Below are 40518 nucleotides of genomic sequence, written 5' to 3'. Positions count from 1 at the left end.
TGTTTAAAGTACTTATGGCAAACTGATGTCTCAGGCATAGCAGTTGTGACTTATGTGGGTTGTGGTGATTTACATAAGATCATAAATTGCTGTGCCTGTCACGTTTTGGGGATTCGTCAGCCCTTCGGGCAGCGCCTGTTTGGCATTAATGCTACGTTATCGCCCATTTATGGGGAATAACCACACTGCATAGGCTCTGCCTTGCCTAAATACCAAACAGGCTGCTGCAAATTTAACCTTGAAAGAACAGCAGACCCTAGTGACGAGCTAAGCCAAAAACTTAAACGCTTTGTACAAGTTGGAGAACCAATTACTCATTGGGATGGCCGAACTCGGCTCTCTGTTGCTGGCGTTCAAGACAAACTAAACCTACTCGAAATCGATAGTAAATTAGGATTTGGTGAAGGGGAGCTATGTTCTAATAAAATTTTTAAATTTGAAACAGGTACCGCGCCTTTCATTGCAGTAAATGAACTTTTTACCATGCTTTTGGCAAAAGAGTCGGGGCTCAATGTTCCCCATGTTGAGTTGCGCACTTACGCAGATATAAGAGTATTTGTAATAGATCGCTTTGATAGGCGCGTTACACAAGATCAAAGCCGTGTATTACGTCGTCATATTATTGATGGTTGCCAAGCCACTAATTTACCTCCTTCTTATAAATATGAGCGTCAGCATGGTGATGATGGGGATGGTATTTATATTCGAGATGGCGTTTCTTTTGCAAAACTCTTTAATGTTAAAACAACGAATGTACAAGCGTATGAGGCTCAGCTTATTCGTTGGATGACATTTAATATTTTAGTACGTAATTACGATGCTCATGGCAAAAACATTAGTTTTTTTGTTGGTAAAAATGGTTTAGAGCTTACGCCGTTTTACGACTTGGTAAATATAGAGGCTATTATTGAGCAGGGAAGCATTGACCGTGATATGGGCTATCTACAGCCCAAAATATCAAGGTGTTATGCTATGTCAGTGGGTGAGCATAATTCGCAAAGTGCAGGCAATTTTACTAATGAGATTACAGCTTATATGTTAGCTGATTTTGCTGATGAATTTGCTATTTCACTACCACGGATGCAACTACTTATGAGTCAAACCGTTGACTCTGTATTAGCCGCAATTGATACGGCTAAAGTTTCTGCTGTTAAAAATAACTTGTCTACTGCTGAATTAGCACACATTGATTTGTGCATAAGAATAATTAATAAGGCTGCAAATAAGCTGAGTGAGCAAATAATACAACTACCAAATATGGATGCATTTATTTAAATTTCAGAAAATAAATACACGTATTTTGAGTAAGTAATTCATATTTTGGTTGCCAGCATCAACGCGATATTTGCAAATTAAAATTAAAAGCGCGAGATAAATTCCGGCTTACAATTTAAAAGCTACGCTTTTCGCGCAAGCAAGCTGGGCGCCTACAGGTGTTCAGCTTGGCCTTATTTAAAAGCCAAAGCGCGATATAAAATCGCACCTACGGTTTTGTTGAGAGCGGTGTTTGCAATGATGTAGGTGAGGTTTTATACCTCGCTTATAAATGGATTGTTTTTACCATTGAAAAATGAATTATTGTTCTGTTCAACGCTTAAAAGTAATGAGGCAATTAATCCTGCTATTCGCCTCATTGCATGAGGCAAATAAATAACATAGACTGAAGCTAATTACCTTTAGGACTAATGACTATGTGGATATGGCAACAGCAAAACTGGCCAAACTTTACGTGGGATGCTGCAGTGCTTGCTCCTTTACTAAGGGATCTTTCATATAATCAAGGTTTATTAGTAGGGCGTATGGGCGTGCAAAGTGCTCAACAAAAGCAGCAAGCCCTTGATACCTTACTTGCAAATATTATTTACTCCAGTGCGATTGAGGGTGAAAAGCTTAATGCATTTTCGGTTCGCTCTTCTCTTGCTAAAAAGCTCAATATTAATGAGCAACCTTACCCAACAACAGTGCAAAGCGATAATCTTGCAGAGATTATGCTTGATGCAATAAATAACACAGACTCACCGCTTAATTTAGAGCGAGTGCTTAATTGGCATCGCTTATTGTTTGCAGGTGAGCAAAGCTTATTTACTAAAATTGAGGGCGGGCAATTGCGTGGTGACGAGCCAATGCAAGTGGTATCGGGGCGCTTAGATAAACCGGTATTACATTTTACGGCGCCTCCTAAAGAGCGAGTAAATAAAGAGCTTTCGCTATTTTTTAGTTGGTTTAACAAAACGCAAAACGAACCTCAAATAGATCCTTTTATTCGGGCAGCTATCGCACACTTATGGTTTGTAACAATACATCCACTTGAGGATGGTAATGGGCGTATTACACGCCTTATAACCGACCTGGCATTAGCGCAAGAACATGCTGAGTCAATTCGGTTTTACGCTATGTCGGTGGCTATTTTAGAAGACAGAAAAAGCTACTACGAGGTGCTTGAAGCCACTCAACGTGGAGATCTTTGTATTACCCAATGGGTTAAGTGGTTTTTATGTACGCTTAATAATGCGATACACCATACGCTTAATAATATTGAGCAAACAATTTTTAAAACCAATTACTGGGCAAGTAAAGATCAAACAAAGCTAGGTGAGCAGCAAGTAAAAGTGCTTAATAAGTTACTTGATGGCCAATTTGAACAGGGTATTAGCGCGAGTCAGTATCAAAAGGTAGCTAAGGTTAGCCGTGCAACCGCAACACGCCATTTATCGGACTTGCAAACGCTTGGATTTTTAACAAAAACCGCCGCAGGTGGGCGTAGTACACGTTACAAAATTGCCTAATGAGGTAATTACACATGTTATTCGCCTCATTGTGTGAGGCGAATAGGCGTTTGAATTATTGTAGGTGAGGTTTTATACCTCGCATGGTGTTTTTATAAAGCCAAAGCGCGATGTAAAATCGCACCTACGGTTTTGTTCAGTGCAGTGGTTTAATTATTGTAGGTGAGGTTTTATCTATGAATCTTTGTTTAGCTCTGTAATCGCTTTAATACTAAATGCGTGCATAGTTGTGTAGTGTTGCTTTTTAATGATTGTTTTAACGATACTTTGGTCAATATTTAAGTAATCGTGAACAAGAGCATTTCGTAAGCCTATAATTTTACGCCATGACAGTAGTTCTGCCTCGCTCAAAAAGCCTAAATTAGTAAGTTCGCTAAATGTTTGATAGGCGTTGCTACTGGTACTACTTTTGTGCTGCTTTAGCCAATGCTTTGATAAACCAATACACACCGCGGTCATTAACTGTAGTAATCGCTCTGCAGCTCGGTAGTCTCTACTATTAAGTGAATCGATTTGACTGAGTTCGTCGAGTTCTTGCATATATTCGTCAATATGGCGTGTTACTTCACTTAAATAAAGTGTAATTCCGGTATCAGTCATGTTTACTCGCTATGGTTTCAAATTCGAACTGGCTATATATACGCTGCTGCTCTTTCATCGCTCTAACACTATTATTGCTTATAATTATTTTTCCATATTCAATAACGTTGAAAGCTAAATAACTTGGAATAATATTTATATCAACAATCGAAATAAGTTGTTCGTTAAGATTAAGTGCATTACTTATTTCAAGCTCAAGCTCTTTTGGCCTAAGGCGCTTATCGAACGATTCCAGATCAAAGTTTTTAAATGCTATGGCTAAATCAATGTCACTATGAGGCTGAGCTGTCCCTTTTACGTGGGAGCCATATAGCCAAACTACATCAATGTCGGTGTTTTGATGTAAATACTCAATTATTTTTTGTATAACTTCATTTGCCACGAAAAAGTAACCATTGATAAAAACAGTAATAATAACCTATCAGTTTTATAGTGAACATTAAAACTGATATTTGTTTTATTTAATTTAAAAGCTTCGCTTTTCGCGCGAGCAAGCTTTGCGCCTACAGGAGTTTAGGCGGGCTTTGTAGCGTTGATTGGGAGTTATGAGCCGTTACTAAAGAGCTAAGTGCGATGTAAAATCGCACCTACAATTTAAAAGCTTCGGGTACCTATTACTCCAACCGCGTTACTTTCACTTTTATTTTACCTGCATTAGCGCCGTAAAAGCGGCTTAAGTCGTTTGCAAATGGGCAAAACTCGCCAGATTTATCCATTTTAATATCGGCGCCGTTGGCTATTTCAAAAAGGTGGTCGTCGTTTTTATTTATAGCACCAATAAGTGAAAACCATTGTGCACGAGGAAATCGTCTAAATGGTTCAAGCACAGCCATGGGGATTTCTTTTACGCCAAGTTGTACGTTATCGCGGTTCCAGCCTAATGGCGTGCACTTTATGCCATCGTCAAACCAGTATTGATTTGGGTATGGGGTAAAGCGGTACGTAGCGCCTTGCTCTAGCATAAGGCCGGTTGCGTTATATTGCTCTGAGGCAAATACCATTACATCTTGGCTTTGGTTAATGCTCAGCACATTCATGTTTTGATTAGCCAGTTCTATATGTTGGCTTAAACCAATAAAGCTAAGTGTGGTGTTGTCGTTATAGCTAATTTTGTAATGCAGTTTTTTAAGCGATTCTGGGCGGTAACTGGTTAGCTTATTAATGCGTTCGGCTACGCTGTAGTGCACTAAAGGCTCAAGGTTGCTGGCTTCGTCATCAATTAATACATAGCACTGCCTATCTACTAATTTAAAAAATGGGTTAAACCAAAAGTAATTTTGTTGGTGACTTAATGCGAGCGGATCGGGCGTTACGGTTACGTCATCTTGTGCTACTAAGTTGCTATCGGGAAGTAGGGTTTCATAATCTATATCGTGGCTAGTGAGTAACGAAATATTAAGCGGTTGCTCTATTAACCACTCAAGTGCGTAGCGCAAGCAAATATCGGCTAGGCCATCGCGGTAGTAACCGCCGCCAATGTCTGAATGCGCTCCTGCAAACCATAGCTCGGTAATATTGCTTTGATGGTTCATGAGTGTGGGTTCAAACGCGCGGCGTTTTTCATCAAGGGCTACGCAGTGCAGCGCGTGAGTAATGTTGTTGGCAATGGTGTGGTTTTCAAAAATAACGTGCTCTGCGCCGCGTGTGGCTTTACTTACTTTTGATAAGCCAATAGAGGCGACAGTATCAAACACACATACGTAAACATTATCAGCAATTAAAGGCTCAAGGATTTTGGCAAAACGCCTAGCAAGTGCACCGCCTCGGCTAAAACCCGTTAGCAGTATGGTATCGCCTATTAGGTAGTGAGCTTTAAAGTCGCTTAATGCTTGATTTAAAATACTGGATACGTCGTCACCACGAGGTGCAAGGGTTTGGTTTAAAATGCGTTTAAGGCGGCTGCCTTTAGTGCCAATACCTTGATAATAAAAACTGAGTTGGTTAGCAAAAGGAGTAATGGGGGAGTCTTCTAATTTACCGCCAAGCAGTAAATGCAATTTTAGAATGTTGGTAATATTAGAGTCTTCTATAAAATGCTCTGAGCTAAATTGCTCTGCATCACGGGGCTCGTTTCCTGTGCCGTCAAAATTAAAAATTAGCGTTTTACCCGTCATAACCCAATTTCCTTAGTTGTTTTAAATACTCTACACAGACAATGTTAAAAATTAAAGACAATATTCATCAAGTAATGGCTCGCCTGTTATGTAGATCAGTGATTATTAAAAATATAGTGATTTAGCTCTGTGCCCTCAGCGGGTTTTAGTGCAGGGTTAAGTTGTACTAACTGCTGATAAACTTCAGGATAAAATGTTTTTAATCGGGCAACGCGAGAAAAGTGGTTTGGTTCAAATTTCTCTACAAGCTGCAACGCTAAAGGGACCATTGGGCTCAACTCACCTTGGGTGTAGCTTTGTTCTAGCGCTAAGTCGAGTATATCTACGCCAAGTTTACTGGGAACAGTCGGTATTTTATTATCAATTAGAAATTGGACTACTTCGACAGAAGATGATGCAGCTTGTATATAAACGTCGCGTCCACGTATATCGGTAATCGAAAAATCAAAACCAAGTTGTGCAAGTTCTTGCCATTTTTTTAGTGGAAACCAGCTTAGTCTAACCAAATCCTTTGGAGGGACGGGTAGTGTTCGGCTATTCCAAATAGGAACTAAGTCATATGGATTTTCAAGTAACCTAATAAATAGCACGTTTGTTTCTGTTTGGTTTAGTGGAGTTGTTTGGCTGTATTCAAGTGCTTTTTTAAATTCTTTTTTAGCTAAATACTCACGAAATACATTATCGCTTCTATCTGAAGAGGTACGACCGGCAAGGGTGTTCCACCAATAATTAACTAAAACAGGGTCTATATCTTGTAATACGTCTTCAAAGTTGCTGCCATATTCTTTTTCAATTTCGCGAACTTTTGCGTAAGCGTCTCTATCTTGTATGAGCTTTTGGGCTGCAAATAGCTTCTTTGGTAGTTGACTACAATTGCTTGAGTATGAATTTAGTTCTTCTTTTTTAAGTTGTATTTCTTGTAAAAATTGAGATATTTCAGAATCATCGGGCTCACTCACTTGTGGCAATGTGGCGTTGTCTATTTTACCAATAGGGCTAAAGTAAGCATATTGCTCAGGGTTTTCCTGCCCATTAATATAGGCGCCTTGCTGGTAAATAAAGTCACTTACAAAAGAAACGCCTTTGCCATTTAGGTCGTCATTAGCATTGCCGCTATGAGCTTTATAGCCCTGCTCTGTGAGGTAGTCCAACATTTGAGTATGCTTTGCATCTAAAGGGGCTAGCGTTAAGTTACCACTTTTAGGCAGGCTTACTATTGCTACGTCTAAACCCGTAAATAAGCCTGGCTGATTGGTTGGTGTTACGCCTAGTTGCTGCAGTGCTTTTACAAGCGGTAAATTAAACTGGCTTACGGCAATATCAGCCATGTTATATAAAACAGAATTTTCTTCGTACAGCGGCATAGCATCCAGTGCCGGCACCTGCTTCATAAGCGCAAAAATATACTCATTAGGAATGTTGTTTTTAATCGCAGTAGCTACTTCATTTACTGTAAATTGATTAGATGAAATTGCCTGCTCAAACTCTTTTGGCGTCAATTTATTTGCATTAAGCACAAACAATGTAGCCGGGGAAATAACCTCACTGCCTTCAAGTTTAATAAACGTTTTAGAGTAAGTGGTAAATGTATCTGTGTTGTTTAATAAAGCATAAAGGGTTTCTTTTTGTACATTTTCATCAAGGGGTACACTCAGAGTAAGTCCTGGAGGGCTATGCTTATTACCTCCAAGCTGTTGAATCATTTCTTTTACTTTATAATTGGTAAAGCCTTTAATTGCCTCAATGCCTTGCCAATTAGCTAATTCGTTTAACGAGCTAGTAATATTAAGCTGCTGTTTTTGCTCAGTAACTATGGCATCTCTTAAAAAGGCAATGTATTGACGCTTATTGATTTCTGATAGGTTTGCATACTTTAAAATCGTAGGGACCGACGTCCCTTTTTTAAGCTCACTCACAAAAAATGAAACAAGCGATTGGTTTAAATTATTTATTTTTATATGTTGTTGCTGTGATTGATCTCTACAAAGGCGAATATCTTTTTTTAGATCTGTGACTATTCGAAGCGGGGTGCCTTCTGCAGGCTGCTTTTTATTAACTAAATTAGGCTCAGTGGCATTTGGTGCAGCCACGTTGGTCTGCTCTACAGCGGCTGTGTTAGGCTGGGTTTTAAATAGATATACTGCCAAAGCCGCTATAATTATAAGTCCGAGAAGTCGCTTTTTCATAACCGCCAATCCTTTGATGTTATTAAAATATTCTCACATCGTACTACTTTAGGTACGCAAAGTGCAAAAAGCCTTAAGAGATAATACTTATTAACTCTCGAAGCTTTTTAGTGGTTTGCTGAGCGTACTTAATTTATTAGTGCAATTTCATTTTAGGACGCACTACACGCAGCACTTTTTCGCTTATCCATAATGCAAAGGTTTTTGCGCTGCCATGTATGGCGCGTTGGTGCATACGGTATAAAGATATATACATAAAGCGGGCAATTTTACCTTCAATAAAAAAGGTATTGCTGGTTAGATTGCCCATTAAGTTACCTACAGTGCTGTAGCTTGATAAGTTAACAAGTGAGCCATGGTCGCTGTATTTAAAGCCGCGTAGTGGTTGCTGCTTTAGCGTTGCGATTAGATTTTTTTCGACGCACTGCGCCATTTGATGCGCCGATTGTGCTCGAGGTGGTACTTGCTTGCCATCGGCTTGGGTAAATGCGCAGCAATCGCCTAATACAAAAATGCTTTCGTCAACGGTGCTTTGTAAAAACTCGTTTACTTGAATTTGGTTGCTGCGCGTCAGCTCAAAAATACCTAAGTCTTTAATAAAATCAGGTGCTTTTACGCCTGCTGCCCACACCATAATATCGGCATCAATGTGTTCTTCGTCTTTGGTGATAAAGCCTTGTGCGGTGCCTTCTTTTACTTGTGTTTGCTCGCGCACGTTTACGCCAAGCTTTAATAGCTCGCGTTTAGCACTTACGGCAATACGCTCTGGTAATGCTGGTAAAATACGTGGTCCGGCTTCTATTAAGTGAATATGCAAACGCTTAGACGACATATTTGTTAAGCCATAAAGCTTTAATAGTTCAGACACATGATAAAGCTCAGCTGAGAGCTCAACACCGGTAGCACCGCCGCCTACAATGGCAATATTAAGTGATTGCTGTTGGTTGTCGTCTTGGTGAAGGCGTGTAAAGCTGTCGAGTAATGAATGCTGAAAGCGCTCTGCTTGTTGGTTTGAATCTAAAAAGTAGCAGTGATCTTTTATACCTGGGGTATTAAAGTCGTTACTTACGCTGCCTATGGCAATTACGAGGTGGTCGTAGCGCACGGTGCGCTCGGGTAAAATTGTGTGGCCTAGCTCGTCTAAAAGTGGTGCAAGGGTAACTGTTTTATTGCTTTGATCTATATTGCAAAAAGTACCAAGTTGAAAGTTATAGTGGTGTTTTGCAGCATGGGCTGAATACACAACGCCATCTAAATCGGGGTCAATAGAGCCTGTCGCTACTTCGTGCAGTAACGGCTTCCATATGTGGGTACGGTTTTTGTCTATTAGTAGAATTTCAGCTTGTTTTTTCTTTCCTAATTTATGACCTAATTGCGTTGCGAGTTCTAATCCGCCAGCACCACCGCCAATAACGACGATTTTAGGTGTAGTAATATTCATAACGTTGCCCTCAAAAATAATATACCCAAGTGATCTGTATTTTTATTCGTTTTTTAAGATGACTTGGGTATCAATAAATTATTTTGGCAACAAGCAGTTACTACTCATTTTATAGTGCTTTAGTTTGCGCTTAAATAAAGGTGATGTCAGCAATAAATAATGTTATTTGTTGTATACTGAGTTGCAAATATTTCATACACACCGAGTTGCAAATATTTTATTTACACCGCATTTTTATAAGCATGACTATTGTTTAGCCATCAAAAGGACATTTATGACCACGCCATTAATTCAATCACTTGAGCAGCACTTTGGTTTTAGCCAATTTAGAACAGGGCAACAACAAACTATAGAGCAGCTTTTAAATGGTCAATCGTCGTTGGCTATATTTCCGACCGGTTCGGGTAAATCGTTGTGCTATCAATTAACTGCGTTGCATTTACCAAATTTAACGTTAGTGGTTTCGCCTTTGCTTGCATTGATGAAAGATCAAATTAGCTTTTTAAATAGCAAAGGTATTTACGCGGCTAGCCTTGATTCGAGCCAAGATCAAATGCAAAGCAGCACCGTAATGAATGATGTGCGAAATGGTAAAATTAAAGTATTAATGGTGTCGGTTGAGCGTTTTAAAAACGAGCGTTTTAGAGAGTTTATAAGCCAAGTTAAGCTTTCGATGTTAGTGGTAGACGAAGCGCACTGTATATCTGAATGGGGCCATAACTTTAGACCCGACTACCTTAAACTACCGCGTTACCGCGAAGAGCTTAATATTCCTTTAGTATTGCTGCTTACGGCAACGGCGACTAAAAAAGTTAAACGCGATATGGCAGAGCGATTTGCTATATCGCCTGAGTGCATTGTGCAAACGGGCTTTTATCGCGCCAATTTAGATTTAAGTGTGTTGAGCGTTAAGACCGCCGATAAAAACACCGAGCTTACCAACATTGTGCGCGCGCAAAATGGCCCTGGTATTGTGTATGTAACGCTACAGCAAAGCGCCGAGCAAGTTGCTAATGTGCTAAGTGCACAAGGTGTGCACGCGGTGGCGTATCATGCGGGGCTTGAGGATACGCTACGCTGGCAAATTCAAGATGACTTTATGGCGGGTAAAATTAACGTAGTGGTGGCTACCATTGCCTTTGGTATGGGCGTTGATAAGTCAGATATTCGTTTTGTTATACATTACGATTTACCAAAATCGATTGAAAACTATAGCCAAGAAATTGGCCGAGCAGGGCGCGATGGCAATCCATCAAACTGCTACACCCTTGCCAATTTAGATGGGCTAAATACGGTTGAAAACTTTGTATATGGCGACACCCCTGAGCTTAGCGGTATTGAATACGTAATTAACGATATTCGCCAAAGCCACCAGCAATGGGAAATGCAAGAATACAGTCTTTCAAGCGAAAGTAATATTAGACAACTGGCACTTAAAACCTTACTTGTACAGCTTGAAATGCAAGGCGCTATAACGCCGCAATATGCCTACTACGCTGATTTTAAATATAAATTTTTGGTCGATAAAAACGAACTACTAAGCCAGTTTGACGAGCAACGCCAAGCATTTTTAACACAAATATTTAGCCATACCGATTTTAAAAAAATATGGGGCACGCTAAATTTTGACTCCCTTACGCAAGCCGCGCAGGTTGATCGAAAACGCGTAGTGGCAGCCCTTGATTACCTAGCCGAAAAAAACCTAATAACGCTCGAAACCAAACGTATTACCCAAGTATACAAAGTGCATAGCGAGGTTATAAATAACCCAGAACTTGCCCAGCAACTACACGACTACTTTAGTGATAAAGAACAAGCCGAAATTAAACGTATTGCTGCACTGGTACGCTTTTTTGAGCTACAAAGTTGCTTAAGCTATAACTTAGCGCGCTATTTTGACGATCAAAATGCACCACAGCAATGTGGGCATTGTAGTGTGTGTAGAGGTCATGCGGTTAAGCTTGAATACTCTATAGAGCCTGCATATATTGACGAGCAACTTATTTATCAAAAGGTGGATGAGTTTTCAGCGCATATGGCAGACAAAGATAATCATAATGTGGGTATTGAAACCCAATGCCGCTTTTTAGCGGGGATGAGTGTGCCATTATTTGCGCGTAATAGAGTGCGCCAATTGAGTGGTTTTGCACTGTGCGAGCAAATGCGTTACAGCGATATAAAAGCAAAACTACTAGCGCGTTAAATTAGTTACTGTATCCTAGTGGCTTATTCAAAAAAGTAAGCCACTATGCCTCATATTGTTATTCCTGTTGAAAATATTTCTACTACCCCAGAGCCTGTTACGTGTGCTAACTGCCAAGCCTGTTGTTGCCAATTAGAAGTGCGCATAGTAACCGACACCGGCGTGCCTTTTAACTACATTGAATACGATAAATGGGGCAGCGAAGTAATGAAACGCGCTGACGACGGTTGGTGCCAAGCACTCGACCGCAATACGCTTATGTGCTCTATTTACGAAAACCGCCCATTAGTTTGCCGCGAGTTTGAAATGGCCTCAGACGAGTGCATTACCGAGCGCGATTTAGCGGGTATATAGTCCGCTATTATTAAAGTACATAAACAACAAAGGGGCTTAAAAGCCCCTTTGTTTATTGTTTACTATAAAAATTAAACTTTAAAGTAGCTAATATACTTTTTAAGCGTGTTTGAAAGGTCAGCTAATGCAACGGCTTCTTGTGCGTTACTGTTAAGCGACATGCTGGTTTCTTTAGACATACTGGCAATTTCTTCCACGCCGGTACTAATTTGCGCCACGGTGGCTACTTGGTTTGATGTTGATTCAACAATTTCAAGCACGTTACTTAATGAGTCGTTAGCTTGTTGCTGTATTTGATGCAGTAACTCGTTTGCTTCGTGGGTAAGCGTTAGGCCATTTTCTACTTGCGGTACTGTGGTTTCCATAGCTGTTACCGACGCTTGCGTGTTTTCTTGCACTTGCAAAATCATCTTTTCAATGTCGCCTGTTGCATCACCAGTACGCTGGGCAAGTTGCCTTACCTCGTCAGCTACAACAGCAAAACCTCGGCCAGTTTCGCCTGCTCTTGCAGCTTCTATTGCCGCATTTAGTGCAAGCAAGTTTGTTTGATCAGAAATACTGCGAATCACACTTAAAATATCGCCAATGTGTTTTACATGTTCTTGCAGCACGTTTACTTGGGTAACTGTGGCTTTTACGGTTACAGAAATTTGCTCAATTTCGGCCGCTACTTTTTGCACTGCAATACTACCTTGCTGCGATAATTGCGCAGTTATTTTTGAGTTATCTTCTGTTTGTTTAACAGAGCCTGCAACTGCATTAATACTGCGGCTCATTTCTTCTAGGCTGCTTACTGCCGAGTTTGTATAGGTTACTTGTGCGTCAGCGGCACTAAGTGCTTGCTGCGAGCCAGACGCTACGCTTGCAGAGTGCGTAGAAAGCTCTTCAGATGAGTTAATAATGCTATCTACAATGGTTTTTAGTTTAGATTGCATCACCCCTACAGAAGCCATCATGCTATTTGGGCAACACGACTGTACATCACCTCTTAAGTCTCCTTGGGCAATAAGGGCAATTACTTCGGCGGCTTCTTGTGGTTCGCCACCTACTGACTTTCTGATCAGTTGGCTAATAACATACGCAACGCTTGCACCTATTAAAATTGCAAGCGCGGTGAGCGAAATCATCCAAATTTCAAATGAACTGGCAATATCGAGAGTATTAATAGTAGTGGTTTGATTTGCTTGCTCTTGCAGGTTTATAAATTGGTTTATAACATTTAGCCACTGGGTAAACGCAGGGCGCGCATCGGTTAATAAAATGCGTTTAGCTTCGTTTAGGTTTCCTGCATTTTTAGCGTTTATTATACCTTGAATGAAAGGCTGAGTGCGCTGCTCTATTTGATTTATTTTATTAATTAAAGCGCGCTCTTCACTATTCATATCACCCATTAGCTTAGCCATAGCGCGGCTTGACGTTTGGTAAAATGCGTTTAGCTCTTGTATGTTATTTAACACGGTACTTAAATTGCTTTGCTCGGTAATTAGCACTACGTCGCGCACGGCTATTGCTCTGTCGTGTACGCTGCCTCTGAAGTTAATTGCGTAACGTTGCTTTACCGAATTTACGTCGGTCATGTGGGTAATGTTATTATTAATAAGGCTAACGCGCGAAATTCCAATAATGGTTAAAATAATCATCATTGATAAAATTACGCCAAAGCCGATTGTTAAACGCATGTTTATGGTCATGGTTGATCCCAAGGGTGAGTCAATACGCGCAAGAGCAGCTTGTATTATTAGTGAAAATACTTAAACAATAGCAGCATTATGCCTTATTAATTAAAGTTTTATTAGCAATAAGGTAGATGATTGTTAATTTAGTTTACAAGCGTAACTTTGGCGGGGCATATTTTACAGGTATTAAAAAAGGAGCAAAATGCTCCTTAGTGTTATATAAAAATATTATATAAAGGTTTAGTCGTACTTTGCTTCTAGCTCATTAGCTGTATGAAACTTCTCATGGCTTTGTAATTGCTCGTCGTATTTAACGAGGTTTTTAAAGTGCGCTAATTGACCTGAGTTTTTAACTATTTCAACAATAAACGACATCATAAAGTCAGCGCCCGTTAGGGTATCGCCCACTAAATAACGTTTACCTTCTAGGCGGTCGTTAAAGTAGCTAATTACTTTAGCTGTTTCAGCGTCGGCATAGCCTTCTAAAAACTGTGTTTTAGCGCCGTCTTTTAGTACAAACATTTTAAGTAAAAGCGGTAAAATTGCTGAGCTTTCTGCAAAGTGCAGCCACTGTTGGTAGTCAACATATTCAGCGGTATCTACTTTTGGAGCAAATTTACCATTGCCGTATTTAGTAATAAGGTAGTCTGTAATAGCGCCTGATTCAGCAATAATTAAACCGCCGTCTTCAATTACCGGTGACTTACCAAGTTGATGAATATGCTTTAGTTCGTCAGGTGCTAGAAATGTGTCTTTATTACGCTGATAAGCCACAATTTCGTAGTCAACATCTAGTTCTTCTAAAAGCCAAATTATACGTTTAGAACGGGATTTATTTAAATGGTGTAGTTTAATCATGTCAGTCCTTTTTTGGCTTGTAAGGGCTTTGCCTTACAAGCCGTATAAAATTAAAGTGGGTTATTAATTTTAACCACAGTTTTACCAAAGTTTTTACCGCATATCATATCGTTGAACGCGTCTACTGTATTTTCGATGCCTTCTACCATGTGCTCACGGTATTGAATTTTTCCGTCTTGTAGCCATTTTTGCATGTCTTGTGCAAACTCGTCGTAACGGTCGCCGTAATCATCAAAAATGATAAAGCCTTGCATTTTAATACGCTTAGTAAGCAATTGACCCATTAGCATACCTAAACGGTCTGGGCCTTCTGGCAAGCTAGTTGCGTTATATTGCGATACTAAACCACACAATGGTACGCGCGCTGCGGTATTTAATAGTGGTAGTACGGCGTCGAATACTTTACCGCCCACATTTTCGTAGTAAACATCAATGCCTTTATCACAGGCTTTTTCTAACTGCTCTGCAAAGTCATCAGCTTTGTGATCAATACAGGCATCAAACCCTAGGTTTTCAACGGCGTGTGCACATTTTTCGCTACCACCAGCAACACCGACTACTTTACAGCCTTTAATTTTAGCTATTTGACCAACCGTTGCGCCTACAGGGCCTGTTGCTGCTGCAACAACTACGGTTTCGCCTTCTTTAGGCTGGCCAATATCAAGTAAACCCATGTAAGCAGTAAAGCCAGGCATACCCATAATACCTAATGCGTATGAAGGGTTTGCAGGCTCTTTACCTAACTGCATTAAGCCTTCGCCGTCGGTAATGGCGTAGTCTTGCCAACCTGTGTAGGCAAGTACCCATTCGCCTTCGTTAAACTTATCGTTTTTAGACTCTTCTACTTGGCACACTGTTGCGCCAACCATTACATCGCCAATATTAACAGGGTCAGCATACGACTTAGCATCGCTCATACGACCACGCATGTACGGGTCTAGCGATAGGTAAATAGTACGTAGTAAAACTTCGCCGTCTTTTAATGCAGGAAGCTCTACCGTTTTTAATTTAAAGTTTTCATCTTTTGGAGCGCCATTAGGGCGTGATTCAAGAGTAAGTTGGCGACTAGTCGTAGACATATAAGATCTCCTATTAATATAAATAAACTACTTACCGAATGTTTACGTTTTAAAAATCGTGTTCAGCTAAACAATAATGCGCGGCTAAGCAGTATGAATATGTACAATGCGTACCTTAATAAAGGAGTTTTGGGCGGGTGGTTGATAATTCAACCTTTGCGCAGATTTAATTAGAGTAATTAGTCTGCTTTGAGCTTACTAAATATATGATTGTTGTAAAGTACCCCGTTTTTATAAATGGCCTGTTTAAGCACAGCCTCTTGCTCAAAGCCGCTCTTAGTAAGTGCTTTCATAGAGCCGGTATTACCAGCAAACACGGCACCAAAAATTCTGTTTAAGTGTGAGCTTGCAAACGCTTCATTGCATATAAGTTCAATAGCGCGAGTAATAATACCTTGCCCCCAATAGGCTTTATTAAGCCAATAACCAATTTCGCCACTGCGTTTGTATTCAAATTCGCCGGGAGTTATACCAATACAGCCCGCAAATTGCCCATTTACAACAATGGCCTTAATAATGCCGTTTTTTGAGCCTTGGCTTATCCACCAGTTTGCATCGGCTTGCGTATACGGAAACGGAATTTTTGACGATAAATAACGCGTTACCTGTTCATCATTTAAGGTGTTAATAATAAAAGGCGCGTCTTGGGCTTTAAAATCTCTGAGGGTGATCATATTTTTTCATAAATTTTTAGTATGCACACTAACTTAACAATCATTTAAGAGTTAAACAATCAGAACCTAAATTAAACGCTTTACGGCTATTACTTTGTTTTAAAGTCCTCTAATATAAGCAAAATATTACACCTATTTTAGATGCCATTATGCACCCTCACATTAAAGCGCTTTATAACAGCGCCCTAAAACCAAGCCGTTTAATTATTGGTTTAATGAGCGGCACCTCGTTGGATGGGCTTGATGTTGCACTGTGTAAAATAACGGGCGCGGGCTTAAATACTCACATTGAGGTTTTAAATTTTACCACCGTTGACTACAACGACGGTTATAAAACTAAAATAAAGCAGGTATTTGCCAAACGAGAGTGCGATTTAGAGCTTGTAACTTTACTGCACCCGTGGGTAGGTAAACTCCACGGCGATATGGTTAACCAGTGCTTACATACTTGGCAAATAGACCCGGCAAGTATTGATGTAATAGCAAGTCACGGGCAAACCATTTACCACTGCCCGCAGTCGCAGCATAATCACAAAAGCTTTACTAATGGCACCTTACAAATTGGCGATAGCGACCAAATAGCCGTTACTACGGGTATTACTACCATTGGTGATTTTAGGCAAAAACACATAGCCGCAGGAGGCGAGGGCGCACCGCTTGCTGTGTATGGCGATTATTTGTATTTTTCGAGCGCTGTGGAGAGTCGGATTTTGCTAAATATGGGCGGCATAGCTAACTTAACGTTTTTACCCAAAAATGGTGATGCAAACCGTGTGTTTAGCTCCGACATTGGCCCCGGTAATACCATTATGGATGCCTACGTACAGCAACATTTTAAAGATATGCATTATGACGATGGCGCAAAAATAGCTAAAGCAGGCAAGGTAAATACACCATTATTAAATGCATTGTGTAATAACGCATTTTTTAAACTCCCAATGCCTAAAACCACAGGGCCTGAGGTATTTAACTTAGCGTATTTAAACACCGCACAGCAGCTTACAAATACACAGCACTTAAGCCATGAAGATGTAATGGCCACCTTAAATACCTTTACAGCAACCGCTATAGCAAATGCATTAAACGAGTGTGCAGAGCGCGCACAAAATTGTGTGGTGTATGCAAGTGGTGGGGGTATTCATAACCCATTACTAATGGCGCAACTTACAACGCTTTGCCCACGTATTAAGGCTTTTAAAAATACCGACGATTTAGGTATTAACCCTGATGCAAAAGAGGCTGTGTTATTTGCTATTTTAGCTAACGAATGCCTAGCCGGAGAGCAGCAACACCTAAGTAACACCGCACAAGGTATTGCGGGAGTTACTATGGGTAAAGTAAGTTTTGCAGACTAGGGCGTGTTGGTCTTTGTGGATTGAAATTTGTTCAATCTAGAGGCGATTAAATCGCGGCGCGAGGTTTGTAACCTAGTGGGCTCGGTAACTGCTCCTGCGTTACCCTACTGGCTTACATCCATGTAAGAATAAGTAAAAACCGAGCAAAGCTTCCGCGTCCTGCTCACGCCCCTTACCTACATCCATGTAGGCAACAAAGAGTTAATCGTCCCTAGAAAGAACCCAAAGGGCAGTGCATGTTTGGTATTTATGCTGCATTATCGCCTATTTATGGGGAGTAACCACACTACATAGGCTCTGCCTTGCCTAAAAACCAAACATACTGCTGTAAATTCACCCACCAAAGTTCAACACGCCCTAACAACTTATAAGTAGTGTCGCGTAATTTAAGTGCAGTTTGCATTAAAACAGCGATAAAAACGTAGAGCCCATACTTGCAAAGTAGCTACGAACGCCCTGTGACTTGGTATGTTCAGTTTTTATTTGCTCAGGAATATAGCCTTGCTCAAATGCTTTAATGTACACATCGAGTTGCTGGCTTTCTTTTAAGGTCGTGTTTTTTCCGTGCAGCATCATTTGCACTACAAAACACTGGCTTTGTGTAATGTTACTTAAAGTAAGATTTACAGTACCAGATTCAAGGTCTGCATTGCTCAGCGTTTTTTCAGTAAAATACTGCGCCCCACGCGCACTGGGCTGCGTTGCACTTAGTGAAATAACATCGCTCTCATTTGCGCCATCAGGCAACACACACTGCAGCGTAATGTTATGCGCAGCATTGGCTTTTAGCGATAGCTTTTCATATTCCATAGCGTGGCTCATCGCCGCAGACATAGAATCATCAAATGATTGCAGTGCAAATGTTAGTTGCACTAAGGGTGTACTCATCTTACTTAATCTTCTTGAGTCTATTCATTTATCGGATAGAGATTATCGCGGATCAAAGTTACAGATTTATGACTAATTGCATTATTTAGTACAATTATTGAGTAGTTTGATCAAAGAGGATCTTTTTGTTCTTTCTCATTCGGTTTTGGAATGGTTTGTCACACATCTGGAATAAGGAGCCATATATGGCGGAGGTTGCAGAGATGGTGCTTCCGTTCCTTATTTGGGTTCTTTTCATAGGGGACAGAATTTTGTTTTTAGGCTTAAACTAATTAAACAGAGATTCCCAACTAAAATTCTATACTTTATCTTTTTTGGTTTATTACTGTATGGATAGCGGTTTATTGTTGTACCTCATATTAATAGAGCGGTGTTAGCGGCCAAGATAAATGTCGCAATGCAAATGTTCTAAGGCGGTTATGAGCGAAAACCAGTTATTGAGATTGGCTAAATATAGTAGTTAATTGATTGGTCAAACTGCTTTTTGCGCATATATTCATGAAAATGCGCGCTGCGCGCAAATTGGATTATTAACTTCACCTAAAAACTTTAGAAAACTTAGTGATAGTAATACCTTAGGTAATTTGCTAAAACTATATAAAGTAGATAAATGAGCGCTAAGTCGGCAGAAATATGCGCGACGAGCGCACTATTAAATTGTTGAACTAAGCCGCTACGCGGAGATCCTATTCTGACCATTTGAGCCACACTTACCTTGGGGTTATCCCATATTTGGAGGTAAGTCATGAATACACTCATTGAACAAGTCAAAACTGAAATAGCCTATCTTGGTTATTCACAAAGTACCTGTAAAAGTTACTGCGAGCATTTACTTAAACTCAGCCATTATTTTAATAAACCACTCGATTTAATTACTGATGATGAGCTGAATATCTTTTTTAAAGATCCCGCTATTCGCAAGCTCTCCAGAGCGAGTCAAAAAGCACACCAACCAAATGGTGTGTGTATAGCAAAGCCTGTTTAACGTACAGTGAAAAGTTAGTCAGTTACCTTGCACGTTATACCCGAAAAGGCGTGATGTCAGAATCGCGATTAGTGTCAGCGACTGAAGAAACAGTGAGCTTTAAATACCGCGATTATGCAGATAACAACCGCGATAAAGTCATGACTCTGAGTTGTGATGAATTTTTACGGCGCTACTTACAACATGTATTGCCCAAAGGGTTTATGCGCATTCGCCACTATGGCTTTTTAGCTAATGCATGTCGCAAGCGAAAGTTAGGGTTAATAAAGGCTCAAGTATCAGCATCCCCATGCAAAGCGGTGAAGCCGAAGGTAGAGCAAGAACGATTAATACCCTATTGGCCTTGCCAGTCATGCAAGACGGGGACCTTACGATTTATTGGTGTGATGAATTTAGATGAGGCGATAAATAAAATAGCGCGAGCGAGTTAGCAGCCTTGCTTGCTGCATCAAATCAAAAAGTTAACCTGCTTAATTGCTCAGGCTAATAGCGACTGTGCGAGCGAAAAATATCCTTGCTTAACGGTTAAACATTCGGTTTAATGAATAAATAATAAACGCTGAGCAATGCAGGGAAAGCTTAAATTATAATAGGTAAGCTTATTAAATTAGCTGATTTAGCTAGAGCCTCTAAAAAGCAAATTCCCATAGCATAAACAACACCAACTCTGACACACCGAGCAGGTAGCGCCTCAGTCCAACAAGCGATTATGCAACACAAACTGCGTGTCGCATAAATACTAAAGTGTTAGGTTCCTATGAGATTACTCACGATTCTTGCTGTTGGTTTTTTAGTGCTGGGGTGTTCTGACGAGTATAATCCTTTCAAAAACAAGGCAGAAAAAAGAGCAGAAGGCTTTTTGTCGAAACATCATAGTAGCTTAGAGCATTTGATTAAGTTGGCTGAGAAAGGAAAATTTGAGCTTGTTCAGTGGATAGATGAAGATGATGGTAAAAATTTGCCGGTAAATGTCGTTTCAATGAAAGGGACTAAAAAGAAAGTAGAAGTTTCTGATGGCCGACTTGATGAATTCATTTCATTCGCTAAAAGTAAAGGAATCAAATTAATTTGGTTTCAGTACTTTGATGGTGTTTGGTTTGTCATGAAGGCATTTTCTTATGAAGACAGCGGAAAGCGTCGAGAAGGCTATTTTTCTTTTGGAAATCCATCAAAAACAAGAATTTGCCATTTCGGCGAAGAAAATATGGGGTTCGCTATGCTTAACGAAAGCGAAAAGAATTGGTTTATGATCAAATGTAACATCCCTAAAACCGGAACCTAACAAGTTGCCAAAGTTCGCCGCAAAAAGCGCGGCTGGGACAAATACTCACTGGGCTTCGCCCAACAACGTTCGCATTTGCCCCTTGGCAAAGCGTTAGCAGTACAGGAAAGTTCAGTGTTAGAAATAGGTATCGAGGAAAAATCAGGAAATTTTATTGGGAGTGTAATTCATCTTCCATCTAATGCCTTGGTCAAAAGTTCATCGAAAACAGCCGAGAAAGCCGTATCTTTGTGTTTACGAGATCTTAGTAATCATCTTTCTAAATTACAGTGGTTTTATACCCAAGTATCTGAAGGTGTAATAACTGAATTATCAATAAATGGTCTCTTTAATTTTTCTTGTTCTGCCGTGAGTCTTACCTCATTTGAGGAGTATCTGCATAGTCAAAAAATTGTGCTTTCTTCTCTCCATCAATTTAGTTTTAATAACAAAAACTATTCTGGTTATGTTTGTAATCCCAATAGCTATCAGAAACTTATCGAGAGTATTTTAAATAATTCAGAGTTTGAGTTATCGTACTGCTAACAAGAAAATCAACAAGGACTAAAAACAGTGGGCTTTTGCTCCTGCGTCGCCTATTTTAGCCAACAATTTTTGGGTCAAAGGAGTCAAATTTTGACTTCATACTTCGAGGTTTACCAGTGCCTGCTGATGTCGCACTAGCGAAGTTTGCCAGAGTACGCCTATCAAATTAACTATATCCTTAAACCTTTAATGTACTTGAGTGGCTAGCAACGTACGGGTGATCCCTTCCAGCGTTAATTGAGAAATAAGCTCAATTCCAGCATTGAATGGGAAATATTCCAACTTCCTATTGGAAATTCACTTATCAAAGCCTCGCCTTATATAAAGCCCTGTTTCAAGCTTGAATGAGAAAGAATATAAGTGAGGTTGTTTTAGCTGTTTAGAGGTTATATTTAGAACCTCTCTTAGTGTTATGGTAATACTAAGCAAATAAATTTTAGAAATAAGGTATTTATAGGTGTTTTTTAATAGGGCAGTGTTTTTAGTTTTTACTTTATTATCGGGCTTTTCTATAGCTAAAAGCGTTGATTCGTTTTCTTTAAGCAAAATGAGTGAAACACAATACTTACTTGAAACAGCAGCGCAGCCCACGATTAAAGTTATTGCTGATGTGCAAGGAGCTGACGAGCTAGAATTAGTAAAAGTTTATGATTTAACGTGTAATAGTGTTAACTACCAAGTGCCTGCCGTTAAGGGAGATATCGAAAACGCGGTGTCTATTACTGAACACATAGAGTATTTTATATTTAAAAACGTAGGCGATAATTTATCAGCGATTAAAACAATCGGATCTATTGAGGTTAAAAGGCGAAGTGACGGTATTGTAGTGAATGAGCACACCATCGACCCATCACTGACCAGTTTTAATAAAAACCTGTGTAACAGTATTAACCGCAGCGGCGATATGGATTACCCAATACAATTTGCAGGCGCTGGTAATTAGTATTTAAAAACTAACTTAAATATTATTTACTAAGTAACTATAAAGCCCCTGTGTTAAACGTAACGTTTAACACAGGGGCTTTATAGTTTTAGATTAACTGGCTTAACACGCAAACGCATTAAAACGAACATTGCAGCCTTAATGAGATTGCATTGCCCGATGTGATAGTACCACCCGCTTCAAAGTAGTCGGCTTTAATGTAGTCGGCCATAAACTTTATGTTTTTGTTTACGGTGTAGTTAACACCAAGGGAGTAGGTTTTTGCGTCTTGGTTTTCTTGCTTAAGCTTAAGTAAGCTATAGCGGCCAGTGAGCTCCCAGCCTGGCTCTGAGCTTGCGCCTAGTTTTGCGTTTTTATACTTGCGGTATCCGCCCGATAACTGATAACCAAATTGCAAATAGCCGCCTTCGTAATCATTGGTTGACTCTTCAATACTGGTTACTTGTGCTTGTTGCCACTCGGCCATCATGGTCAATCTGTCTTTAATCCATAACAGCTCTATACCTTGCTGCGAGAGGTTATCGGCATTAATTTTATCGCCTTCTATTAATGAGTCGGCGGTATAAACTTCAAGTGGCTCATTTACTCTAAATTCGTTACCGTCGTACTGCCTCTCACTAAATGCGACGCCTAAGTGTAATAGGTTGGTATCTTGCTGCCATGGCACCCAGGCTACCCGCCCTGTAATAGCTGATGTTGCTTCGTCTTCGTCGGGCTGATAATAACCAAGTTGCCAATTTACTGAGGCTATCTCTCCTGAAAAGCTAATACCTAAACTTCGCCCTGGCGAAAACGCTTCGCTTATCATGCTGCGTTCAAGCATTAATAAATTACGAGAGCTGGTTAGTTTTTCTAGGCCAAAACCTTCTTTTTGCTGGCCTATGGTTAAATCAGCATATTTCCAGCCTGAGTATACTAGGTAGGCGTCTTTTATTTCGGTTTCGCCATCGGCAAAGCCAAGCTGAAATTTACTTTTCCAGTCTTTGCTTATGTCTGATTTAAAACTTAGGCGAGCGCGGCGTATTTCTGAGGTACTTTCTGAGCTGCTGCTGTCGTATTGCTCCTCTAATAATGAGGTATCAAACTTGTTGTAGTCGAGCATGATATAGCCGCTTAAATCTATATCGTCGTTAATTTTGGCAAAGCTTGCGTTACTAACAAAACAACAAAGTGTTGAAAGCGCCACGGTAGAAATAGTTAGTTTAGAGGTCATGTTAGGCTACCTTTGTTTGTTTTTCGGCTAAGTAGCTCACTTTAAGTTGAGCTACATCTTTTAAAAAGTCGATGTGCTCTATGTCTACAGCAACTACGTTTAGGCCTGTGCGCAGTTTTAAATCGTTGATGAGTGTGGCTTGGTTTTGCGGGGTTATGTTTTCTATGCGCTCGTAGCAAACGCTTTGTACTTCGTAGCGTTTTACAAATATGCTTGAGTCAATTACAAAGGCAATTAAGCAAATTATGCCGTTAAGAATACTTAGCTCAATTAAGCTCATTTGCCCTACAGAGGTAAGTAAAGCAATGGCGGTAACGAGGAATAAGTAAGTCATTTCTTTAATCGAAATAGACTCAGTGCGGTACCTTAGCATGGTAAATACCGCAAATAGACCAAATGCAAATTCCATTGACATATCAACGCCATGCAGCAAAAAGGTAATAATAAAAACGCCTACGCCAAATAAAATAAACGAGCCTGCCACCACTGCATTTTTACTTATGCGAAAGTAACAGCCATAGCAAAGTACAGCCAGCGATAGGATGTTTACTAAAAAACGGGAAAGAAAAATAAGATCTAATTTTGTCATTTTAATTATTCTCTAAAGGTAAAAGCGGGTTAGTGCGGTTAAGGTGTTTTAAACGGGCTAAAACGGGTTTAAAGCGGTTTACTTTTAAGCGCTCGGGGTAGAGCAAAGCACAGCCAATGCAGTATTTACTAAACGAGGCAGGGAATATGTGGTGTTTGCTCATCAGCTTATAAAATGGCGAGTGTTTTGTTTTTTTGCGTTGCTTAAGTTCGGCAATAAAAAAGCCCGGTAGGGTTATTTTGTTATCGCCTTTTGGGGTGTTGTACCACAGGTTAAAATCAAGCGTTAAGCGTTCGGCTTTTTCTTCGTTGGCTAAGGCTATTCGGTTATAGCCGCTTTGTTGGGTTACGTTTAAATGTGCAAAGCTGTTTTTCATTTGTTCTTTCATAAATGCAGTACAATGAGCTTGCTCGTTGTTTTTTTCGAGCTTGATACGTGTTTTAACCGTACGGCTTTGATTGTTTTTTAGTTTTACTTCTAGGTATTCGGTGGCGGTATCAACGTAGCGTCTTTGGCGCACTTTGTATCGATTAAGCTTACCGTTATGGTGGGCTTTGTATAAATCAAGCTCGGGCGTATCAAAGTACTGATTATAGTAAGAAAATAAACGCTTACCTTGTATATCAAGCACACGGTATTGGCCATGTAAGTGAGTTAGTAGCTCAGGTAAAAAAGACAGTGGCAGCATAAACTTGCTGTCTACACGGTTCATTAAGTTGGCGTTATTAAGATCTTTTAATCCGTAGCCTTCAAACGGGGTGAGTAGCTCGTTAATTAATGTTGATAATGGGCTATCAGCGGTTGGCTTTTCAGGTTGGGCCTGCTTATTTTTAGTGTTTATTGCAGTAATTGCTACAGGTGCAATTGAAGTATCCTTTTCAAAAAGTTCATCCTTTAAACGTGCTTGAATTGTCATAATTTTCTCAGATTATTAAATTGCAAAGTTACAGAGTGCAGTGCCAGCGTGCTGGCACTGCATGAAGGATGGGTTGTTTATCTAGAGCAAAAGCCGCTGCCGTCGCCGGCTGAAGGCAATGTGCCATCAAGCTGCGCGGTCATATTTGCTACGCGGTACTGCATAAACGACGTTAAACCGTAAAACTGCCCCGTAGTAGAGGTTAGGTTTTGCTCAAAGTAATCTGAGCCGTAAAAACTAGTGGGGTCGTTTTGTACGTGCTCACGGATTAAGTCGGCTATTTCATTTACGCGGGCACTAAATGTGTCGCTTGAAAGTGAACCATTAATAAGTTGCGTTAAGTAACTGTGGTACACATCAAGGTTGCTTTGCTCGGCAAATACATTAGCAATTAACGGGCGCTCATTTAATGCGCCGCTTACTGGCTCATCAATGTAGAGCTCTCTTACATCTACGCCATTACAATTCATGTTAAAGGTGCCAAATGACTCGTTAAAATCCCATGGCAAAATGCTAAATACGCCATCGTCATCGTAAATATAATAGTTATGAGCAAGCGTACCGTGGTAGCTATCTAAATTAGAAAGCGAAGTGCTAACCGACATATATCGTAAAAGCGTATCTACCTCTATGGCGCTGGTTTCGCCGTCATCGAGCGATTCTACAAAGTTAATAAATGCGCCGTTATCGGTGCTCTCTTCGTTAGTTTGTAAGTTTATGTCGGTGTAGCTTTGTATGTCGTCACCTAGCCATAGTAAATCGCTGCCTGTGCCATCAGGCTTGTATAAATCGCCGTTACTGTTGGCAAAGTGTTTTTCTACAAATTCTCCATCTATGGCTTCTACCATTAAGTACAAACCAAATAGTTCGCCGTTTACATAAAAGTTAACGTAAGCATGCTCAGGCGTTGGTACGCCCATTTCGTCCATTAGGTCGTAGGCAATTACTTCACGCATGTACGACGGGTCGTTAAACGAGTTTTGCAGTGTGAATTTTTTTAGCCCAAAAAACTTTTGGCCCGACACGTATTCGTTAATGTCGACCTTAAAGCTGTATCGGTCACTGCTAGAGTTGGCAACACTGCTTAAGCTTGAGCCGCCTTTAGTGCGAATAGCCACGCTATCGAGTGTTACACCGTTAAAAGTAATAGCAGTTTCGTGATATTCCTCATCAAGTGGGTTATCTAGAATGTCTTGCCAGTTTTCGTCGGTAATTGTAATAGAAAGCGTATTAACAGCTGTGGGTGTAAATGCGGTTGCAACGGTATTCTCGCTACCTGGAGTAGGGGTTAAAAACGCATGAGTAAAGTCGGTGCTGTTACTTAGGCCGTAACTAAAGCCTGTGGCTACATCGCTTTCGTCCCAATCAATGTAGTCAATTACTTCATCGTTGAGTATTAAGCTTAACTCGTCTTCTTTACCTAGTTTAAAGGGTACGTAGTAAGTACCTGGATCTTCATCGGTGGCATAAATAGTAATGTATTGGCCTGCGTATAAATCTATGTCGGGCAGGGTTACTGGGTCTATGTCGTCGCTTTCATCAATAACTTGGTAGTTGGCTAAGTTAATAGTATTTTCGCTGTTATTGTATAGCTCAAACCAGTCGTTGCCATCGTCTGCAGCGCTTGCCACCACTTCGTTAATAACGAGTGGTCCGTGAGTTGCTTTGCTATTTTGACTAAGCTCTGTTGGAGTTAATACCGCTGTTGCATCGCTGCCATCTGGGTAGCGGCCATAGCTGTAACCACTCAAGGCTTGGCCTTTTTTCCACGATAACTGCTCTATAATTACATTGTTACTGTAAAGGTTTACGGTATCGCTTGAGCCTAATTTAAACGCTACGCTTGGGAGGTCGCCTAAATCATCGGTGCTGGCGTAAATACGATAAAACTCACCGGGCGCTAAAGTAATGTCGGGTAGGGCAAATTGCTCGTTATTGTCATCACTTAGTGTGTAGTCAGCTAAATAAACATCGCTACTGCTTGTTACATACAGCTCTATCCAGTCCTCGGAGCCGCTGCTGTCTTTTGCTACTACTTCGTTTATACGCAGTGGGGCATCTTCAGCAATTAGCGTGGTAACAAGTGTTGAGGTGTCGGCTGTTTGGTTAGCTGCGCCCTGTGTTGGTTTTAATGTTTGCGCGGTGCCGGTGCCGTCGGTGTATAAGCCGTAGCTAAAACCTTCAGCGGCTTCGCCTTCTTCCCAATCAAGTACAGACACCGCAGTGCTATTTTCATAAAGCGTAACAGCGTCGTCGCTACCTAGTTTAAAGGTAACGTAATAACCATTATCGGGCGGTGTGTCGGTTTCATCAATGGCTTGAATAACAATAAACTCACCTTGCGAAAGCGCTACTGCGGGTAATGCTTGAGGCTCTCTGTCGGCGTTATCATCAACAAGTGAAAATACCGACAAATCGGCTATATCTTCAGTGGCATATAGCTCAATCCAATCGTAGGAGGTATCACTTGGGCTTGCGACAATTTCATTTATAACTAAGCCAGTTGACGTGATTGTTGATGATGAATCAGTACTTTGCTCTGTGCTAGTGTCGGTAGTTTGCTCAGCACCGCCGCAGCCATACAATAATGTAGTAGAGGCAATAACTGAATAAAATATAAAAGGTTTTATATTCATGTAGGCACGCTTATTATTTTATTAAAGTGGATAAACTATAAGAATAAAAGGTGCAAACAATGTGTAAACATTCAGTAAATTACGTTTTTGTGATGGTTTTATGACAGGCTTTTAAGGACGCGTTAACTGCAAACCTAGCAATAGTAGAGTGCGTATATTTAAACGTAAAAAAGCAGATACCTAATTAGCATCTGCTTTTTAATTTTTAACGAAGAATATTTAATTAAGCTTGAGGTTTAATTAAGTACTTTTCGCCGGTAGCTTGTTTAGAATAAGCCGCGATTGACTGTAAATGTAATACCTCAGCTAATGACACTTCGTGCGTGTAGTTGCTCGCAAATGTAGTGGTGATTTCATCAGCAACGCGTTTGCGCATTTTCATTACTGTATCTGTGCCTAATTTACCTAAGGCATTAAATAACAAGAACCCGTTTACAGCCCATGCAAAACCAAAGTTACGGTTTAGTGTAATAGGGCCGCGGTCTAGTGCGCCATAAATGTACACTTGTTTAAATGTATCAGAGCCATAAATTGTGTGCTCTTTCATATCGCGCGCAGCTGCAACTTCCATACAGTTAAGAATGTCACTTGTTAGTTGGCCGCCACCAATAGGGTCAAACGCTATAGTTGCACCGGTTTCGATTATTGCAGCTGTTAGGTCAGCAAGAAAAGTGTCGCTGCTTGAGTTAACAATATATTTTGCACCCATATCGCGCAGTAATTTTTCTTGTTCTGGTTTGCGAACAATATTAATTAAATCAACGCCATCGGCAATGCAAATACGGTTTAGCATTTGGCCAAGGTTAGAGGCCGCTGCGGCGTGAATAATGGCTTTATGGCCTTCGGCGCGCATGGTTTCTACCATTGCTAGTGCGGTAAGTGGGTTAACAAAAGATGATGCACCTTCTTTAGCAGTAGTCCCTTCTTTTAGCTCTAGGCAACTTTGTACATTGGCACATATAAATTGACGATACGTACCGCCGCCAATTACTGCAACGGTTTTACCCATTAATGCTTGTGCAGCAGGTGATGACCCCGCAGCTACTACGGTGCCTGCGCCTTCATTACCTACAGGGGTTGCTTTTCCAACACGAGTTTTAAGTGATGGCATAAATTGAGCTGGAACATCGGCAGTAATTACTGGATTTTCATCAGTACCCGATTGCTTTGCAGTAGACATATCAGCTGCGCTGAATAAAACGCCTAAGTCTGATGGGTTTAATGGTGCAGCTTCAATACGAATAACCACTTCATCGGCATTTGGCTTTGGCATCTCGATGTTTTTTAAGGCAAGTGTAAGTTTATTGTCTTCGCTGATAGTTGAAGTCAGTTGGATATTTTTATCTGTCATAGGTGTCTCCTGCAAAGAATTAAATTTGTTAAGCCAATAGCATTATTGTATTGGCGATCTGTCTTAGTAATTAAAAATTAGAATAGATACTTTTGTAGCTACGCGTTATTTAGCGTTGGCTGCTTGAATTTGCGCTTTCACTTTTTGCATAAATTCAGCCATATTTGATTGCCGATCGGCCTCTATGCTTTGGGTAATGGCTAATTGGCTCATTGATTCGTTCCACTCTTTCATGCCGGGTACTTGTGCAAGTACATCCCAATCAAGCTGGCTTGAGCCAAAGGCGCTAACAATGGTGTTTACGTAATAAACGTAAATGTCTGCCATTGTAAATTGCTCGCCTGCAATCCAAGGTGAAAACTTACACACGCTACTCAAAGCGGTTACGCCACGCGTTAATACTTGGCGTACTTCGGCTTTAGTGGTTTCAGGTACTTCAGCGCCTGAAAATACATAAGGGATAAACCGTCTGCTTGGCAGTTCAAAATAAAGCTCTGCCATTTTCATAATTTGACGTACAACTGCGCGCTCACCTGCATCTTTAGGATATAGCGGGGTTTGTGGGTACGACTCTTCTATAAAGTCGCAAATAACACTCGACTCAGAAATATTAAGGCCGTTAGCTGTTGTGATTGCAGGCACTTTGCCTGCAGGGCTGATTGCTAATAACTCTTCGCTACCGCCGTAAACAAGGTGTTCTTTAAATGGCAGTTGTTTGTGTAAAAGTACATGTTTAACTAGGTTGTAATAGTTGCTAGCAGCAAAACCGTGCATAGTAATCATAAGTCAGCTTTCCATTATTAACGTGAAGATACTCATTGCCAAAAAATGCAATTTAAGTCCCTGTCTTTAGGTTGAGTACATTATTACTTGTTTTAATTTGCTTATATATAGGAGAAAATGCGAATCACTTTTGTCTTTAAGACAATAAAGCATTTTATTTAATGGAGAGGCGACTTGGATCAACTAAAAGCCATACGGTATTTTATTAAGGTGGTTGAAACGGGCAGTTTTACCAAAGCCGCCAAAGCTTTTGATGTGCCGCCTTCGTCGTTGTCGAGGCGAGTTGCTGATTTAGAAAAAAGCCTAGGGGCGACGCTTTTAAAGCGCTCGACCCGCATAGTTAAATTGACCGAAGTTGGGCAAATTTACTATAACGATGTTCAGCAAATATTAAATCAGCTAGAGCAAAGCCATGAAACTGTGCGCAGTTATCAAACAACACCAATGGGGCGATTATGTATAAGCTCAATGGTGAGTTTTGGTGACAAAATACTACTGCCTCTGCTTGATGAATTTAGCGCGCTATACCCCGAAATTATATTAGATGTTAGCTTAAGTGATGAGTTGTCTACACTTGGGCGTGACGATGTTGATATTGCTATTCGCGGTGGCTATGCGCCAAATGAACGCGTGCTAGCAATAAAACTAATGGATAACGGCTTTATTCCTGTTGCGTCACCCTGCTATTTACAAAAATACGGTGTACCTACTAATGTTATGGAATTAAAGGGCCACAGTGGTCTTTATTTTAAAACGCCAGCGGGGCCAACGCCTTGGTTATGTAAAGTGGATGAGCAATGGCACGACGTTTCTGGGCCTGCGGTCGCTATTTCAAATAACGGATCGTGGCTGGCTAAAAAAGCGTGTAATGGCGAGGGCATTTTAATGTCAACTCGGTGGGCGCTCGACTCATACCTTGAGTCTGGCCAGTTGCAAGAGCTTAAGTTTGAGCATGAATTAGCGATAAGCCAAAATGCGACTATGGCGGTTTATTTGTTGTATCAAAAGCAGCGCTATTTAGTACCAAAGGTAAAAGCGGCGGTCGACTTTTTAGTACAAAGAATAAAAGAAACAAATGAAGAGTAATGAGCGAACAGAATAGCCCTTAATAGTCAGGTGGGTAGTAGATAAATAGAGTGGTGAATTGGTGAATTGGTGAATTGTCGGATGGCGCTGCGCTTATCCGACCTACGCTTATTCGATTTAGATTTATGCTTATTTAATTTATTAATGGGTTGTTTGTATAAATAGTAGGTAAAAAATACCTCCTTAAGCTAAAGCTTTTAATGCTGCGTCCGATAAATTACTTAATAGGGTTTAGCGATTAAGGATAATCATGGTTAATAATGCACTTGGCAGCCACGCTAATTTAAGCACTTTACTTGCCCAATCAGTTAATAACGCTAACCAAAGCTCTGTGAGTCCTTCACTACTAACCGGTAGCGACCTTCAAGCTATAAATGATTTACAATCTAACGCGCCAAAAATAACAGATGGGTTATTAAGCCAGTTAAATAATGAAACTCTTGATGAAACACTAGCCAGTAATCAAAAAGTAGAGGACGTTTTACAGCAGCAACTTACCTCGTTATTTACTATTTCAAGCACGCCGAGCATGCTTAACTATAAACTCTCCGATGAAGAACTCGCCCTGCGCACCGTAATAAGCTCTCAGCATGAGGGGTTATTAAAAAACGTAAACAGCACCCAATTAATTGAGCGATTAAATACATCAGTTAAAAATATTCAGAGTGCTTATGCTAATACCAGCGATATTTTATCGAGTTTAGGTCAGCTTGGGCATGAGCAAAAAACGTTTTTAGCCTCAAGCCAGCAACGTGTTGAGCGCTCACTTAATCCATACATGGAAAGCCTTAATCGCGCAAAATACGAGGATGACGATAACTACCTGTTTGAGCTCTCGGTAAAAACTAAAGAGGGTGATGTTATAAACATTACCTTTAACTCATCGCAAGGTTATGACGAAGAAACCGGTGAAGCGATAGATGGCTTTGGCATAAGTTACGAAGTTAATGGCAATTTATCTGAGGCTGAACATGGCGCTTTAACGCAGGTTATGGCGGGTGTTGGCGAAATGGCTGATGAGTTTTTTAAAGTGAGTGAAAATTCATTCAACCCTCTTATAGTGCCAAATCAAACAGACTTGAGCTTAGATTTTTTAGCGGGCTTTAATAGTGAGCAGTTAGCCGGTTTTAATGTGTCGTTTTCGACAACGCAAAACGATGCGCTTGATACTGCCCAGAACACGCTTGATTTGAGTTACTCCATTGATGAAGCATCAAACCAGCAAGCACTTGTGTTTACAGCCGCAGGTGGGCAAAACGACATTGATTTTGCACTCGGTATGTCAACCATTGGCGCTAAAGACACGCAGCAAATGCAGCGGTATTTAGCGTCGCTAGATCAAAGCCTAGAAGATAGCCGAGTAAACAGTACTAAAGATGATAAAACATCTGCATTTGGTAAAAGTGGCGATGAGGCAATGCAACAAGGTTTTGCATTGTTTAAAGGCGCTTTTGCGAGTATGTCGTCGGCTGCTGAGCGTTATAGCAATTTGGAGTCACTTGCAGAACAGCAATTTAATGACGGGCGCGCTATGGTTGCCGATTTGGTTGATAACATGATTACAAACGATACCCGTTACCAAGGGCTTGGTAATAAGGCGCCGAATACATTAGGAGCGGGGATTTCTAAGCTCGCTGATTTTGATGCTACATTTTCTTATGCGCTTGATAACGGCGACTATCAACCTAAAAGTACAATTGAGCTAAGCCAAGCGACTGAACAAAGCCAATTAGGGGAGCTTAGCGGTGTAACGCAAAGTAAAAATGTAAGTAGCCACTTTGATTATCAATACAGTCGCCCTGATTACTACAACAAAGAAGAGAGTTATAACGTAGGTACTGCGGTTAAAAATAAAGAACTTGTGGGGCTTGTTCAGTCTCACGAGGTTGATGTTGATACAAAAATGTTTGAGTTTAATCCGCAAACCAATCAATACGAGCTGCAAATGGCGATGCAAGAACAAACCATTAGCAAAAGTGACATTCGTTTAATTGACGATATTTGGCTTGAAGAAAACGAAAACAGCTACAACATGAATAAAAAAGAGCGTGTTGAGAGCGATGAAAAGCAAGACGAGTTTAAAAAAACAAGCAGCCATTCTCATAATAAACTAGTTACCCTAATTGGTGATTTAGATAAGCTAGCTGAGAATAAAAACGTAAGGCGAGAATATTTAACTAACTTATCGCAAGTTAACTTTTTTATGGATAAAAAGTAACGGTTTTGAGTTGTTCACTCCACACTCAATATTGGGTATAGTCGTTTAATACCTAAATTAATACCTAAATTAATACCTAAATTAAGAGCAACCTTATGTTTAAACAATTAATTTTACTGTGCGCTTTAAGCATGCCGCTTGTAAGCTGCGCTGCTACAGCGCCATTTTCGGGCGAGATAAGTACGCAAGCACTGCTAAGCGACTACGACAAGTTTAACGAGCAATACAAGGCGTATACACCAACAGCACAAGACATTTCATTAATGCAAAAGCTAGAAGGCAAGGAGCTAATTGTATTATTTGGTACGTGGTGCCACGACAGCGAACGCGAAGTGCCAAAACTCATTAAGTTACTTGATGCATCGAAAGTACAACTTGCAAGCATTGACTATGTGGCCGTAGGTTACAACAAGCAAGACGATGCAGGCATTGCACAGGCTCACGACTTACAATACACGCCAACGTTTATTGTTAAACAAAATGGCGAAGAGTTGGTACGCGTAATTGAAAAGCCAACGGGTACGTTAGCGCAAGACTTAACTCAGGGTTTGTAAATTCAGCTTGCTCGTATTTGGTTTACCGATTTAGCAAATAGGTTTATGAGGTAGCTGCTGGACTCATATAACTAGTCTCTTGGTACTTTAATGTGTAAGGCCAAAATTTACCTCTTTGGCTGAGCCAAAATAGGAATTCAGCTATGGTTTGTATATCAATTAAAACAAATAAAAAACGAATTAATCTACAAGCTCGTTGTGGTATGTCTTAATATGTCTAAGGATCTACGTAAAAATTTGATTGCTGCGATTCTTAGTCCTTTAATTGCATTACCAGTACTTGGTTTTTGTTATTTTTATGCGGGTATCGAAAACTATACTTCTGTGAGTTCATTAATTTCAGGTGTTGGTTTTGGTGTATCAATAGGGGTGGGAAGTTTATTTTATTTTTATCCTTTAATGTTCATTTACGGATTACCTATTAGCTTATTACTCCAAAAGTTAAATTTATTTAAATTACCTGTAGTTTTAATCTTAAGCATACTTCCAGTTTTTTTACTCAGTTTATTTAGTGAATTTAATCGTGAAACATTGGTTCTTCATTTATTAGTACTTTCAATGGGTTCAACTAGTTGGCTTATATATAATAAATTAAGGTAACACCACAATAAGCGATTAATGTTACACAACCGTTTTCTTACTCGGCTTACAGCTCAGATCAAACATTATTCACTAAACAAGCTTTTTTCGAACGCTTGCGCAGCATGTGAAGACGGTCTGTCTTTATAATGCAGTTGATAAAGAGGCCGAGAGAGTTGCTCGTTATTTTTTTGGCTCAGGCGTGTTAATTTGCCTAGCTGCACTAAATCCTCAGTAACTACATTTGGCAATAAAGCCACGCCCATTCCTTGAGCGACGGCCCTTGCTATGGCTTCGTTGCTGCCCAATTGCATACTGCGCTCTGCTATTACGCCATGTTGGGCTAATAACTTTACCGACATTTCTAAAGTACCCGAGCCCGGCTCGCGCAGTAGCCAAAATTGATTGTTTAACCATGCTTTTAAGTCTTTCGTGGGCTTAAAGTTACTCGGTATAACAACACTCATTAAATCGTTTTGCCAGTGCTTACTTATAATATGCGGCTCGGTAGGTGTGCCTTCAACCAGTGCTAAATCGATAGTGCATTCAAGTAGGGCGTGCTCAATTTGCGCTGTATTAGCCACTTGTACTTCTACTTTTATATCAGGGTACTGCGCGCAAAATTTAGCTAAGTAGGGCGGTAGCCAATAGCTGGCAATGGTTGTACTAGTGCCTATAACGAGCGTGCCACGCTTAAGCCCTGTGCGTGATTTAATATCTTCTATGGCGGCTTTTTCAATGGCAAAAATGCTACGTGCATGATCATACAAGGCTTGGCCGCCCTCGCTTAAGGTAAGTTTTTTGCCTTTAGATGCACGCTCTATAAGTTGAATATTTAATTGGTGCTCAAGCTCTTTTAGCGCTTTAGATACAGCCGGTTGGCTTATAAAAAGCGCTTCAGCTGCGCCTGAAAAACTACCAAGCTTTGCTACCGTATAAAACACCCGAAGTGCATGCAAGTTCATTGTGCCTCTCAAATTACATAACTTTAAGTTATCGAATCATGATTTTAATGTATTGGAGTTATATTTTGCGCTTTCTTAAAATGAAGTCAACAGTTTAACGTTGTTCAATTGAGGGAATATTATGCTTAGCGCTATTAAAAATGGGTTTCAGCCTTTGGGTATTAATACTAAGCAATATGGCGATACGCGCTGGTGGTTAGGTATGCTGCTGGTGGTGGTTTTGGCGGGGGCATCTGTTGCATTAAGTAAGTTACCCATAATGCAAAGTGCGCAATTTAGCTCTTTAACTATTGGTATAGTGCTTGGCATTATTGTGGGTAACAGTGTGTTTTCGCGTATTGCTACGCAAACCGATATAGGTGTTGATTACGCTAAAAGTATATTGCTTAAAGCGGGGGTTGTGTTGTTTGGGTTTAGAATTACCTTTGCGCAAGTAGCGGGCGTAGGCTGGGAAGGCTTATTAACCGATGTTGTAATGCTGTTAGGCACATTTATTTTGGCAGTGCAGCTAGGTAAGCGCGTATTTAAGCTTGATGAACAAACAACCATATTAATTGGCGCGGGTAGTTCTATTTGTGGTGCCGCTGCGGTTATGGCAACTGAGCCAGTTATAAAAGCGCAGGCGCATAAAGTATCGGTAGCGGTGGCAACGGTGGTGGTGTTTGGCACGTTAAGCATGTTCGCCTACCCAATCATGTTTGATTACATGGGATTGAGCGAGCACGCTTACGGTATTTTTGTAGGCTCAACTATTCATGAAGTAGCGCAAGTGGTTGCAGCGGGCACAGCTGTAAGCGCCAATGCTGCAGATACCGCCGTTATAGAAAAAATGCTAAGGGTGATGATGCTTGCGCCATTTTTAGTGGGCTTATCGTTTTGGCAAAGTAAAAAGCATGCAAATATAAACGCGCCTGGCGGCGAGCAAAAAGCGGGTATTACAATCCCTTGGTTTGCTGTGTTATTTATTGTGGCAAGTGGTGTGCATTCACTCTCTATTATTCCTCAAGTGGCTACAAGCGCAGTTGTTTGGTTTGATAATATATTACTCACCATTGCGATGGTGGCTTTAGGTTTACGCACACATGTTGGCGCTATTCGCCAAGCGGGTATAAAACCGCTGTTATTAGCAGGCTGTTTATTTTTGTTTTTAACCTTGGGTGGTTACGCTATTAATGTGGGTATTGCTGAGTTGTTTTAAACGTTACTTGGTAAAAGTTGATTGGCGGCTTAAATTGGCCAATCAACTTCGTTTAAGGTATCCAGCTGCGTGCTGGTATTTTCATTGCCTTGCCATTTATTAATGTAAACAGCGTGCGGGTCAAACTGTAACGTTTGTTTTTCAATATTAAAGTGCCTACCACCACGCGGATCTACGCCTACACCTGCTATATATTGCCAATTACCCCAATTAGCGGCTACATCGTAATCAATCAGTTGCTGTTCAAAATAAGCTGCGCCGTATCGCCAATCAAGGCCAAGCTCGTTTACTAAGCAGCTTGCTGCAATTTGCCTTGCTCTATTTGATATATAACCCGTAGCATTAAGCTCATTCATAATGGCATTGACTAATGGGTAGGGTGTTGAGCCATTACACCACGTAGCAAAGCGGTTTGGCATAAATGTAGTAAGGGGTTTTGTTTGCTTTTGGCCTTTAAAGCTAAACAGGCTTTTACCTGCCTTAAGTGCATGCCATTTAAAATACTCTCGCCATAGCAATTCAAATTTAATCCAGTAAGTAGACTCGTTTGTTATTTGACTATGTTCGTACGCCTCAACTGCTTTATAAACTTGCCGCGCACTTACACAACCTAAAGCAAGCCAGGTACTAAATTTTGTGGTGTTATTAAAGCCATCAAGCTCGTTTCGAGTTATTTTATAAGTACTTGGTAGTAAACCTGAAAAGTATTGCTTTAAATGTGTTTGCGCACTTTTAAACCCGCCATGCATTACGCCATTATTTGCTATACGCTCTAAAGGTTTTTTAGCGCACAAGGTTATTGGCTGAGGGAGCAAACCGTTTGGTAATGTTGAAAGTGAAATGGGGCTAGTGGCGGCCTCTACCTTTTTACGAAACGGGGTAAAGTGTTTAGGTAATTCGCTTAAATCAAACGGTAGGTCACTTTGTTTAAAGAGCGTGTCTTGCTGCGACCCTGCAAATTTAGTATTAGGGAAATGTGCTTTGAGTAAGTTTATTTGGCGTTGCTCGTACAGGCCAAATTGCTCGCCGTATACAACTTCATCAATATTTTGCTCATTAATACGCGCTTTCAAAAGCGATACAGGTTCGCCTTCAAGTACATGCAGTGTTTGCCCGCGCTCAATAAGTGCTTGTTGGAGTTCATACAAGCTTTGCATTAAAAACTGCTGTTTATGCACGCCATACGGCTTTTGTTGATAGTTATTATTTTTAAACCAGTGCGGGTTTATAACAAATACAATATCGAGCGCGCATTGCTCAGTAGCAAGTTCGCTTAAAATAGGGTTGTCGTCTATTCGTAAATCGTTTTGTAGCCAATATAAAATGCGTTTGCTCATAGGTTTACTCAGGTTTTTGTAATCATTAACTTTACGAAGCAAAAGCGGGTAGGGATTAGTTTTGAGGTGTTTAAGAGGGTTTTAAAAAGAGGCGGCAAATAATACCGCCTCCTTGAATGTTAAATAGCCGATTTTTGTTTTTCTATCCAATCGTTTATTACGTCTTCTAATACTTCCATAGGCAGCGAGCCTTGGCCTATAACGGTGTCGTGAAAGCTGCGAATATCAAACTTAGCACCTAGCTCTTTTTCGGCTTTTGCACGCAGTTCGCGTATTTTTATTTCACCCATTTTGTACGAAAGCGCTTGGCCAGGCCATGAAATATAACGATCTATTTGATCCTCCACCGCGCTTTGTGGCAATGCAGTGTGATCTGCTAAGTAGTCTATTGCCTTTTGGCGGCTCCAGCCAAATGCATGAATACCTGTATCAACCACTAAACGCACTGCGCGCCACATTTCGTAGCCTAAACGACCAAAGTCGCTGTACGGGCTTTGATAAAAGCCGGCTTCTTTACCTAAGCGCTCTGTGTATAGTGCCCAACCTTCGCCAAATGCAGAGTGGCTAAGTGTGCGTCTAAATTCGGGTACATTTAACTCCATAGCAATAGCGTTTTGTAAATGATGCCCTGGTATTGCCTCATGTAAGCTAAGTGCTTCTAAATTATATAAAGGCTGTAGTTTAGGTGTTGAGGCTAAAAAGTAAGTACCCGGTGAGCGATTATCAGCCGGTGGCATATAAAACGCGCCACGACTCGCTGAGCCTTTTATTGTAAAGGTGTTACGCGGTAAATGATTAAAGTAGGTTGGTAATTTGCCATACATTTTTTGCGTAATAAAGGCTGTTTTTTCAAGCAGGTCTTGTGCGTCTGTTGCGTAAAATTGCTCATCGGTTGCTAAAAATTCTAAAAACTCAGCATAAGTGCCATCAAAACCTACTTTATCAATAATGCTTTGCATCTGCGCTTTAATACGCGCGACTTCTTTTAAGCCAAGCTCATGAATTTTCTTTGGTGTGGCATTGGTTGTGGTGTAGTAATTAACTGCATATTTGTAATACTCAAGCCCGCCTTTAACGCTTGCAATACCCGGCTGGGCTCTACAGTTAGGCATGTAATCGTTTTCAAAAAAGTCGTAAAAGTGCTGATAAGCAGGGACTACTTTTGAGCTGATTAAGGCCTTTGCTTTGTTTTGGTATGTGGCTTTTTGCTCTGCTGTAAACGTGTTTGGTATACGTGTAAAGGGCTCGTAAAGGGCACTGTTTTCAGGTTGCTTAACAATATGCGCGCTAATGCTTTGGCTGTAATTTTCAAAGGTTTTGCAGTAATGAGTAAAGCCTGTTTTTATACCTTCTTTCATTAAATCAATATTTTGCTGATTAAATCGAGGGTAGTCGGCAAGGCTGATTAAAAATGCGTTGTAATCGTCGGGTGTTAAAAATGCCATGTTAGCCGGTGCTTCGGCAAAGTAAGTATGCCAGCCACTTAAAAAATTAACCGGAAAATACTTATCTTGATAAAGGTAACTTTGCTGCTCGGTTTCTCGCTCATATTTAAATAAGCGGTAGTTCATTAGCTGCTCGTTGTTGAGCGTTTTTGGGTCAATGCTGGCTAAGTTTTTTAGTACGTTGTTGTTATAAGCTTGGCGCTTTGCAATGGCTTGCTCGCTCCAATTTGGCAAAGTACCGTTTGGCTTCCAGCCGTCTGGGTCGGTACGAAAAAATATTTTTTCAGCTTTGGCGTTTTGCCAGTGGTTATCAATAATGGTTTTTAAATCAGTGTTAGTGTCGGCTAAGCTTGGTAGCGATGCAACCGCTAAGCATATAGCTAGAATACTTTTTTTAAACATAGTCATCCGTTATTGGCGAGTTAGTTATTATTTATCGCGCTTTTTTATTTTAATTTGTGCTCAATATAGTACCAAGTTAACTTAATCAATGCGCTTACTTTTATAACCTGTAACTCTTGGTTTTACTTTTTGATTGAACAAATTTCACTGCGTAACTGATTGGCGTACTAGTTTATTGTTTTATCAGCGTTTAGAATGACTAAAACTTATTATAAAAAATGATCGTCATGTTTAATAAAGTAATTACCTTAATTGATGAAGCAAACGACCAAGACCCTAATACTGAGCAGCACAATGGACAAAGCTTTCCAAAAGAAAGTTTATACGCCTTGCGCATGAGCGAAATGTTAACTCGTTTTAAACCAGATGCCGATGAACTCATGCAAATTGCAGTGCGTGCACAGCATATTCAGCGTTGGAAGTCGCCACGTAGTGATTTTGAAATGAACAAACAGGGCTATCATCAGTGGCGCAGTGCACTTTATATATTTCATGCTAGCAGCGTGGTTGCGCTCATGAAGCAAGCTGGTTACGGTGAAGCTGAGCAAAACCGAGTGTACGATGCGGTCGCTAAAAAAAATATTAAACGTAACCCAGACAGCCAATTAGTAGAAGATGTAGCAAGCCTTGTATTTATTGAACATTATATGCTTGGGTTTGCCAATGCAAAACCAGATTACAATGAAGAAAAATGGATTGGTATTATTCGCCGTACATGGCAAAAAATGTCAGATGACGCGCATGAGTTTGTACTTGCAGGTAATATTACATTGCCCGGCCCGCTTGTTGGGCTTATTCATAAAGCACTTGAGTAAAAGAAAATAAATAAAAAGGAATTTTAAATGTATTGTCCTCGTAGTAATACGCCACTTGAACCTTTACTTGTTGGCGGGATTACTGTTTTTACGTCAGCGCAAGGCGGCGTATTTTTTGATAACAGCCAAATTTTTAAGTTTAGCTCGCCGGAGTTAAAACATGGTCAGGTTTTACTTAAGTATTTGAGTAATTATACCGAAGGTGAGGGCGAAGCCTCATCGCGAGTAAATTGCCCTAAATGCTTAGGGTCTGTTGAACTTTGCGGATTGAAATTTGTTCAAACTAGGGGCTATTTAATCACGGCGCGAGGTTTGTAACCTAGTGGACTAAGTAAAAGCCGAGCAACAAAGAGTAAATAGCCCCTAGGAAGAACCCTTTGGGCTGAGGGATCCCCACTTTATCCAGCGGCCTCTTTTTCGTAATTCAAAATAAAGTTTTTTAAACTTTTTTCTATATAGCTTTGTGTAATACGTCTCTTACA

General features: G+C 40.4%; 35 protein-coding genes and 2 pseudogenes. 18 read left to right on the top strand and 19 right to left on the bottom strand.

The window, feature by feature from the left end:
- From H5088_RS20210 to H5088_RS19210, 3 genes and pseudogenes are all read left to right on the top strand, one after another.
- A pseudogene (locus tag H5088_RS20210) lies at positions 1 to 180 on the top strand (hypothetical protein); the annotation flags it as partial.
- Between the two features lie 21 nt (positions 181 to 201).
- Entirely contained in the window at positions 202 to 1275 is a 1074-nt protein-coding gene (locus H5088_RS19215; protein WP_259398146.1) for a HipA domain-containing protein, read from the top strand.
- A gap of 416 nt (positions 1276 to 1691) precedes the next feature.
- Positions 1692 to 2786: a Fic family protein gene (locus tag H5088_RS19210; protein WP_182754226.1), complete on the top strand. Its 1095-nt coding sequence runs from the start codon at positions 1692 to 1694 to the stop codon at positions 2784 to 2786.
- Positions 2787 to 2960: 174 nt separating this feature from the next.
- On the opposite strand, the gene H5088_RS19205 is transcribed toward H5088_RS19210, so the two are convergent.
- From H5088_RS19205 to H5088_RS19185, 5 genes are all read right to left on the bottom strand, one after another.
- Complete coding sequence (locus H5088_RS19205) at positions 2961 to 3386, bottom strand: type VII toxin-antitoxin system HepT family RNase toxin (protein WP_182754223.1); 426 nt, start codon at positions 3384 to 3386, stop codon at positions 2961 to 2963.
- Positions 3379 to 3768, bottom strand: coding sequence for a type VII toxin-antitoxin system MntA family adenylyltransferase antitoxin (locus H5088_RS19200; RefSeq protein WP_182754220.1), 390 nt, complete (start codon positions 3766 to 3768; stop codon positions 3379 to 3381). Before H5088_RS19200 ends, H5088_RS19205 begins: the two co-directional genes overlap by 8 nt.
- Positions 3769 to 4000: 232 nt before the next feature.
- Positions 4001 to 5500: a DUF2235 domain-containing protein gene (locus tag H5088_RS19195; protein ID WP_182754217.1), complete on the bottom strand. Its 1500-nt coding sequence runs from the start codon at positions 5498 to 5500 to the stop codon at positions 4001 to 4003.
- 95 nt (positions 5501 to 5595) lie between these two features.
- Entirely contained in the window at positions 5596 to 7686 is a 2091-nt protein-coding gene (locus H5088_RS19190; RefSeq protein WP_182754214.1) for a cupric reductase, read from the bottom strand.
- Positions 7687 to 7822: 136 nt separating this feature from the next.
- Positions 7823 to 9127: an NAD(P)/FAD-dependent oxidoreductase gene (locus H5088_RS19185; protein WP_002962796.1), complete on the bottom strand. Its 1305-nt coding sequence runs from the start codon at positions 9125 to 9127 to the stop codon at positions 7823 to 7825.
- Positions 9128 to 9401: 274 nt separating this feature from the next.
- Here H5088_RS19185 and H5088_RS19180 point away from each other — a divergent pair, with 274 nt between their 5' ends.
- Entirely contained in the window at positions 9402 to 11330 is a 1929-nt protein-coding gene (locus H5088_RS19180; RefSeq protein WP_182754211.1) for an ATP-dependent DNA helicase RecQ, read from the top strand.
- A gap of 45 nt (positions 11331 to 11375) precedes the next feature.
- Positions 11376 to 11684 (top strand): YkgJ family cysteine cluster protein, encoded by a 309-nt coding sequence (locus H5088_RS19175; RefSeq protein WP_002962790.1) that lies wholly within the window; start codon positions 11376 to 11378, stop codon positions 11682 to 11684.
- 71 nt (positions 11685 to 11755) lie between these two features.
- On the opposite strand, the gene H5088_RS19170 is transcribed toward H5088_RS19175, so the two are convergent.
- From H5088_RS19170 to H5088_RS19155, 4 genes are all read right to left on the bottom strand, one after another.
- The gene (locus tag H5088_RS19170) at positions 11756 to 13375 is read right to left on the bottom strand and encodes a methyl-accepting chemotaxis protein (protein WP_182754208.1); all 1620 of its coding nucleotides are present in this window, start codon (positions 13373 to 13375) and stop codon (positions 11756 to 11758) included.
- A 225-nt stretch (positions 13376 to 13600) separates the two neighbouring features.
- On the bottom strand, positions 13601 to 14218 hold the full coding sequence (locus H5088_RS19165; protein WP_024597791.1) for a glutathione S-transferase family protein: 618 nt from the start codon (positions 14216 to 14218) through the stop codon (positions 13601 to 13603).
- Positions 14219 to 14268: 50 nt separating this feature from the next.
- Entirely contained in the window at positions 14269 to 15297 is a 1029-nt protein-coding gene (locus H5088_RS19160) for an NADP-dependent oxidoreductase (RefSeq protein WP_024597792.1), read from the bottom strand.
- 179 nt (positions 15298 to 15476) lie between these two features.
- Positions 15477 to 15971: a GNAT family N-acetyltransferase gene (locus tag H5088_RS19155; protein WP_182754206.1), complete on the bottom strand. Its 495-nt coding sequence runs from the start codon at positions 15969 to 15971 to the stop codon at positions 15477 to 15479.
- Between the two features lie 149 nt (positions 15972 to 16120).
- On the opposite strand from H5088_RS19155, the gene H5088_RS19150 reads away from it, so the two are divergent.
- Positions 16121 to 17326, top strand: a complete 1206-nt coding sequence (locus H5088_RS19150) for an anhydro-N-acetylmuramic acid kinase (RefSeq protein ID WP_182754203.1) — start codon at positions 16121 to 16123, stop codon at positions 17324 to 17326.
- A gap of 402 nt (positions 17327 to 17728) precedes the next feature.
- Here the strand turns inward: H5088_RS19150 and H5088_RS19145 are convergent, their stop codons facing one another.
- On the bottom strand, positions 17729 to 18214 hold the full coding sequence (locus tag H5088_RS19145) for a hypothetical protein (protein ID WP_010554987.1): 486 nt from the start codon (positions 18212 to 18214) through the stop codon (positions 17729 to 17731).
- 745 nt (positions 18215 to 18959) lie between these two features.
- Between H5088_RS19145 and H5088_RS19140 the strand changes: the two genes are divergently transcribed.
- The 5 genes from H5088_RS19140 to H5088_RS19120 all read left to right on the top strand — a co-directional run bounded on the left by H5088_RS19140 (position 18960) and on the right by H5088_RS19120 (position 21949).
- The gene (locus H5088_RS19140; RefSeq protein ID WP_182754200.1) at positions 18960 to 19199 is read left to right on the top strand and encodes a phage integrase N-terminal SAM-like domain-containing protein; all 240 of its coding nucleotides are present in this window, start codon (positions 18960 to 18962) and stop codon (positions 19197 to 19199) included.
- Positions 19178 to 19630, top strand: coding sequence for a transposase (locus H5088_RS19135; protein ID WP_310737278.1), 453 nt, complete (start codon positions 19178 to 19180; stop codon positions 19628 to 19630). Before H5088_RS19140 ends, H5088_RS19135 begins: the two co-directional genes overlap by 22 nt.
- A 326-nt stretch (positions 19631 to 19956) precedes the next feature.
- Positions 19957 to 20481, top strand: a complete 525-nt coding sequence (locus H5088_RS19130) for a hypothetical protein (RefSeq protein WP_182725217.1) — start codon at positions 19957 to 19959, stop codon at positions 20479 to 20481.
- 114 nt (positions 20482 to 20595) lie between these two features.
- Entirely contained in the window at positions 20596 to 21006 is a 411-nt protein-coding gene (locus H5088_RS19125; protein ID WP_182754197.1) for a hypothetical protein, read from the top strand.
- Positions 21007 to 21463: 457 nt separating this feature from the next.
- A complete protein-coding gene (locus tag H5088_RS19120) occupies positions 21464 to 21949 on the top strand; it encodes a hypothetical protein (RefSeq protein ID WP_182754194.1) in 486 nt (161 codons plus the stop codon).
- A gap of 118 nt (positions 21950 to 22067) precedes the next feature.
- Here H5088_RS19120 and H5088_RS19115 read toward each other — a convergent pair whose 3' ends face one another.
- From H5088_RS19115 to H5088_RS19090, 6 genes are all read right to left on the bottom strand, one after another.
- Positions 22068 to 23162: an OprO/OprP family phosphate-selective porin gene (locus H5088_RS19115; RefSeq protein WP_182754191.1), complete on the bottom strand. Its 1095-nt coding sequence runs from the start codon at positions 23160 to 23162 to the stop codon at positions 22068 to 22070.
- Position 23163: 1 nt separating this feature from the next.
- Positions 23164 to 23751, bottom strand: a complete 588-nt coding sequence (locus H5088_RS19110) for a DUF4956 domain-containing protein (RefSeq protein WP_033022227.1) — start codon at positions 23749 to 23751, stop codon at positions 23164 to 23166.
- Between the two features lies 1 nt (position 23752).
- Entirely contained in the window at positions 23753 to 24667 is a 915-nt protein-coding gene (locus H5088_RS19105; RefSeq protein ID WP_182754188.1) for a polyphosphate polymerase domain-containing protein, read from the bottom strand.
- A 77-nt stretch (positions 24668 to 24744) separates the two neighbouring features.
- On the bottom strand, positions 24745 to 27303 hold the full coding sequence (locus H5088_RS19100) for a CotH kinase family protein (RefSeq protein ID WP_182754185.1): 2559 nt from the start codon (positions 27301 to 27303) through the stop codon (positions 24745 to 24747).
- A gap of 223 nt (positions 27304 to 27526) precedes the next feature.
- A complete protein-coding gene (locus H5088_RS19095) occupies positions 27527 to 28654 on the bottom strand; it encodes a zinc-binding dehydrogenase (RefSeq protein WP_182720700.1) in 1128 nt (375 codons plus the stop codon).
- 105 nt (positions 28655 to 28759) lie between these two features.
- On the bottom strand, positions 28760 to 29437 hold the full coding sequence (locus tag H5088_RS19090) for a glutathione S-transferase family protein (RefSeq protein ID WP_182754182.1): 678 nt from the start codon (positions 29435 to 29437) through the stop codon (positions 28760 to 28762).
- A gap of 174 nt (positions 29438 to 29611) precedes the next feature.
- On the opposite strand from H5088_RS19090, the gene H5088_RS19085 reads away from it, so the two are divergent.
- The 4 genes from H5088_RS19085 to H5088_RS19070 all read left to right on the top strand — a co-directional run bounded on the left by H5088_RS19085 (position 29612) and on the right by H5088_RS19070 (position 33895).
- Complete coding sequence (locus tag H5088_RS19085) at positions 29612 to 30523, top strand: LysR family transcriptional regulator (RefSeq protein ID WP_039488765.1); 912 nt, start codon at positions 29612 to 29614, stop codon at positions 30521 to 30523.
- A gap of 250 nt (positions 30524 to 30773) precedes the next feature.
- Positions 30774 to 32741 carry a hypothetical protein gene (locus H5088_RS19080; protein ID WP_182754180.1) on the top strand — a complete coding sequence of 656 codons (1968 nt, stop codon included), beginning with the start codon at positions 30774 to 30776 and terminating at the stop codon, positions 32739 to 32741.
- Positions 32742 to 32836: 95 nt separating this feature from the next.
- Complete coding sequence (locus H5088_RS19075; RefSeq protein WP_182754176.1) at positions 32837 to 33295, top strand: thioredoxin family protein; 459 nt, start codon at positions 32837 to 32839, stop codon at positions 33293 to 33295.
- A gap of 213 nt (positions 33296 to 33508) precedes the next feature.
- Complete coding sequence (locus H5088_RS19070) at positions 33509 to 33895, top strand: hypothetical protein (protein WP_139015396.1); 387 nt, start codon at positions 33509 to 33511, stop codon at positions 33893 to 33895.
- 65 nt (positions 33896 to 33960) lie between these two features.
- Here H5088_RS19070 and H5088_RS19065 read toward each other — a convergent pair whose 3' ends face one another.
- A complete protein-coding gene (locus H5088_RS19065; RefSeq protein WP_182725228.1) occupies positions 33961 to 34839 on the bottom strand; it encodes a LysR family transcriptional regulator in 879 nt (292 codons plus the stop codon).
- Positions 34840 to 34960: 121 nt separating this feature from the next.
- Between H5088_RS19065 and H5088_RS19060 the strand changes: the two genes are divergently transcribed.
- On the top strand, positions 34961 to 36037 hold the full coding sequence (locus H5088_RS19060) for a YeiH family protein (protein WP_182720706.1): 1077 nt from the start codon (positions 34961 to 34963) through the stop codon (positions 36035 to 36037).
- Between the two features lie 29 nt (positions 36038 to 36066).
- On the opposite strand, the gene H5088_RS19055 is transcribed toward H5088_RS19060, so the two are convergent.
- Complete coding sequence (locus tag H5088_RS19055) at positions 36067 to 37374, bottom strand: DASH family cryptochrome (protein ID WP_182720707.1); 1308 nt, start codon at positions 37372 to 37374, stop codon at positions 36067 to 36069.
- Between the two features lie 119 nt (positions 37375 to 37493).
- Positions 37494 to 39221 carry a DUF885 family protein gene (locus tag H5088_RS19050; protein WP_182754173.1) on the bottom strand — a complete coding sequence of 576 codons (1728 nt, stop codon included), beginning with the start codon at positions 39219 to 39221 and terminating at the stop codon, positions 37494 to 37496.
- Positions 39222 to 39448: 227 nt separating this feature from the next.
- Here H5088_RS19050 and H5088_RS19045 point away from each other — a divergent pair, with 227 nt between their 5' ends.
- Positions 39449 to 40036 (top strand): DUF4202 domain-containing protein, encoded by a 588-nt coding sequence (locus H5088_RS19045; protein ID WP_024597860.1) that lies wholly within the window; start codon positions 39449 to 39451, stop codon positions 40034 to 40036.
- A 27-nt stretch (positions 40037 to 40063) separates the two neighbouring features.
- Positions 40064 to 40279: pseudogene (locus H5088_RS19040) on the top strand (GTP-binding protein EngA); the annotation flags it as partial.
- Between the last annotated feature and the right edge of the window lie 239 nt (positions 40280 to 40518).

Source organism: Pseudoalteromonas sp. SR43-3 (genome assembly GCF_014163875.1).
In the GTDB taxonomy this organism is placed as follows: Bacteria; Pseudomonadota; Gammaproteobacteria; order Enterobacterales; family Alteromonadaceae; genus Pseudoalteromonas; species Pseudoalteromonas distincta.
The sequence above is the reverse complement of the archived record's forward strand: the minus strand, read 5'-3'. Positions and strand labels throughout refer to the sequence as shown.

Bases quoted from the DNA above. Each gene is read 5' to 3' on its own strand.
- H5088_RS19210 (WP_182754226.1), top strand. From the start codon at position 1,692: ATGTGGATATGGCAACAGCAAAACTGGCCAAACTTTACGTGGGATGCT.
- H5088_RS19205 (WP_182754223.1), bottom strand. From the start codon at position 3,386: ATGACTGATACCGGAATTACACTTTATTTAAGTGAAGTAACACGCCAT.
- H5088_RS19195 (WP_182754217.1), bottom strand. From the start codon at position 5,500: ATGACGGGTAAAACGCTAATTTTTAATTTTGACGGCACAGGAAACGAG.
- H5088_RS19190 (WP_182754214.1), bottom strand. From the start codon at position 7,686: ATGAAAAAGCGACTTCTCGGACTTATAATTATAGCGGCTTTGGCAGTA.
- H5088_RS19185 (WP_002962796.1), bottom strand. From the start codon at position 9,127: ATGAATATTACTACACCTAAAATCGTCGTTATTGGCGGTGGTGCTGGC.
- H5088_RS19180 (WP_182754211.1), top strand. From the start codon at position 9,402: ATGACCACGCCATTAATTCAATCACTTGAGCAGCACTTTGGTTTTAGC.
- H5088_RS19175 (WP_002962790.1), top strand. From the start codon at position 11,376: ATGCCTCATATTGTTATTCCTGTTGAAAATATTTCTACTACCCCAGAG.
- H5088_RS19170 (WP_182754208.1), bottom strand. From the start codon at position 13,375: ATGACCATAAACATGCGTTTAACAATCGGCTTTGGCGTAATTTTATCA.
- H5088_RS19165 (WP_024597791.1), bottom strand. From the start codon at position 14,218: ATGATTAAACTACACCATTTAAATAAATCCCGTTCTAAACGTATAATT.
- H5088_RS19160 (WP_024597792.1), bottom strand. From the start codon at position 15,297: ATGTCTACGACTAGTCGCCAACTTACTCTTGAATCACGCCCTAATGGC.
- H5088_RS19155 (WP_182754206.1), bottom strand. From the start codon at position 15,971: ATGATCACCCTCAGAGATTTTAAAGCCCAAGACGCGCCTTTTATTATT.
- H5088_RS19150 (WP_182754203.1), top strand. From the start codon at position 16,121: ATGCACCCTCACATTAAAGCGCTTTATAACAGCGCCCTAAAACCAAGC.
- H5088_RS19145 (WP_010554987.1), bottom strand. From the start codon at position 18,214: ATGAGTACACCCTTAGTGCAACTAACATTTGCACTGCAATCATTTGAT.
- H5088_RS19140 (WP_182754200.1), top strand. From the start codon at position 18,960: ATGAATACACTCATTGAACAAGTCAAAACTGAAATAGCCTATCTTGGT.
- H5088_RS19130 (WP_182725217.1), top strand. From the start codon at position 19,957: ATGAGATTACTCACGATTCTTGCTGTTGGTTTTTTAGTGCTGGGGTGT.
- H5088_RS19115 (WP_182754191.1), bottom strand. From the start codon at position 23,162: ATGACCTCTAAACTAACTATTTCTACCGTGGCGCTTTCAACACTTTGT.
- H5088_RS19110 (WP_033022227.1), bottom strand. From the start codon at position 23,751: ATGACAAAATTAGATCTTATTTTTCTTTCCCGTTTTTTAGTAAACATC.
- H5088_RS19105 (WP_182754188.1), bottom strand. From the start codon at position 24,667: ATGACAATTCAAGCACGTTTAAAGGATGAACTTTTTGAAAAGGATACT.
- H5088_RS19100 (WP_182754185.1), bottom strand. From the start codon at position 27,303: ATGAATATAAAACCTTTTATATTTTATTCAGTTATTGCCTCTACTACA.
- H5088_RS19095 (WP_182720700.1), bottom strand. From the start codon at position 28,654: ATGACAGATAAAAATATCCAACTGACTTCAACTATCAGCGAAGACAAT.
- H5088_RS19090 (WP_182754182.1), bottom strand. From the start codon at position 29,437: ATGATTACTATGCACGGTTTTGCTGCTAGCAACTATTACAACCTAGTT.
- H5088_RS19080 (WP_182754180.1), top strand. From the start codon at position 30,774: ATGGTTAATAATGCACTTGGCAGCCACGCTAATTTAAGCACTTTACTT.
- H5088_RS19075 (WP_182754176.1), top strand. From the start codon at position 32,837: ATGTTTAAACAATTAATTTTACTGTGCGCTTTAAGCATGCCGCTTGTA.
- H5088_RS19070 (WP_139015396.1), top strand. From the start codon at position 33,509: ATGTCTAAGGATCTACGTAAAAATTTGATTGCTGCGATTCTTAGTCCT.
- H5088_RS19065 (WP_182725228.1), bottom strand. From the start codon at position 34,839: ATGAACTTGCATGCACTTCGGGTGTTTTATACGGTAGCAAAGCTTGGT.
- H5088_RS19060 (WP_182720706.1), top strand. From the start codon at position 34,961: ATGCTTAGCGCTATTAAAAATGGGTTTCAGCCTTTGGGTATTAATACT.
- H5088_RS19055 (WP_182720707.1), bottom strand. From the start codon at position 37,374: ATGAGCAAACGCATTTTATATTGGCTACAAAACGATTTACGAATAGAC.
- H5088_RS19050 (WP_182754173.1), bottom strand. From the start codon at position 39,221: ATGTTTAAAAAAAGTATTCTAGCTATATGCTTAGCGGTTGCATCGCTA.
- H5088_RS19045 (WP_024597860.1), top strand. From the start codon at position 39,449: ATGTTTAATAAAGTAATTACCTTAATTGATGAAGCAAACGACCAAGAC.